The following is a 54,857-nucleotide window of genomic DNA, read 5'->3' as shown; positions in this document are numbered from 1 at the left end:
GGTCTGAGGGGGCGGGAGCGACGACAACCCGGTTGCCCCCGGCCGCACACCGGCGACAGGGTGGTCCGCATGGACCACGACGCACTGACACCTCCCCGGGGCATGTGGGCCCACCCCGACGTCGACCCGCGTCACACCGGCGAGCCGGTCCTCCGCGGCGAGCGGGCCGTCGTGCTCGACTACCTGCGGGCCTACCGGCTGACGTTCGAGATGAAGTGCGAGGGCCTCGACGCCGAGCAGCTGGCGCGACGCTCGGTACCGCCGTCGACGATGTCGCTGCTCGGGCTGGTGCGCCACCTGGCCAAGGTCGAGCACTCGTGGGCGCGCCGGGTGGTGCAGGCGCAACCACACCTCGACCGGCTCTACCGCACCGAGGAGCAGCCCGACCTCGACTTCGACGGCGCCGTGGCCGACCCGGCCGTGGTCGAGGAGGCCTGGGCCAGCTGGCGCCGCGAGGTCACGCACGCCGAGTCGGTCTACGCCACCATCGACCTCGACCGGCTCTGCCCGCACCCCGACGGCGAGCTCGAGGTGCGCGACGTGCTGGTCCACCTCGTCGAGGAGTACGCCCGCCACTGCGGCCACGCCGACCTGCTGCGCGAGTGCATCGACGGCCGCACCGGCCAGTAGGAGCGCCGGGGGCCGTCGCGCGCGGCACGCGTCAGCCGCGGACCTCGCGGACGACCAGGCGGACCTTGCGGCGGTAGTCCTTCGACGTCACGATCAAGGTGACGAAGCCCTTGCCCGGTCGCGTGTCCTTGATGCGGATGGAGCCACGCTTGGCGGTGCCGGGCCGGATCGTGCCCACGCGCGGGTTGTAGCGGACCGCGACCCCCCGCGTCCTGACCTTGAGCCGCACGCGGGGCGCGGTGGCGATGGTGTCGCTGGAGTTCTTGATGACGACCGGGATCCGGGTGAACCCGTAGCGCTTGAGCTTGCGGCCCTTGACCACGATCTTGAGGTCGGGCTTCTGGCGGAACAGGCTCGCGGGCCCCGCGAGCGAGTCGTACGGCGTCGCGAAGGTGCTGTCGGTCGCGGTGTCGGCGAAGGCGCAGTTCCAGGTCGCGGTGCGGGCGGTGGGGAACTGGAACGGCTTGATCTGGATCCGCGCGCCGTCGTAGACCGGGTTGTTGACCGTGTCGGTGTCGGTCGAGGTGAAGGCGATGTTGCTGCCGGCCGGCGACTCGCACATGGTGCCGTCGGCGCTGACGTTGCCGAAGGCCACGAGCACCCATGACGGAGTACTGGCATCGGGCGCGGCCACGAGGTCGACGACGCCCGCCAGGACACCGCCGTAGACGCGGTAGTGACGCATCTGGACCCGACTCAGCTGCTGGGCCGGCGCCCCGGTGGCGGTGCCGCTGGGGCCGACGAGGTTGGTGGACCCGCCACCGATGGGCCAGGTGGTCGCGCGCGACGACGTGGGGGCGACGGGGACGAACACCGGGGACGCCACCGCGGTGTCGCGGATGGTGATGCCGGTGGCCGCCCGCGGGGCGGGCTCGGGCGAGGGGTCGGTGCGGGCGGCGGACGCGGGGCCCGCGGACAGGGGCAGGAGCGCTGCGGTGACGACGAGCGCGGTGGAGGTGGTGAGAGCACGCAGGGAACGAGGCATGGGGCCTGACTGCCCACGGGGCCCGCACCCGAAACCGTCCACGCCGCCCTTCTCCTAGAGTGGTCCGCCGTGACCGACCAGACCTCGTCCGACCGTCCACGCCCGGCCTCGGGCCACGGCCTCGTCACCCTCGACACCGACGGGTCCGTCCTCGACGTCTGGTTCCCCGAGCCGCGGCTCGGCTCCGACGCCGGCGCCGTGCCCGACGGGCTCGAGGCGCTGGCCGTGCCCGACGACGTACGCCGGGTCACGCGCGAGGTGCGCCTGGTCGAGGTCGCCGACCTCGCGGCGCCGCCCGCGTCCACCGAGGACGCCTGGCTGCGCCTCCACCTGCTCTCGCACCGGCTCGTCCGGCCCCACGGCTGCTCGATGGACGGGGTGTTCGGCCTGCTCACCAACGTCGTGTGGACCTCGGCCGGGCCCTGCGCGGTCGCGGGCTTCGAGCTGACCCGCGCCCGGCTGCGCGCCTCCGGCGTCCACGTCACCGTCTTCGGCGTCGACAAGTTCCCACGGATGGTCGACTACGTCGTGCCGTCCGGCGTCCGCATCGGCGATGCCGACCGCGTCCGCCTCGGCGCCCACCTCGCCGAGGGCACCACGGTGATGCACGAGGGCTTCGTCAACTTCAACGCCGGCACCCTCGGCGCCTCGATGGTCGAGGGCCGCATCTCCGGCGGTGTGGTGGTCGGTGACGGCTCCGACGTCGGCGGGGGCGCCTCGATCATGGGCACGCTGTCCGGCGGCGGCAGCCAGGTGATCTCGATCGGCGAGCGCTGCCTGCTCGGCGCCAACTCCGGCCTCGGCATCTCCCTGGGCGACGACTGCGTGGTCGAGGCCGGCTGCTACGTCACCGCCGGCACCAAGGTGACCATCCGCGATCGCGACGGCAAGCCCACCGTCGTCAAGGCCGTCGAGCTCTCCGGCCACGACAACGTCCTGTTCCGCCGCAACTCGGTCACCGGCGCCGTCGAGGCCGTCGCGTGGAAGGGCAGCGGCGTCGCCCTCAACGAGGCCCTGCACGCGAACTAGCCGACGGTGGTCGAGGAGGTTGCCCTGGCAACCGTCTCGAGACCACCAAGCCGCAGCGACAGGCCACGTCGGTCCATCGGCTGCGGTCGTGTGGCCTCGTGACGGCCGCGGGCGGGATGGTGCTCGACCACCGTGGGTGACGGTCGTGAACGGCTGACCAGTCCCCCGGCACACTCGTGGCATGAGAAGGGGCGTGGCACCGGCACTGGTGGCGGTCGCGGCGCTGCTCGTCGTGGGCGGGGTGGTGACCGGGTTGCTGCGTGAGGGGCGGGTGCCGTTCCTCGGGGCCGAGGAGGGGTGCACGGCGGTCGTCGGTGAGCGGTCGGTGACCCTCAGCGTCGAGCAGGCCGAGAACGCCGCGACGATCGCCGCGGTCGCCGTACGCCGTGGCCTGCCGCCGCGCGCGGTGTCGATCGCCCTCGCGACGGCCTACCAGGAGTCCGACCTGCGCAACGTCGACCACGGCGACCGCGACTCGCTGGGCCTGTTCCAGCAGCGCCCGTCGCAGGGCTGGGGCTCCGCGCAGCAGGTGCAGGACCCGGTGCACGCCGCCAACGCCTTCTACGACGCGCTCGTCGAGGTCGACGGCTACCAGTCGCTCGAGATCACGGTGGCCGCGCAGGAGGTGCAGCGCTCCGGCTTCCCCCGCGCCTACGCCGACCACGAGAGCGACGCTCGCGTCCTGGCCTCGGCCCTGACCGGTGAGTCCGACGCGGCGTTCGCGTGCACCGTCGACGGCGACGTCGACGCGGGCGGCGCCACGCTGACCCGCCAGGGGCTCACCGCGCGCGCCGACGCCGTACGCCGCGACCTCGAGACGGCGTTCGGCCCGCTGTCGCTGGGCGGGTTCGAGCCCGGTGGCGTGAGCACCGGTCACGTCAAGGGCTCGGCCCACTACGACGGGCGCGCCCTCGACGTCTTCTTCCGGCCCGTCACCGAGGCCAACCGCGACCGGGGCTGGGCGGTCGCTGCGTACCTCGTCGCCCACGCCCAGCGCCTGCAGGTCCGCACCGTCATCTTCGACGACCGGATCTGGGTCGCCGGTCGCGACGACAGCTGGCGCGACTACGACGCCCCCGACCGACCCGGCGACCGCGCGGTCCTCGAGCACCGCGACCACGTGCACGTCGACGTCTTCGCCTGAACCGCCCGGCCCGCCGCGAACCTGAGGACCGTGCTCAGCCACCACCACTAGGCTCCCGGCCGTGCTCACCGACGACGACATCATCACCGCCCTCGCCGACGTGCTCCCCCTCGACGAGTCGCTGGAGGCCTACCCCGGGACCTGGCAGGAGCCGCCGTACGCCGACCGCGACGGCCGCGCGCTCCTCGGGCTCGGCGATCGGTCCTGGGACGTCCTGCTCGACCGTGAGACCGGCCGGCTCGAGGGCGTGCCCGACGACGCCGACGCGTTCGTCCTCAACAGCAGCCTCGAGAGGTTCGTGCGGTGCGTCCAGGTCGCGGTGGCCGCCCACGAGGAGGTCGGGCGCTACGAGGCCGAGACCGTGGAGGACGACGACCTCGACGAGGAGGTCGACGACGAGGCGGTCGACGAGATCGAGGAGATCGGGCGACGGCTCGCCAAGCAGCTGGCCGAGATCGACCCCGAGGCCGTCGCCGACGAGAACGCCTTCTGGTCGGTGCTCGCCGAGGAGCTCTCCTACGGCTCCTGACCGCGATAGTCGTGGACCTTCTGCACACGACCAGGGTCGGTGCACAACGTCCACGACTATCGGGAGAGCTCGAGCCCTGAGGGACCGCGGCGCAGCAGGGTGGTGCCGGGGGCGGCCAGGGCTGCGTCGAGGTCGGCGCAGGGGCGCCACCCCGGCTCGGGACGCCGTACGGCGTCGGCCCCGGCCGTGACCGAGGCCAGGCGCTCGGCGAGCGCGGCGCGGTCGTCGAGCTCGCGGCGGTAGTGCTGCAGCAGCACGACGAGGTCGTCGAGGACGGGCCCGAGCGCGGCGGCGTTGTCGGCGAGCATGTTGCGGGTGCGCAGCGGGTCGCGGCCCGCGACACGGGTGCCGTCGCGGAACGAGCCGGCGGCCAGGTGGGCGGCGGCGGGGTCGGCGGCGTCCTCGACGACGCCGAGCAACGCGTTGGCCAGCACGTGCGGGGCGTGGCTGACCAGGGCGACGGCCCGGTCGTGGGCGTCGGTGTCGAGCACGACCGCGGTGGCGTCGAAGGTGTCGACCACCCAGCGCACGACGTCGGCGACCGGCCCTGCCCCCCGGGTCACCGCCCACGACGCGCCGACGAGCAGGGACGCCGTCGCGTGGGCGAAGCCCGACCGCTCGGTGCCGGCCATCGGGTGGGCGCCCACCCAGCGGTGCTCGAGCCCGTGGGCGCGGCAGGCGTCGCGCACGGTGCCCTTGACGCTGCCGACGTCGACCAGCACCGCGTCGGGCGCGGCGGCCGCGACCTCGGGCAGGGCCGCCACGATGACGTCGAGCGGCGCGGCCAGGACGACCAGGTCGCGGTCGCCGGGCACGGTCTCGGCCACGACGAGCCCGACCGCGGCGGCCGCCGCGCGGGTGCCCGGGTCGGGGTCGACGACGACGACGTCGACGCCGAGGTCGCGCAGCCGCAGGGCGAGGGAGCCGCCGATGAGGCCGGCACCGACCACGGCGGTACGGCGGTAGGTCACTTGGCGGCCAGCTCGTGCAGCGGCGAGATCCGGCCCAGGGCGCGCGCGGTGGCTCCCAGGGCCGCCCACTCGGAGGACATGACCTCGAAGTCGTCGGCGGTGAACGAGCCCGAGAGGAACAGCAGGAAGACGAAGTGGCCGGGTGAGGACGGCACCGGCCGGGTGACCAGGTTGGTCATGTTGACCCCGCGCTCCTCGAGCACGCCGAGCAGCCGGCGCAGGATGCCGGGCACGTTGGCGTCGGGGAACAGGCTGACCAGCAGGCCGTCGTCGCCGTCGGCGCGCACCGGCAGCCGGCTCGCCGAGACCAGCGCGAACTGGGTGTAGGCCGCCGCGTTGTCCTCGACCCCCTCGGCGACCGCGTGCAGGTCGTAGAGGCGACCGCAGATGCGCGGGCCGATGCCGACCTCACCGGGACCCAGGTCGCGGCAGGCCGCCGCGGTCGACGCGGCCTCGCGGGTGCCGAGGCCCCGGGCCTCGATCCACCCCCGGCACTGGGCCAGGGCGTGCGGGTGGCTGACCACGACGTGCGGCTCCACCGTCGGGTCGCGGGTCCAGGCGTCGAAGGAGATCGGCAGCACCACGCTGTCGACGATCGAGAGCCCGGGCCGGCCCAGGAGCCCGTCGAGGGTCGGCACGACGACCCCGTTGACGGAGTTGTCGATCGGCAGCACGGCGTACGACGCCCGGCCCGACTCGACCGCCGCGAGGGCCTCCGCGGCGTCGGCGACGGGCACCGCCTCGGCCTCGGGGCGCAGGGCCACGACGGCCTGGTGGGTGAAGGTGCCCGAGGGGCCGAGGTAGGTGACGTTCACGGCGCGGTCACCGACGGTCACTGTCCCTGGGCGAAGGCGGCGAGCACGCGGCTGTCGAAGCCGACCGTGCCGAGCGCGGCCTGGAGCTCTGCGAGCCGGCCGGCGTCGGCGCGGAAGCCGACGTGGAAGTCGTGCAGGCCGGGCCCCTGGGGGTCGCTGTGCAGGAAGTCGAGGTCGATGCCCAGCGCGCTGAACCGCTCGAGGGCGACCATGAGGGTGCCGGCCGACTCGCGCTCGGGGGTCATCGACAGCCACGCCGCGTCGACGGGTCGGTCGCTGGACGGGGCGCGGCTGAGCAGGCCGTAGGAGATCGGCGCCTGGTGCTCGAGGAACCCGATGATCAGCACGTCGTCGCCCCGCAGCTCGTCGACGTCGACGACCGCCGAGCCGGCCTCCTGGCCGGCGGCGAGCAGGTCGTCGGTGCTGGTGTCGTCGGGCATCACGCGGAACGCGACGCCGGCACGACCCATCGCGCCGACCACGTCGGAGTAGGCCTGCTGGCGCAGCGCGACGGCCTGGGCGTCGCCGGCGCCGCCACCCAGGCGGGTCCAGCGCCACGGGGACGGCACGGTCGCGACCCGGGCCAGGCGGATCTCGGGGTCGAGCGCGTTGAGGGCGCGCAGCAGCCGCAGCGGCGGCGAGGTCGGGTCGCCGATGCGGACCAGGCCCTCGACGTCGTGGGCGACGTCGAGGGTCGCCATCAGCTCGTCGTAGCCCTGCAGCCCGACCAGGAAGTCGCTGCCGCTCCAGCCGAGCGCGGCCCGGACCCGTGCGATCAGGGTCAGCGGGTCGGTGCCGGCGTGGGCCAGCGAGCGGGTCAGGGGCAGCAGGCTCATGGGGCCATCCTCTCAGTGCCGCTCCCGGGGCCGATCGCGGTGAGCCGGTCGGCGGCCAGGGCGACGGCCTCGTCGGTGGCGGTGATGGCCAGCCGGACGTGCTCGTCGCCGGTGGGACCGTAGGACAGGCCGTCGACCGACACGACGCCCCGGTCGGCCAGCCACCCGGTCGTCACGTGGCTCGGCTCGCCGCGCGTGGCCCACAGGTAGAGACCGGCCTCGCTGTGGTCGATGCGGAAGCCGCCCTCGACCAGCGCTGCGCGCAGGACGGCGCGGCGGGCGGCGTAGCGGGCCCGTTGCTCGGCGACGTGGGTCTCGTCGCCCAGGGCCGCGATCGCCGCGGCCTGCTGGGGCTCGGGCATGATCAGGCCGAGGTCGCGCCGATGGGCCGTCAGGTCGGCGACGACCGCGGCGTCGCCGGCGACGAACCCGCACCGGTAGCCGGCCAGGTTGGACCGCTTGCTCAGCGAGTGCACGGCGAGCAGGCCCTCGGTCGAGCCGGCGTTGACGTCGTGGTGGAGCACCGTGGCCACGTCGACCCCCCACCCCAGGTCGAGGTAGCACTCGTCGGAGACCACGAGCGCACCGTGCTCGCGACCCCAGGCCACCAGGGCGGCCAGGTCGGCGGGGGCGAGCACCCGGCCCGTCGGGTTGGCCGGCGAGTTGACCCACACCAGCGCCGGCGCGACCGGCAGCGCCCGCAGGTCGTCGACGCCTTCGTAGGACACGACCTCGCGGCCCGCGAGGGCCGCTCCCACGGCGTACGTCGGGTAGGCCAGGGCCGGGATCGCGACCGGTCCGGGTCGGGCTGCGTCGAGCACCAGCAGCGGGAGGGTGCCGATGAGCTCCTTGCTGCCGACCGTGGGCAGCGTCTGCTCAGGGGCGAGCCCGGTCACGCCGTGGACGCGCGCCAGCCAGTCGACGTGGGCCTCGCGCAGGCCCGGACGGCCGATGGTCAGCGGGTAGCCCGGGGAGTCGGCGTGCTCGACGAGCGCCCGGCGCACCACCTCGGGGGTGGGGTCGACCGGGGCGCCGACCGACAGGTCGACGACGGGGAGCCCGCAGGCCGCGGCCCGCTGGCGGGTCGCGGCGACCCCGGCGTGCCAGCCGGGCCTCACCGGGTCAGTCGTCGTGCTCTTGGGGGGCGAGCGCCGCGACGATGGGGTGGTCGTGGTCGATCTCGCCCATCTTGGCCGCGCCGCCCGGGGAGCCGAGCTCCTCGAAGAAGCCGACGTTGGCGGTGTAGTAGTCCTTCCACTCCTCCGGGACGTCGTCCTCGTAGAAGATCGCCTCGACCGGGCAGACCGGCTCGCAGGCGCCGCAGTCGACGCACTCGTCGGGGTGGATGTAGAGCATCCGCTTGCCCTCGTAGATGCAGTCGACGGGGCACTCGTCGACGCAGGCCCGGTCCTTGAGGTCGACGCAGGGCTGCGAGATGACGTAGGTCATCGAGGTTCCTCCAGGGGATGCAAGTGGATCAGGGGTACGAGAGCACGTTCAGCCTAGTGTGTGGGTCGTGTCGCAGACGCAGGAACCCCACTCCGTGGGCAGGCACTCGCTCGGTCCCCACGTCGTCGGGCAGCGCGTCGTCGTGCGCCGCCTGGTCCGCGGCGAGACCGGGCCCAGTGGTGGCCCCGCGATGACCGACCTGCTCGGGGTCTGCGAGGCCTTCGGCGCGGGGGTGATCGTGGTGCGTCCGCAGTCGGGTCCTGCCCTGACGGTCCCGCTGGCCGACGTCGTGTCGGGCAAGCCGGTGCCGCCGCGGGCGTCGGTGCGCGACCGGGTGCCGGCGCGCGAGGCACAGGTGCGCGGGTTCGCCCTGTTCCCCGACCTGCAGACCGCTCCCCTGGGCGACTGGGTGCTGCGCGACTCCCCGACCGCCACAGCACGACGGGCCAACTCGGTGCTGGCCTTCGGCCCCTCCGGGCTGCCCGACGCCGAGGCCGTGGCCGCCGTGGTCGCGCACTACCGGCGTCCGGTCGCCGCGGTGCTCGCGGGCTCTGCCGAGGACCACCTGTTCACCGGTCTCGGCTGGGTGCCGGAGTCGCACGAGGCCGACACCCTCTTCCAGGTCGCGGGCCTCGCTCAGGTGGCGCGGGCCGTGCGGGCGGTCGACGACGGCGCGGTCGTGCTCGCGGTCGACGGCGACGTCGTCACCGCCGACGCGGGCGGGGTGGCCGGCGGCGTCGCGGCGTACGCCGACGACTGGGTCGGCTTCCGCGCGATCGAGGTCGACCCGGCCCACCGCCGCCGCGGCCTGGGGCGGCAGGTGATGGCCGCGCTCGTCGGCTGGGGCGCCGAGCGGGGCGCGGCCACGGCCTACCTGCAGGTGCTCTCCGACAACGAGCCGGCGCTCGCGCTCTACGCCGGGCTGGGCTTCCGCACCCACCACCGCTACCGCTACCTCGTCCCCGCCGACCTCCGCTGACGCCGGTGCCTGCTAGCGCGGGGCGGTCGGCTCCAGGTCGGCGTCGTCGGGCTGCGACAGGGTGAGCACGGCGTCCTCGATGAGGTCGTCGGTCTCGATGTCGGTCTCGACGCGGCGCAGGCGCACCGCGAGGTGGTCCTCGGTGTCGTCGCCGACCAGGTCGACGGCCGCGACGACGAACATCCGCTGGGGGCCGACGTACTCGAGGTGGAGGTAGGTCACCCGCTGGACCTCCTCGTGGTCGCGCAGCAGCGCGAGCACGCGGTCGCGCAGGGCGGGGCTGGTGCCCTCGCCGACGAGGTACTCCATGTTGCGGCGCATCAGGAACACCGCCACGACACCGAGCAGGACCCCGATGGCGATCGAGGCGACGGCGTCCCAGACCGGGTCACCGGTGAGCTGGTGCAGCCCGATGCCCACGGCGGCCAGCAGGATGCCGAGCAGGGCGGAGAGGTCCTCGAGGAAGACCGCGCGCAGGGTCGGGTCGGAGGTGCGGGAGACGTAGCGCAGCGGGTGCAGGCCGATCCTGCCGGCCGCGCCGTGCACCTGGCGGCTGGCCTGGACGAACGACGTGCCCTCGAGGACGAACGCGATCGCGAGCACGACGTAGTTGATCGTGAAGCTCTCGTCGGTGCGCTCGGCGGTCAGCTCGGTGAGGCCGTGCCACAGCGAGACCACCGACCCGGCCGAGAACAGCCCGAACGCCGCGATCAACGACCACGTGTAGGTCGCGCGGCCGTAGCCGCGGGGGTGCGCGGCGTCGCGCGGGCGGCTGCCGCGGCGCTCGGCGACGAGCAGGAACACCTCGTTGCCCGTGTCGGCCCACGAGTGCGCCGCCTCCGCGACCATGGCCGCCGACCCGGTCAGCAGCGCGGCGACCGACTTGGCGAGGGCGAGCAGGCCGTTGGCGACCAGCGCGACGACGACGGTGACCAGCGACTCGCTGCCCTTGGTGCCCTTGGCGCCCCGGGTCGGGTCCGGGTCGTCGCTCATGCCGGACCCGCGGTGCCGAAGATGCGCTCGGCGCGCAGCGCGAGCCACGGCCACGCCGTCCGGATGAGGAGCAGGACCAGCACGCCCGCGGTGACCATGCCGACGACGTTGAGGCCCAGCTGGGCGGCGGACCCCCCGATCTCGCCGGCGTCGCCGACGGCCAGGCCGAGCGCGAGGTTGCCGGCGGCGGGGACGGTGGTGACGCTGATGAACACCCCGACCATGATGGTCGACCGCTCGATGGCCAGCGCCAGCGCACCCGCCGCACCGGCCAGCACCGCCACCACGAACGACCACCGGTCGGGGTGCCAGATGAAGCCGGTGCCGGGGCGCGGACGGGTGATGTCGACCGCCTCGACCATGCCGGTGGCGCGCGCGAGGAGCGCCAGGACCGTGACCACGCCGATGGCCAGCGCGAAGCCGAGCACCAGCAGCATCGCGCTGCGGGTGATCAGCCGGGGTCGCCGCAGCACCAGACCCACGCAGAGCGCGGCGATCGCGCTGAACTCGGGCCCGACCACCATCGCCCCCACGACGAGCACGCTGGAGTCGGTGATGACGGCGACGGCGGCCAGGGCGACCGCGATCACCAGGAACACGTGGTAGCTCAGGGTCGGTGTCGCGCCGCCGTAGGCGGTCGCCTCGACGGAGTCCCAGATGACGGCGTCGTCGGGGTGCCCGGGGGCCTGGGCCTCCAGCACCCGCGCCGCACGGAACGGTGTGCCGGTCGGGGTGGTGAGCACGATCCCGCCGTCCTCGTCGAGGCCGAGGGCCTGCAGGTCGCGCACGAGCGCGGCGGCGGACTCGCGGGCGACGTCGACCTCGATCAGGTCCCCGGGCGGCTTGAGGCCCGCGCCGGCCTGGAGGGTGACGTTGGTCGTGTGGTCATGCTCGACCACGAGGCGGCGTACGGCGTCGGCCAGCGCAGCGGGGACGGTCAGCCGGAGGTGGACGAGCACCGGCTCAGGCTACGGGGCCTGCGTGCTTCAGAAGCAACGCGGACGGAAGCCCGCCCGCGCGGGGCCGGTGTGGGTCAGGGCGTCGAGCGTGATCGACAGCGACGGCGTCGCGAGCGGGATGAAGAGGTGCTCGGCAGGCTCGAGCGGGCACACGTCCTGCAGCGTGACGTTGGTGGTGCGCGGTCCGGCGGCGAGGTAGGCGGAGGTGTAGGGGACGACGATCTCGTCGTAGCGCGTGGTGACCTGGGTGTAGCTCACCGAGCCCGGGGTCTCGTCGCCGGCGTTGAGCGTGCGCAGGAAGGCCGACCCAGCCCCCTGCTGGACGCAGGCGACGCAGGCGTAGCCGACGAGGCGGGTGAACGCGTTGGAGCCGGCCGTGATCACCGTGCCGTGGTTGGACGGCGACAGGCCGACCAGGTCGTCGACCACGCGGTCGCCGCCGAGGAACCTGATGTAGTAGCGCGGCATCATGCCGCCCTGGGAGTGACCGACCATCGACACCTTGCGCGCCCCGGTCGAGCGCAGCACCCGCTCGGTGAAGGCCTTGAGCTGGCCGGCCGAGGTGGGGATGTCGTCGAGCCCGCGGTTGCCGTAGTCGAGGGAGTAGACGCAGAACCCCTTGGCCTTGATGCCGGCCGAGAGCCGCTGCAGCAGGTTGGTCCGGTCGCCCGCGGTGCCGTGGACCAGGATCACCGGCGTCGGCCGTGCCGCGGTCGGCTTGCACGTCCAGTCGTTGGCGCCGGGCGGGTCGCCGAACGGCGAGGTCGGCAGCGTCGGCAGGCCGGTCGCGGGGGCCGGGGCCGCCGGGGCGGGCGAGGCGGTAGCGGTCAGGCCGGCGGAGAGCAGGACGGCGGCGAGCAGGGCTCCCAGGCTGTGGCGCATGTCACGGGACTGTAGTGACGACGTACGCCGACCGTCACCCCACGGTGGTCGAGGCACGCCCCCACGGTGGTCGAGGAGGTCGCCCGCGACCGTCTCGAGACCACACCAACCGCACCGGGAGGCCTGAGGTGACCACGGGGTCCGGGTCTGGCGGCCGCGCGAGTCACACCCGCGGTCACCGGGACGCTGTCCAGGTGACTGGGCCGCTGAAATTTCATCGGCCCTGCCAGGGTGTCAGCGTCCCGGTGCGCCCCGCGGCAGCTCGATACGCGATCTCGGTCCGTGTGGTGGACCAGGACCCCACCTCGAGCCGGACAAGGCCTCGGACCGTGGGCCTCGGGTTGTCCGCGCCGACGAGGGCGCGGCTTGCCGCTGCCCGTGCGCCGCGCTCCGGGAGAGGCTCGCTGTCAAGGACGCCCGAAAGGCGCCACGAAGTGTCGCGAGCGAAGCGAGCGTCCTTGACGGCGAGACCCGGGATGCCAGGCGCGTGGACGACCCGAGGAGCCATGACCCGGGGCCGAGCAGGAACGGAATGACCGGAAGACCCCGCACCCGCGAGACCCCGGCGGCGCAGGCCCTAGGGCCGCGGCGGAGTCGACAGCGACCCGACCGGCCGGCAGACCACGGTGTCGGAGGCGATGTAGTCGGTGTGGAACTTCTCCCGCTTGACGACCTCGTCGGACCCGGGGCGACGGAAGACGCGGGTGACGTCGACCTGGAAGCCGGAGTAGCCGGTGTTGGGGACGCAGTTGGCGGTGTCGAGGGTGCGGGTGCCGGGGGCCACGTAGGCGTAGCGGTCGGAGGTGACCTCGGTGATGTCCCAGACCTTGGTCGAGAACATGCTCACGGTCAGCACGCCCTGCGACGACGGGGTCGACGGCGTGAGCTTGGCGCTGATGAGCACGCCGTGGTCGGTGTCGTTGCGGAAGCGCAGGTCGACGGACCCGAACGCGACGGTCGCCTCGCGCCCCACCGGGTAGCGGTCGATGTAGACCGAGTGCGGCTTGTGCTCGATGTCCTCGAGGCCGGCGTAGAACATCGCGTTGAAGGTCGTGGTCGCCATCTGCGAGACACCGCCGCCGAGGTCGGTGACGAAGATGCCGTCGCTGATGATCGTGCCCTCGGTGAAGCCGTTGGCCCGGGTCCGCTCGCCGACGATGTCGTTGAGCGAGAAGACCTCGCCGGGCCGGAGCAGCGTGCCGTCGACGATCTCGGCGGCGCGGCCGATGTTGGTGTTGCGGTAGTCGGCGTAGGGGAAGTAGGTCGTGAACGACGAGACCTTCTCGCGCACGCCGAGCGCGCGGGCGTCCTTCGTGGTGAAGTCGGGCTGGTCGACGGTGCCGGGCACCTCGACGGTCCGCTCGCCCTCGGGCCCGGTGACGACCTCGAGGAACGCCGCGGCGAGGTCGTCCTCGGCGTAGGTCACCCCCGGCTTGGCCTTGACCACCCGCGGCCGGCCGTCGACGAGCTCGATCCGGGCGTCGACGGGTGCGCCGTCGCCGGCGGTGGCCGACCCGACCAACGGCACCAGGGCGTCGACGTCGACGCGGGGCACCAGGGCGCCCTCGCTCGGCTCGAGCAGCAGCGCCGCGGCGTAGTCGTCGGGCTGGAGGGTGACGCGGGCCGTCCCGATGGCCAGGGTGACCGGGGCCGAGAGCGCCGGCTCGGCGAACGAGGTGACCGCGGCTTCGACGTCGGCGTCGTCGACGTCGGGCTGCAGGCGGGTGATCTCGAGCTCGGCCGGGTCGCCGGTGAGGTACGACGCCACGAGGGCCTCGCGGGTCGAGCCCGGGTCGAGCCCGCGACCGGGCACCGCCCGGGTCGTCTGCACCCGGCCGGTCGCGAGGGTGACGGTGCCGTCGACCGGGTCGGTGCCGAGCCCGGCGGCGAGGTCGTCGACGGCGGCGTCGAGGGCCGCCTCGTCGACGCGGACGACCGGGGCGGTGTCGTCGCCACCGGCGTAGTGGTCCCAGAGGTCGGCGGGGCGCCAGGATCGGGTGCCGGCGGCCGTGGCGACGGAGGCGGCGTAGTCGACCCGGAGCCCGGCCTCGGCCGGGTCGACCTCGGCGGTGCGCCCCTCGAGCGAGACCCCGATCGGCGCGGCGACCTGCGCGGCGAGGCCGGCGCGCAGCGCCTCCTCGGCCTCGGCCGGGGACAGCCCGCCGACGTCGACGCCACCGATGGACGCGCCACGGGGCAGGGCGTCACCGGCGACGTAGTAGGCCGAGGCGTAGCCACCGCCGGCCAGCAGCGCGAGCACCAGCACGACGACCACGACCAGGCGACCACCGGCGCGCTCGCTCTTCACCGATCCATCCTACGGAGCGGGGTCGTCGGAAGGCGCAGGACGCAGCGGACGCACCGTGACGATCCCGACCAGCACCAGCACGAGACCCGTGACGAGCAGGGCGTAGCCGGGGGCGTCGGAGCCGATCAGGTAGCCGCCCGACGAGCGCGGCACCAGCGCGACGACCAGCGCCAGGGCCCACCCGGTCGTGAAGGCGAAGCGCAGCGACCACCCGCCCGGCAGCGCCCAGGCGGCGGCGAGCGACGCCACCAGGCCGAGCACCAGGCCCGTCGTACGCCCGTGGGTGAGGACCGTCGCAGCGCCGACCAGGGCCCCCAGCAGGACCAGTCCCAGCGCTCGGCCGACGGTCAGGCCCCTGCTCAGCTCACGCGCCCGTCAGGCCGGCGAACAGGTCGGTCTCGAGGCCCTCGTCGTTGACCGGCCCGCGCGTGCCCTTGGCGATCCGGTAGAACTCCGCGCCCCAGGCGCTCGACCCGACGTTGTTGGAGAGAGCGAAGAACGGTCCGTCCATGGTGATCTGGGTCTTGTGCGCCGCCAGGGCCGCCATCTTCTTGTCGACGTGGTCCTCGGCGTCGACGACGGCCGAGAGGTTCTCGTCGGGGGTGACGAAGTGCGGCAGCGGGCCGTCGGGGTCCATGCCCTCGAAGCTCGTGGTGTCGCCCGCGTCGCGCAGCGCGCGCAGCCCGGCGCGCATGCGGCTCTCCGACATCGCGCCCCAGTAGATCTTCGCGATGTCCCACGCCTCCCCCAGGTCGGTGCGGTACGACGGCACCGCGGCCAGCGCGGCGGCGTAGGTCGCGACCCGGTGGGCCTGGATGTGGTCGGGGTGGCCGTAGCCGCCGAACTGGTCGTAGGTGACGAGCACCTGCGGGCGCACCTCGCGGATGACCTCGACGAGCAGGTCGGCGGCCTCGGTGAGGTCGGCGCGCCAGAACGCGTTGTCGTGGATGTCGTCGGCGGCGATCGCGTAGCCGTCGGCGTGCCACTTCATGCCGGAGTCGCGGAAGCGCCCGAACCCGCCGAGGAAGCGGTGGTCGGTGACCCCGAGGGCGGCCATGGCGTCGGCCAGCTCGCCGCGCCGGTGCTCGCCGAGCTTGTCCTCCTGGTCGGCGGCCAGGTGCTCGAGCTCGGGCACGAGGATCTCGCCCATCTCCCCGGCCGTGCAGGTCACCAGGGTGACGCCGCGCCCCTCGGCGGCGTACTTGGCCATCGTGGCGCCCTGGCCGATCGACTCGTCGTCGGGGTGGGCGTGCACGAGGAGCAGACGCTGGGCCGGGGTCTGGGTCATGGTGAGAGCGTAATGAGCACCGCACAACGCCCCGCGGCCCGTCCGCTCACTCGCGCTTGAGCCGCCTGGGCGCCGTCGGCAGGTCCGGCGGCGCGGTCGGCGGCGCCGTCTGCTCCTCGACGTCGTACCAGCCGTCGTGCTCGTCGACCAGCAGCTCGAGCACGACGCCGGGCGCGTCGGTGACGACCGCCCACGGGTGGTCCTCGTCGTCGTCCTCGCCGGCCAGGCGCTCGCGGGCCACGTCGACCGTGTAGCCCTCGGCGGCCAGCCGGGCCGCGACCGCGCGGGCGTCGTCCTCGTCGAAGAAGATGCCGCGCCCGGTCGGGCCGCTCATGCGAGCCTCGCGCGCAGGGCGGCCAGGAAGGGGCGGTCGGGCTCGAGCCAGTCGACGTCGTCGACCTCGGCGGCCCGCAGCCAGCGCAGCCGGTCGTGCTCGACGGGGTACGGCGCCCAGGTGGCGACCGAGCAGGTCGCCACGCGCAGCTCGTGGGTGTCACCGATCGGGGCGGCCCCCTCGAGCCACCCGGTGACGGTGACGTCGACCGCGAGCTCCTCACCCACTTCGCGGACCAGCGCCGCGTCGGGGGTCTCGCCGTCCTCGACCTTGCCCCCGGGGAGCTCCCAGCGGCCGGCGGCCTCGGGCGGCGTCGTACGACGGCACGCCAGCAGGCGCCCGTCGCGCAGCACCGCCGCCGCGACGACGACCTTCCTGCCGCCGCTGCTGAGGCTGCCGTTGGTCACGTCGGCGAGACTACCGGCGTGACCAGTGCGGGGACCGGGCTCTACCTGGAGCGCGTCGGCGGCAGCGACGACGCCGTCGAGGCGCTCGTCGCGCGCAGCGACGGCCGGCTCGCGCTCGCCGACCTGGTCGACGACCTGCCGCGCCGACTGCGACGCTCGTGGGCCCCGGGGCGCGCGGTCCACGAGGCGTGGCGGCTCGACCTGCGCGACCAGCTCGACCTGCGGTGGTGGCCGCAGGGGGTCACCACCGCGGGTGACGCGGGGCCGTCGGCGGGCCGCGACCTCGCCGGACGCCGGCTGGTGGTCATGTCGTCGTACGCCAAGAAGCTGCCGTGGGACCACACCAAGCACGGCTCACGACTGACCGTGATCGACCTCGACCGCCTGCGCTACCGCCACGTGCTCCTCGTGCGCGCCACGGCCGACGGCGGGCTCGAGCCGCTGCACGTCCACGCCGGCGGCGTCGTCTGGCACGGCGAGCACCTCCACGTGGCCGCCACCGGCAAGGGGATGTTCACCTTCCGCACCGACGACCTGGTGCGGGTGCGAACCCGCGACGCAGCGTTCGGCTACCGCTACGTGCTGCCCGCCCGCTTCCAGTACGCCGCCCGCAAGGACGAGGGCATCGACGGCCTCGAGGGGTTCCGCTACTCGTTCCTGTCCCTCGACCGCAGCACCGACCCGCCCGCCCTGCTCGCCGGCGAGTTCACCGACGACCCCACGCGCACCCGCCGCCTCGCCAGGTTCGCGCTCGACCCGACCACCGGCCTGCTCGAGACCGGCGACGACGACCGCGCCCGGCTGCAGACCCTCGGCGACGGCCCGCGCCGCATGCAGGGCGTCGTCAACGCCCGGGGCCGCCTCCACGTCACCGTCTCCCAGGGACGCCGCGAGCGCGGCTCGGTCTACGCCGGCTCCCCCGGCCACCTCGTCCACCACCCCCACGCGACCCCCATGGGCAACGAGGACATCGCCTACTGGCCCGAGGAGGACCTCCTCTACTCCGTCTCCGAGCACCCGATGGTGCGGTGGCTGTTCACCATGCGCCGCTCCTGGTTCGACTGACCCCTCACGGTGGTCGAGCACCATCCCGCCCGCGGCCGTCACGAGACCACCTGACCGCAGCCGACGGTCGAGTCAACTCCGACCTGCGGCTGGATGGTCTCGTGATGGTTGCTAGCGCAACCTCCTCGACCACCGTGGGGTGACGCTCGTCGAACGCCGGCCGTTCAGACCGGACGCGGCATCCGGGCCAGCTGCCGCGCCTGGGCGACCAGCCGGCCGGCTGAGTCCCAGACCTCGCAGTCCTCCTCGAAGAGCCCGCCGGCCATGTTGCGGCTCGCGTGGGTCACGCGCAGCCAGCCCGGGGCGGGCAGGGCGCGCACGTGGGCGGTCAGCTCGATGGTCGGCGCCCAGCCCATCGCGCCGTAGGTGAAGGTCACCGGCGGCAGCGCGTCGAGCACGAGCAGCAGCGAGAGCGGGTCGGGGTCGCGGTCGTCCTCGAGACGGAACCACGCGCGCATCACGCCGCTGTCGTTGGGCTCACCGACCGCCCACCCGACGTCGTCGGGGTGGAAGCGCATGTCGAAGCGCTGCAGCAGCGACGCCGCCTCGAGGTCGACCGGGGCCACCGAGTTGGGCACGCAGTCGTCGGGCGCGGGCAGGTCGGGCGGGGACGCGGTGGTGCGCACGTCGTCGGGCCCGCCGGCCAGCCGCACGAGGTCGCCGTACGTCGCGAGGGCGCTGATCCGTAGGTCGTCGCCCTGCCGGAGCTCGGCGGCGGCGGTGGCGACCGTGCCGCCCTCGCGCAGCACGCGGACGTCGACCTCGGCCGGCCCCGGCCGCGAGGCCGAGAGGTAGTGCGCGCTGATCGCCAGCGGGTCGGGCTTGTCGGGCAGCGTCGCGCGCACGGCGCGGGCGAGGGTGGCCAGGAGGTAGCCCCCGTTGAGGCCACCACCGATCAGCCAGCCGTCACTCAGGTCGGCGGCGTACCGTCCGTCGGCGGGACCGAGGCTGGACACGGCCGTGGCGGCGTCGAAGACGGAGGTCACCTCTGCCACGCTAGTGCCGTGAGCGAGGACGGCGACGCCGGGACCCGACGGCCCCGCTGGGTCTACGACGGGGACGAGCCCGACCCGCGCTACTCGCTGGCCAACGAGCGCACCTTCCTGGCGTGGGTGCGCACCACGCTCGCGGTCGTCGCCGGTGCCGTGGCCCTGGAGTCCCTGGAGCTGCCCGAGGCCGAGGGCGCCCGTACGGTCCTGGTCCTGGGGCTGCTGGGCTTCGCCGTCCTGATGACCGTGCTCTCCCTGCTGCGGTGGGCGCGCATCGAGCGGGCGATGCGGCTGCACCAGCCGTTGCCGGCGTTCACGCTCGGCGTCGTCGTGGCCGTCGGGCTGGTCGTGACCGTGGTCGGGCTCGCGGTCGTGCTGGTCGGCTGACCGACTCTTGAGCACCTAGGCACTGCGGCCCACTTCGACCACATCGTCAGCGGACCGGGGGCCGATGAGGCAGACTGACGCCGTCTCGCGGACCCGTCGCCCACCCCGGAGACCTCTCGTGCCCCCTGCTCCCTCCCGTCCCGACCGCCTGCCCCTGTGGTGCGGCCTGGCGCTGGCCGTGCTCACGCTGGTCACGGTCGTCGCCTGGGACCGGCTCGGTTCGTCGGCCGACGTCCTCATCGTCGTCGTGACCGGCTCGGCCGCCGTGCTCGCCGGTGCGGGTGCCCGGCGGCGACGGGGACGGCAGCGGCTCTTCGGGGTGCTGCTCACCGCCGGCCTGGCCCTCAACGCCTGCGGCGACGTCGTCTACGCGTGGGACGCGAGCCGCAGGGTCGTGCCTGACGCCTCGCCCGCCGACGTGCCCTACCTGCTGTCCACCTCGGTGCTGTGCGCCGCCCTCCTGGTCGCGGTGGTCCGCCGTGCCGACCGCCACGGCCAGGTCGACGCGCTGGTCGACGCGCTCACCGTGGTGGTCGTCGCGGCGCTGGTGCTCTGGGACGCCCAGCTGCACTGGGGCACCGCGACCGGTGGGAGCAGGCTCGGCGACCTGGTCGTCACGGCGTACCCCGTCCTCGACGTCGTCGCGCTCGGCCTGCTGCTGCGGATCGCCTTCGGGTCCGACCGCGCCACCTGGGGCGGGACGTGGCTGATCTCGGGGCTCGGCCTGTGGCTGGTGACCGACCTCAGCTTCCTCCTGGGCCTCGTGCCCGACCTGGACGACCCCCGTCTCAACCTGGGGTGGATGCTCGGGACCATCGTCCTGGCACAGGCGACCTGGCCGCCGCCGAGCCGGGGGGAGCCGCAGCAGCTCCGCGAGCCGGCGGAGCCCAGCGACGAGCGGCGCCCCGTGCCCCGGGTGCTCGTGTCGATCCTGCCGCTGACGGTCCCGACCGGCCTGCTGCTCCTGGAGCCGGACGGCGCGGGCGAGATCCGTCCCGTGGTGCTGGTCGCGACGGTCGTCCTGGCCGCCCTCGCCGTCGTCCGCACCGTGCTCCTGCTGCGCTACGAGACCGCCGCCCGGGACGCCGCCGAGGCGGCGTCACGGGCCAAGTCGGAGTTCCTGGCGACGATGACCCACGAGATCCGCACCCCGATGAACGGCGTCCTCGGGCTCAGCTCGCTGCTCCTGGCCGGCGACCTCGACCCGCGGCAGCGGTCCTACGCCGAGGGCGTCGCGTCCACGGGTCGCAGCCTGATGGCGATCATCGACGACCTCCTCGACTTCGCAGGGCTCGAGAAGCAGCAGCCCGGCCACGGGCCGGAGGTCCACCTGGACCGGGTCGACCTGCGGGTCCTGCTCGACGAGGTGGCCCGCCAGGTCGCCGACCCGGGACGACCGGACCTGCGACTCCGCGTCGAGTGCGACGTGCCGTCGGTCGTCGCCGACCGGGCTCACCTGCGCCGCGTGCTGGTCCACCTCGCGACCAACGCGGTGAAGTTCTCGACCGAGGGCGAGGGCGAGGTCGTGCTGATCGCGACGGGCGAGGACGACGGGATCCGCTTCGAGGTGGTCGACCACGGCATCGGCATCGACCCCGACCTGCTGCGCGTCGTCTTCGAGCCGTTCAGCCAGCGCGACACCTCCTCGACCCGCGCCTTCGGCGGGACCGGCCTCGGCCTGGCGATCAGCAGCCGCCTCGTCGGCGCGATGGGTGGCGAGCTGCAGGTCAGCAGCGAGCCGGGCCGGGGCAGCCGCTTCTGGTTCGTCCTCGACCTCGCGCGGCCGGACGCCCCGGGGCCGCCGCGGGTGCTCGTCGTCGAGGACGGCGACATCAACCAGATGGTCGCCGAGGGGATCCTCGAGCACCTGGGCCACGTCGTGGTCACCGACCCCGCCGAGCCGCACGACGTCGTGCTCGCCGACCCGCGCCACCTCCCGTCGTACGCCGGTGGGGCACCGGTCGTGGACGTGGAGCGGCCGCTGCGACCGGCCGACCTGCAGGCGGCCATCGACACCGCGCTCACCACGACGCGACGTTCACCGGCTCCAGCCGAGGCTCCCGCTCCGGCTCCCGCGCGGTCCTAGGGTGACCGCCGTGGACAGCGCCCGCGCCATCGAGCACCTCCTGTACGCCTACGCCGACCGCATCGACGACGGCGACTTCGCCGGGGTCGGCGCGCTCTTCGCGCACGGTGCGTTCGTCGGCGTCCGGGGTGCCGCGGCCGTGCAGGCGCTCTACGAGCAGACGACGCGCCGCCACCCGGTGCCGGGCCACGACGGGCCCGGCACCCCGCGCACCCAGCACCAGGTGAGCAACGTGGTCGTCGAGGTCGACGACGACGCCGGGACGGGCACCTGCCGTTCCCGCTTCACGGTGCTCCAGGCGACCGACACCCTGCCGCTGCAGGTGGTCGTGGCCGGCCGCTACCGCGACACCTTCCACCGCATCGACGGCGTGTGGTGGTTCGCGAGCCGTGAGGCCGACGTCGACCTGGTGGGCGACGTCTCGCAGCACCTGCTGCCCGGCGTCCTGCCCTGACGCTCACGCCCGGTGGTGCACCTCCTGCAGGCCGTAGACCGGGGTGGGGATCCCCTCGGCCCGCGCCTTGAGCTGCAGCGCGAGGTAGAGCGAGTAGTGCCGTGACTGGTGCAGGTTGCCGCCGTGGAACCACAGCGCCTGCTGCTGGGTCGGCTTCCACATGTTGCGCTGCTCGCCCTCCCACGGGCCGGGGTCCTTGGTGGTGTCGGAGCCGAGGCCCCAGACCTTGCCGACCCGGTCGGCGGTCTCCTGGTCGATGAGGTCGGCGGCCCACCCGTTCATCGAGCCGTAGCCGGTGGCGTAGACGACCAGGTCGGCCGGCAGCTCGGTGCCGTCGGCGAGCACGACCGAGTCCTCGGTCAGGTGGTCGACCTGGCCGTGGGCGAGCTTGACGTCGCCGTTGGCCACGAGCTCGGCGGCACCCACGTCGATGTAGTAGCCGGAGCCGCGGCGCAGGTACTTCATGAACAGGCCCGACCCGTCGTCGCCCCAGTCGTGCCAGAAGCCCGCGGCCTCGAGACGCTCGTAGAAGTCCTTGTCCTTCTCGGCCATCGCCTCGTAGGCCGGGATCTGGAACTCGTGCATGATCCGGTAGGGCAGCGAGGCGAAGATCAGGTCGGCCTTCTCGGTGGTGACCCCGGCCGCGAGTGCCCGCTCGGAGTAGAGGTCGCCGAGGCCGTGCTCCATCAACGAGTCGCTCTTGACGATGTGCGTCGACGAGCGCTGCACCATCGTGACGTCGGCGTCGTTCTCCCACAGGGCGCCGCAGATGTCGAAGGCGCTGTTGTTGCTGCCGATGACCACGACCTTCTTGCCCCGGTAGGCGTCGGGCCCGGGGTGCGCCGAGGAGTGGTGCTGGTCGCCGCGGAACACGTCCTGGCCCGGCAGCACCGGTACGGCGGGCTTGCCCGACATGCCGGTGGCGAACACGAGCTGCTGCGGACGCAGGGTGAGCGGCTTGCCCTCGCGCTCGACCTCGACGGTCCACTCGCCCGTCTCCTCGCTGTACGACGCGGAGGTCGCCACCGTCGAGGACCAGTAGGGCACCTCCATCACCTTGACGTAGGACTCCAGCCAGTCGCCGATCTTGTCCTTGGGGGCGAAGACGGGCCAGGTGTCGGGGAACTTCAGGTAGGGCAGGTGGTCGTACCAGACCGGGTCGTGCAGGCACAGGCTCTTGTAGCGGCTGCGCCACTGGTCGCCGGGTCGCGGGTGCTTGTCGATCACCAGGCTCGTCACCCCGAGCTGCCGCAGGCGTGCCCCGAGCGCGATGCCGCCCTGGCCGCCACCGATGACGAGCACCGTGGGCTGCGTGGTCGACCCCAGCGACTCGGCCTCGGCCTGCTGCTTCTCCAGCCAGGTCGCCCGGTCCTTGGCCGCGCCGTGCTGGGCGCCCATCGGCCGGCGCGTCGAGCGCGGCTCCTCGTGGCCCTTGAGCTCGTGCATCGTCGTGAGGAACGTCCACGCCCGCAGGTCGCCGTCCTCCTCGACCAGGCGCACCAGGCCACGGCCACGACCCACGGCGGTCTCGAAGTCGAACCACGCTGTGACGACGCCGTCGGCCTCGTCGGCGGGCTCGGCGAGCACGAACCCGCTCGGGTCGGTCCCCTCGAGGGTGCTGTCGAGCAGGTCGGTCACGCCGGCGCGGTCCTCGACCGTCGTGAGGTTCCAGGTGAACGACACCAGGTCGCGCCAGAAGCTGGTGGTGGCGAAGTGGCCGGCGGCCGCGACCACGTCACGGGCGCGTAGCGCCGACTCGAAGGAGGAGAGCCAGGCGGTGGCCCGGGCGGACGGGTCGCGGTCGGCGACGACTGGGGGTGCGTCGAGGGTCTGCGTCATGTGACCCAGGGCACACCCTCCGGCTCCCCCTGACCACCGTTGCACCCACTTGCATCGAGACCCCCCGCCGCCTCGGCAACCGTTGCGCAACCCGGGGACGTGGACGATGGTGGGACCAGGGTGTGACGAGCACCACAGCGGAGGTGGGATGACGACGTACGCCGCGATCGAGCCGGGCACCGACCTGTCGGTGCGCGCCCGCGAGCTCACCCGCGTCCACGACGCCTTCCTCGGTGGCAGCCGCGGTGGACAGCCGCGCGACGTCGTGGCCCGGTCCTGGCGGCGGGTGCTGGCCCTGGGCGTCCACCCCGAGGGCGGCAACGCCCGCGACCCCTTCGACCTCGAGGAGCTCGAGCGACGCCGACGAGAGTCGCCGCTGCGGCTGGTGGCCGACGAGCTGCGGCGGGTGCTGACCAGCGTGGCCGACGCCTCGCTGTTCCTCATGGTCGTCTGCGACGCCGACGGAGTGATCCTGTGGCGCGAGGGCGCGGCCCGGGTGCGGCTCGAGGCCGACCGGCTCGGCTTCACCGAGGGCGCCACGTGGACCGAGGAGCGCGTCGGCACCAACGCGATCGGCACCGCGCTGGCCGAGGCGGCGCCGGTGCAGCTGTTCTCGGCCGAGCACTTCGAGCAGCAGCAGCACCCCTGGTACTGCACCGCCCACCCGATCCACGACCCGCGCACCGGCGACCTGCTCGGCGTCGTCGACGTCAGCGGGCCCGCGCTGACCCTGCACCCGGCCCTGGTGGTGCTCGTCGAGAGCGCCGTACGCCTGGCCGAGGCCGCGCTGTGGCGCCACCACCAGGAGGGCCTCGACCGCCTGCGCCGCGAGGCGGCACCCCTGGTCGGCGTCGGGCCGCTGCTCGTCGTCGACGACCACGGCTGGGTCGCCCACCAGTCGGGGGTGGCGGCCCGCGACCGGATCGAGGCGCCGCGCGCCGACCGTGCGGTCGCCGTACCCGGCCTGGGCCTGTGCCTGCCCGAACGCCTCGGCCACGGCTGGCTGGTGCGCCCGGTGTCGGGTCCGGTCGGCCTGACCGCCCGGCTCGGGGCCGACGGCGTCCTCGAGGTCCTCTCGGGCGACGAGCCGTGGCGCACGACGCTCACCCGGCGCCACGCCCAGATCCTCGGCATCCTCGCGACCGCCGGCCCCGCCGGGCTGGGCGCCGCCGCCCTCAGCACCGCGCTGTACGGCGACGCCGAGCACGTCGTCACCGCCCGGGCCGAGGTCTCCCGGCTACGACGCGTGGTGGGCGCGCTGGTCGCGACCAACCCCTACCGGCTGGCCGACGGGGTCTCGTTGGAGACCTGCTCCGACGTCTGACGCCAGCGACCCACCGACGGGCGCGCGTTCTACGAGGCCGGGGCCACGGCCTGCCCGAGCGAAGCCCTCGGCGTGTACGCCGACGCCGCGTCGGCGACCGGGGCCGTGGCCGACTGGCGGGAGCAGGTGGCGCTCTGCGGCGCCGCCGGCCCTCAGTCGCACTCGGGAGAACCGGTCGAGTGGTTCTCGTCGAGGCCCGGGTCGACGGCGCCGACGAGGCGTGGCAGGCCTACGAGCTCAGCCAGGACCTCGACGGCGAGGACCTCTCCGGGAAGGCCCCCTACGTCACGGTCGCCCGCGTGGGCAGCGCCGTCTACGTCGAGACGTTCTTCCACCCCGGACATCTCGACGAGGCGTCCCTGGAGCAGAGCGCGCGCGCCGGCGCCGCGTCCGTCGCGTGCTTCCTGCCGACGCTGGCGTCCTTCAGGTCCTGACCCGCCTGACATGTCGGGCCGTCAGGCCACCGCGAACGACGTACCGGGAGCCCCCAGCGCCGCCGCGACCCGCATCGCCTCCCGGGCCTCGTCGACGCGCGACGCGCGCTCGAGGGTGCGCGCCAGCAGCAGGGCGGCGTAGGCGTCGGTCGGGGCTTCCGCGAGCACTGCTCTGGCAGCGGCCTCGGCCCGCGCGAGCTGGGCGGAGTGGTAGTAGGACCGGGCGAGCAGCAGCCGCACGTGCGTGAGGCCGTGCCCCGGCCCGTCGGTCTCGGCGGTGAGGTCCATCAGCAGGCTCTCGAGCGTGCGGGCGGCCCCGCTGTAGTCCTTGAGATCGAACTGGCGACCGGCGCGGTGGTAGCGCTCGTACGGGTCCATGTCGTCCCAACACCCAGCCAGGGCAGGCATTCCCCGGCGTACGCCGGCAGGACCGGTCAGGCCGGACCGGGCTGCGGGTCGGACGGCGGGTCGGCGAGGACGCCGCGGACCGCGCGCTCGAGGGTGGTGCGGGCCAGCGGGTCGGTCAGGTGGTCGCCGACCGGGAGCAGGGCCGAGGGCAGGTCGACCACGCACGCCTTGACCATGGTCGTGGCGGGTGGGCGCCGGCTGTGCCAGACCTCGTCGGCGAGCCGCACGATCAGGTCGTCGAGGCGGCGGCGCAGCTGCCGCACCTGACGGCGCTCGGCGTCGCCGACGTCGGCACCGGCCGCGGCCAGGTCGTCGACGGCCACGGTGAGCAGCAGCCGCGAGCCGGCCGGTTCGCGTCGCGAGTAGTCCGACGGCGCCAGGGCGGCGGCGACCACGGCGGAGCGGGGGTCACCCAGGGCGAGCGCGGCCTCGACGGACTCGACCTGGAAGGCCAGGAAGCCCTCGGCCTCGCGCACCCAGACGCGCACGAGCAGGTTGTCCCGTGACCCGAAGGCGTTGTAGATCGCGCCGTTCGAGGCCCCGGACGCCGCACTCAGGGCGCGGATGGTGACCCCGGCCAGGCCCTGCTCGACCCACAGCGTCCGGGCGTGGTCGAGCAGGGTGTCGAGGTCGTGCGCGCGGGGCCGACCCACGGGCGCTCTCAGCCGCCGTGCTGGCGCAGCGTGGCCACGACGTCGGCGTACATGGTCGACTTGATCGCGCCGAGGGTGGCGCGGTCCTTGCCGGCCAGGTCACGGACGAACCCGGTCGCGGTGGTGGTCAGGTCCTCCAGGCTGCTGGAGGCGTCGACGAGGCCGGCGGCGACCGCGTCGGCCGCGCCGAACCGACGACCCGTCGTCATGGCGTCCACGGCGGTGCGCGCCGACACCTTCGCCATGACCAGCGCGCTCATGCCGGGGCTGAACGGGATGTGGATGTCGACCTCCGGGAAGCAGAAGTAGCCGCGGTCGTCGCGCATCACGCGGTAGTCGTGAGCCAGCGCGACCATCGCACCGGCCCCGAACGCGTGTCCGTTGACGGCGGCGACCGTCGGCACGGGCAGCGTGAGCACCTTCGCGAAGAGCTCCTGCACCCGCGCCACGTAGCTGCCGAGCTCGTCGGGGTGGGCGCCCAACCAGTCGAGGTCGAGGCCGTTGGAGTAGAACTTCCCGCCACCGACGGTGAGCAGGGCGGCCGGCTCGCTGGAGCCGGCGAGGTCGTCGAGGAACGCGGTCACCGAGGTCAGGAACGACGGCGAGAAGCGGTTCTCGTCGTCGCCCAGGTCGATGGTCCACAGGGTTCCGTCCTGGGTCAGCGTGGGCATGGCAGGTCCTTTCGCGGTCTCGTCCGCAGTATTAGAGCACGTGCTCCACAACACGGGGGAGAACCACCTCCGCCACGGCGTCTCGGGCCAACGGCTCGCAGAGCGACATGCAGGTCCGCCAGGGCGCGACGATGTGCTCGAGAACGCAACCGGGTCCGATCGGATACGGCTCGACCCGCCCGTCCGTCTACAAACGACTGCCGCGCACGCGCCGCTCAGACGTTGAAGCGGAACTCCACCACGTCACCGTCGGCCATCACGTAGTCCTTGCCCTCCATGCGCACGCGCCCGGCCTCCTTGGCCTTCTGCATCGAGCCGTACTGCACGAGGTCGTCGAACGAGACGATCTCGGCCTTGATGAAGCCGCGCTGGAAGTCGGTGTGGATGACGCCGGCCGCCTCGGGGGCCGTGGCGCCCTTCTTGACCGTCCAGGCGCGCGACTCCTTCGGGCCGGCGGTGAGGTAGGTCTGCAGACCGAGGGTGTCGAAGCCGACCCGGGCCAGGGTGTCGAGGCCGGGCTCGGTGACGCCCATCTCGGCGAGCATCTCGCGGGCCTCGTCCTCGTCGCCCAGCTCGACGAGCTCGGCCTCGAACTTGGCGTCGAGGAAGATCGCCTCGGCCGGGGCCACCAGGGCGCGCATCTCGTCCTTGAGGGCCTCGTCGGCGAGCTCGTCGGCGTCGCAGTTGAAGACGTAGATGAACGGCTTGGCCGTCAGCAGCGACAGGTCGCGGACCAGGTCGCGGTCGAGGTCGGTGGCGATGATCGGGGTGCCGGACTCGAGCGCGGCGAGCGCCTCCCGGGCGGCGGCGAGGTTGGCGGCGGCGTCCTTCTTCATCCGCGCCTCCTTCTCCAGCCGCGGAATCGCCTTCTCGACCGTCTGCAGGTCGGCGAGGATCAGCTCGGTCTGGATGGTGGAGATGTCGCTGCTCGGGTTGACCTCCCCGTCGACGTGGGTGACGTCCTCGTCGCGGAAGACGCGCGTCACCTGGCAGATCGCCGACGACTCACGGATGTGGGACAGGAACTTGTTGCCCAGGCCCTCACCCTCGGAGGCACCCTTGACGATGCCGGCGATGTCGACGAACTCGACGGTCGCCGGCAGGACCTTGGCGCTGCCGAAGATCTCCGCCAGCCGCGGCAGCCGCTCGTCGGGCACCCCGACGACCCCGACGTTGGGCTCGATGGTCGCGAAGGGGTAGTTGGCCGCGAGCACGTCGTTCTTGGTCAGGGCGTTGAAGAGGGTGGACTTGCCGGCGTTGGGCAGGCCGACGATGCCGATGGTGAGTGCCACGGGCGGCGAGTCTACGGCCGTCACCCGCAGCCGGTTCACCCGGCGACGGACACCGTTCTCACACCGTGGTCGAACCGACACCGTCGACAGCGCCGACCTCGCTTATCCTCGACCCAGGGGCGGGGGACACCCCCGTCGGGATGTACGGGGCGGACATGACGGGTAACGCGCTCGAGCAGGCGGTCGCAGGCGGCGACGCCGCCGCGGTGCTGCGCGCGGTCACCGGCCCCTCCGACGACGCGCTGCGCCCCGGTGGGGTCGGGCTCCTCGAGCAGGCCGCCCACGTGGTGGCCCCTGACGGCGGGCCCCTGCCGCTGGCCCTCGCGTGGCGCCTGGGTTACGCCCTGCACCAGGCGGGACGGTTCGCCGAGGCGCTCGCGGTCTACGACAGGGCGCACCACGACGGCGCCGAGGTCGACCCGGTCGACACTGCCTACCTGCTGTCCAGCAAGGCCTCCTCGCTGTGGGCGACCGGCGACGCCGACGCCAGCCGCCAGGCCGCGGACGCGGCCCTCGCCGCAGCGCAGGCGACCGGTGACGACGCCGCCGTCGCGGCCGCCTGGGTCAGCCAGGCCCTGGTGTGCGTGCTCGAGGGCGACCTCGACGCCAACCTGGTCGCCTACGAGAAGGCGCTCGCGGCCGCCGAGCGCGCCGGCGACGTGCTGACGCAGGCCCGGGTCCACAACAACCTCGGCTCGCGCTGCAACTCCGAGGGCCGCTACGTCGACGCGCTGCCCCACCTCGACCGCGCCATCGCGCTCGCCGAGTCGGTGTCGGCGCCGCCGCCGGTGCGTGCCCTGAGCCTGATCACCCGGTCCGACTCCCTGCTCGGCCTCGGGCGCGTCGACGAGTGCCTGGCCGAGCTGCGCCAGGCGCGCGACCTGACGCGCACCTGCGAGAGCCCGCTGCTGGGGCTGGCCGTCGTGGGCATCGGCGACGCCAACCGGGTGTGCGGCAACGCGACCCAGGCGGCACTGGCCTACCGCGAGGCGCTGGTCATCGCCGAGCGCACCGGCAACGCCCAGATCGCGGTGCCCGCGCTCTCCGGGCTCGCCCGCGCCCTGGTCGTCGACGACGTCGACGAGGCCCAGGGGCTGGTCAAGCGCGCGCTCGACCAGCCCGCCGCGGTCGGGCAGGTCGACCCGCTCCTGGCCGCCGGCTGGGTGTGCCTGGCCACCGGCGACCGCGACGCGGCGGGCGAGTTCTCACGGCTCGCCGTCCGCGAGGCCGGACGTCGCCACGAGTCCCGGGGCCTCGCCGAGGCGCTCGAGCTGCAGTCACTGCTCATCACGGGTCCGCGCGCCGTCGACCTGCTCGACGAGGCGGCGTCGCTGTGGCGCAGCACGTCCAACGCCGTCGGCTTGGCGACCAACCAGGCGCTACGGGCCCGCGTCACCAACGACTCCGTGCAGGAGCAGGCCGCGCGGCGGCGGCTGCGCGCGCTCGGCGTACGCGACGACGCGGTGCGGATCGCCGGGCCGATCCAGGCGCTGGGCACCGCCGGCCGTGCCCGGGTCAGCATCCGCACCCTCGGCGCGTTCGCCGTGCTCTGCGACGGCGAGCCCGTCCCCGCCTCGGCGTGGCAGTCTCGCAAGTCGCGCGACGCCCTGAAGATCCTGGCCGGCAGGCGTGGCCGCCCGATCCCGCGCGAGGCGCTCGCCGAGCACCTGTGGCCGGGGTCCGACGGAAGCGGCAACCGCCTGTCGGTCGTGCTGTCCACGCTGCGCTCGGTGCTCGACCCCGCCAAGGAGCACGCCTCCGACCACTTCCTGCGTGCCGACCGCGAGTCCGTGCGCCTCGACGTCGACCACGTCGAGATCGACACCGTCGTCTTCACGCAGACGGCGACCAGCGCGCTCAAGGCGCTGCGCGGACGCGGGCGCCCCGAGCCAGGCGGGGCCGGCGGGACCGAGGGGGTCGACCTCGTCGAGGAGCTCGAGCGCGCCGCTGCCATGTACACCGGCCACTACCTCGAGGACGACCCCTACAGCGACTTCGCCGTCGAGGTGCGCGACGAGCTGCTGTCGTTGTCCCTGGAGGTCAAGCGCGAGCTCGCGCTGGCCCTGATCGCCCGTGGGGAGCACCAGCGCGCGGTGCCGTGGCTCGTCGGCCTGATCGCCGACGACCCCTTCGACGAGCCCTCCTGGCACCAGCTCGTCGCCGCCCTCCACCAGGGCCGGCGCCACGGCGAGGTCCGGCGCGCCTACCGCGGCTACTGCGCCCGGATGAAGGAGATCGGGACCCCCGCCGCACCCCTCGAGGAGCTGCTGACCACCAGCGAGTAGGTCCGCCACGCCGGAGGCCGCGACCCGTAGGGTGGGCCGGTGCGGCTCGCCACCTGGAACGTCAACTCGCTGCGAGCCCGTGTCGACCGTGTCGAGGCCTTCCTCGAGCGCCACGACGTCGACGTGCTCGCCGTGCAGGAGACCAAGGCCCGCGAGGACCAGCTGCCCCTGATGGGCCTGCAGTCCCTCGGCTACGAGGTCGCCGCGGCTGGCTTCAGCCAGTGGAACGGTGTCGCGATCATCAGCCGGGTCGGGCTCGACGACGTCGAGGTCGGCTTCCCCGGCATGCCGACCTGGGGCGAGCCCGCGGCCGCCGAGGCGCGCGCCATCGGGGCCACCTGCGGCGGCGTACGGCTCTGGTCGCTCTACGTCCCCAACGGACGCAAGGTCGGCGACCCCCACTTCGTCTACAAGCTCGACTGGCTGGCCCGCCTGCACGAGGCCGCGGCCACCTGGACCGACGGACCCACCGCGCTCGTCGGCGACTGGAACATCGCCCCGCAGGACGACGACGTGTTCGACGTGGCTGCCTACGAGGGCTCGACCCACGTCACCGCGCCCGAGCGCGCCGCGTTCGCGGCGTTCCTCGAGTCGGGGTACGCCGACGTGGTCCGGCCGCACGCGCCCGGCCCGGGGGTCTACACCTACTGGGACTACTACCGGCAGCGCTTCGAGCGCAACCGCGGCATGCGCATCGACTTCGTGCTCGGCTCCCCGTCGCTGGCCCGGCGGGTGACCGGCGCGTTCGTCGACCGCGACGAGCGCGCCGGCACCGGCGCCTCCGACCACGCGCCCGTCGTGGTCGACCTCGGCCCCGACACGGGTCCCGACACCAGCCCCGACGGCGGCCCCGACGGCGGCGGCGGGTGACCCGCGACGAGCAGGTCCTGATCGAGGTCCTGACCGAGGCCGCGATCGAGATGCCCTGGCCCGAGGAGCACATCGAGGAGTGGTTGCTGGGCTACGCGCAGCGCGCGGTCGCGGGCCACGTGTCGGTCAGCGTCGTGCCCGCGCCCACCCCCGACGTGAGCCTGCTGTTCGGCACCGGGCGCTACCTGGTCGCCCACCGCTCGCTGACCGAGGAGCCGTTCAGCGCCCTCGACCGCCGGCTGCTGGCGGCCCTGACCACGATGGCGACGGCCTCGCGGCACGCCGCCCGGCGCGAGGCACGGCTGCGGCAGGCGGCCCACGCCGACGACCTCACCGGGCTGTGGCACCACGGCTACTTCCGAGAGCTGCTCGAGGGCGTCGCCGAGACCAGGATCGGGGAGACGCTCGCGCTGCTGTTCCTCGACGTCGACGGCATGAAGCGCCTCAACGAGCACCTAGGCCACCTCGACGCCGACGAGGTGCTGCGCGAGATCGGGGTCCGGCTGCGCTCCGACGTGCTCCCCGAGGGCTCGTTCGCGGCCCGCATGGGCGGTGACGAGTTCGCGGTCGTCGTACGCCACCTCGACGGCGCCGAGCACCTCGAGCAAATCGTCGACGACCTGCACGCGCTGCTGCGCGAGCCGGTGACCGTGGGCGACCACATGGTCTCGGTCGAGGTCAGCATCGGCGAGGCGCTCTCGGTCTCGGGGGCCGACGACCCCGAGGTGCTGCTGCGCGACGCCGAGAGCAGGATGCGCGAGCACAAGCGCTCCCGGGGCCCCGACGCCCTCCCACCCCGCTGGTACGACGACCGCACCGTGCTGCGCGACATGATCGCGCAGGGCCGGGTCGAGGTCGCCTACCAGCCGATCGTCGACGTGCAGGTCGGCGACACCATGGGCTACGAGGCCCTGGTGCGCGGCCGGCACCTGGAGTTCGGCCCCGTGTCACCGATGATGCTGGTCGGTGCGGCCACCAAGCTGCGGATGCTCGACGAGCTGACCGAGGTGGTGATCGAGCAGTCGCTCGAGGTGGTGGGGTCGGTCGCGCGACGCACGGGTCGTGACGTCGCGCTCAGCGTCAACATCGAGTTCGAGCAGCTGCGGGCCGACAGCAGGCTCCTGCGGTCCCTGCCCGACCGCGTCCGCGGCACCGGTGTCCACCTGGTCCTCGAGATGTCCGAGCGGCACGTCGCCCCGTGGAGCCCGGCCCAGCGGGAGACCGCCGCCGACCTCGACCGGGCCGGGATCGGGCTGGCCGTCGACGACTTCGGCACCGGCTTCTCCGCGCTCGGGCTCCTCACCGGCTGGGACTGGGAGTGGGTCAAGATCGACCGCGCGCTCGTGGCCGACGCCGGCTCCGACGGGGGCCGGACCGTGCTCGACCACGTGGTCCGGATGCTGGCCGACCTCGAACGGACCGTCGTCGTCGAGGGCGTCGAGACCGCCGCCGAGCTCACCGCGGTGCGCGAGACCGGCGTCCGCCTCGTGCAGGGCACCTACCTGGCCGCCCCGTCGTCGGGCCAGGCGGTCCTGGACCGCGTGGCGAGCGGCGGCCTGCGGATGCTGCCGCCCGCGTAGCCACCGGGGCGGCTGTCACTGCAGGCTCGTTGTCGGTGGTGGCGGTCATAGTGGCGCCCATGGACCTCGCCACCGCTGTCGCCCTCGCTCTCGGCGTGCTCCTCGGCGTCGTGGTCGGGGCCGCGGTCGGCTACGCCTCGGGCGTGCTTCGTGCGACGGCGACCGCCCCGGCGACCGCACCCGCCCCCGACGAGCGCCTGGCCGAGGCCCTCGACCAGCAGGCCGTCGTCCGCGAGAGCCTCGAGCGGCTCCACGACCAGATGCGCGACCTCGAGCACGGCCGGGTCGCCTGGCAGAGCCAGCTGCACCAGCAGGTGCTCGACATGCGCTCCTCCACCGAGACGCTGCGCCGCGAGACCCTCTCGCTCTCGACGGCGCTGCGTCGACCCCAGGTCCGCGGGCGCTGGGGCGAGCTGCACCTGCGCCGTTCGGTCGAGCTCGCGGGGATGGTCGAGCACTGCGACTTCACCGAGCAGGTACGCCTCGACGACGGCGCGCAGCGGCCCGACCTCGTCGTCCACCTCGCCGGCGGACGCTCGGTGGTCGTCGACGCCAAGGTGCCGCTCGACGCCTACCTCGACGCCACCGGCTGCGACGACGACGACGCCCGAGCGGCCCACCTGGCCCGCCACGCCCGCCAGCTGCGCACCCACGTCGACCTCCTGGCCGGCAAGGCCTACTGGCGCTCGTTGCCCGACTCCCCCGAGTTCGTCGTCCTCTTCGTCCCCGCCGAGTCCTTCCTCGCCGCCTCCCTCGAGGCCGACCCAGCGCTCCTCGAGCACGCCGCGGCCCGCGAGGTGGTGCTGGCGACGCCGACGACCCTCATCGCGCTGCTGCGCACCGTCTCCCACGGCTGGCGCCACGAGGCGCTGTCGACGCGGGCCGACGAGATCCACCGCCTCGGGCGCGAGCTCCACGCGCGCCTGGGCACCTTCGCGGGCCACCTCGACCAGGTCGGCCGCTCCCTCAACGCCGCCGTGGGTCACTACAACAGCGCCGTCGGCTCCCTCGAGTCGCGGGTGCTGGTCCAGGCACGCCGCTTCGACGACCTCGGGGTCACCGGTCCGGCGACTCCCGCGCTCGCGACCCCGCGCGCGGTCGCCCTGCGCGCCGTCGACCGCGACGACAGCCCCCGGCGCGGCGACGACCGTGACCCTCCTGCGCCCCTTACCTTGGAAGGGTGAGCCTGCCAGGCACCCGCACCCTGTGGGAGGAAGGTCACGAGCCCGGCCGCGAGGTGGCCTCGCTCGGGGTCGCGCTCGCCCTGACGGCAGCCGCCCTCGACCTGCTGCTCACCGGTCGCGTCGGCGTCCTGTTCGACCTCGCCTTCGTCGCACTGTGCATCGGGCTCGCGCTGGCGGTCCGGCTGCCCGACTCCTTCACCGTGGGCGTGCTGCCCCCGCTGCTGATGCTCTCGACGTTCCTCCTGCTCGCGATGTCGCGGGCCGAGGCGATCGCCCAGGCCCATGACGGGCTGCTCCAGGCGGTGGTGTCCGGCTTGTCGCACCACAGCATCGCCCTGGTGCTCGCCTACGTGCTGTCGCTGGGCGTGCTCGCCGTACGCCAGCGGGTGGCGACGCTGCGCGAGGAGTCGGGGGGCGTCCCCGACGACGTCAGCCGAACCGGTCCGGGTCGCCGGCTCCCCGTCTGACCACCTCGGGCGCGCCGCTCGACCAGTCGACGACGGTCGTCGGCTCGGCCGCGGTTTCCCCCGCCTCGACCACCAGGTCGACCTCGTGGTCGAGGTCCTCCTTGATCTCCCAGCCCATGGTGCGCGGCTCGGTCTCGCCGGGCAGGATCAGCGAGCTGCTCAGCAGCGGCTCGCCCAGCTCCTCGAGCAGCAGCTGGACCAGGCGGTGGTCGGGGATGCGCACCCCGACCGTCTTCTTCTTGGGGTGCAGCAAACGCTTCGGCACCTCCGGCATCGCCGGGAGGATGAACGTGTAGGGCCCCGGTGTGGCCGACCTGATCGCGCGGAACGCGGAGTTGTCGACGTGCACCAGCTGCCCGAGCTGGCTGAAGTCCTTGCAGACCAGGGTGAAGTGGTGGCGGTCGTCGAGCCCCCGGATCCGCAGGATCCGGTCGCGTCCGTCGCGGTTGCCGATCCGCGACCCCAGGGCGTAGCCCGAGTCGGTCGGGTAGGCGATCAGCTCGTCGGCGCGCAGCGCGTCGACGACCTGTCGCACCAGTCGCGGCTGGGGGTTGTCGGGGTGGATGTCGACGTACCTGGCCATGAGGGTGATCCTGCCACCACCGGTGGTCACCCACCGTTTCCCAGCGGGTACCCAGGTGATGCACAGTTGGGGGCGGGACGTCTGCTGCTACCAAGGTCCCAGCAGACCGAACGAGGAGGACAGGTGGCCCCGACCCACGACGAGGACCACGAGGTCGACCCGCAGGCCGGGCCGCCCCCGGCGCGGACGACGATCGCCTACGTCCTGCCCGTCTACGACGAGGAGGCCGGGCTCGCCGCCTTCCACGCCGCCCTGGTGGAGGCGACGGCGACGCGTCCCGACCTGGCCTTCGAGTTCGTCTACGTCGACGACGGCAGCCGCGACGACTCGCTGGCCCACCTGCTCAAGCTGCGGGCGGACGACGACCGGGTCACCGTGCTCAGCTTCTCGCGCAACTTCGGCCACCAGGTCGCGGTCACCGCCGGCCTCGACGCCTGCACCGAGGCCGATGCCGTCATCATCATGGACACCGACCTGCAGGACCCGCCCCCCGTGAGCCTGCAGATGGTGGAGATGTGGGAGGACGGCGTCGACGTCGTCTTCGCCCAACGCCGCAGCCGCCAGGACTCCCGGTTCAAGCGGGCCACGGCGTTCGGCTTCTACTGGCTGCTCGACCGGATGGCCGACACCGAGATCCCGCGCAACGTCGGCGACTTCCGGCTCATGGACCGCAAGGTCGTCGCCGAGGTTTCACGCTACCGCGAGCAGGACCGCTTCCTGCGCGGCATCGTGGCCCACGTCGGGTTCCGGCAGGAGGCCCTGCTCTTCGACCGCGACCCGCGCTTCGCCGGCGAGACGGGCTACCCGCTGCGCAAGATGATCTCGTTCGCCGCCAGCGGCATCGTGGGGTTCTCGACCGCACCGCTGCGCTGGATCTCGCGCCTGGGCTTCGCCATCTCGGCGTTCTCGCTGCTGCTGGCCCTCTACGTGCTCGGCGTACGCCTGCTGCGCCCGGAGAGCTCGGTGCCCGGCTGGGCGTTCCTCGGGGTCGGCATGTTCCTGCTCAGCGGACTGCAGCTGATCATGATGGGCGTCATCGGCACCTACCTCGGCCGCGTCTACGTCGAGGCCAAGGACCGGCCGCTCTACTCGCTCGCGCTCACCGCCCGCGGGCCTCGCGACGGCGACACGACCCCGCGGAGCCGACGCTGAAGGGGCTCCTGACGCCCACGCTGGTCCGCTTCGCGGCCGTGGGCGTCGTCAACACCCTGCTCGACCTCGGCCTGTTCCTGTTGCTGCACGACGCCCTCGGCATCGTGCTGGCCAACTTCGTCTCGACCAGCGCGGGCATGTCGTTCAGCTTCGTCGTCAACGGCCTGGTCACCTTCAAGGCCGGCCGGCTCACGCTGCGCCACGCCGCGCTGTTCCTGACCACGACCGGCGTCGTGATGTGGGTCCTGCAACCGGTGTTCATCCACCTGTTCCTCCAGGTGGTCGACCAGCTGCTGGTGGTCAAGGTGCTCTCCATCGGCGTCTCGTTCGTCGCCAACTTCGCGGCCTACCGCTACGTCGTCTGGCCGGCCACGACCGCGGAGGCCCACCCCGCCGCCTGAGCGGGGCGTCAGGAGCGCCCAGCGGCCTTCAGGTCGCGGCGCAGCTCCTTGGGGAGCGAGAAGACCAGCGACTCCTCGGCCGAGTGGACCGCACGAGCGTCGGGGTATCCCCGCTCGGCGAGGAAGGCGAGCACGCCCTCGACCAGGACCTCGGGCACGGAGGCACCCGAGGTCACCGAGACGGTGCTGACGCCCTCGAGCCAGGCCTCGTCGATCTCGGTCACGTCGTCGACGCGGTAGGCCGTCTTGGCGCCGGCGTCGAGGGCGACCTCGACCAGGCGCACGGAGTTGGAGGAGTTGGCCGAGCCCACCACGATCACCAGGTCGGCGTCGGGGGAGATCTCCTTGACCGCCAGCTGGCGGTTCTGGGTGGCGTAGCAGATGTCGTCGCTGGGCGGGTCGAGCAGCAGCGGGAACCGCTCGCGGATCGCGGCGACGGTCTCGAGGGTCTCGTCGACCGACAGGGTGGTCTGCGACAGCCAGGCGACCCGGGCGGGGTCGCGCACGACGATGCCCGGCACGTCGGCCGGGCTCTGCACCAGCTGGATGTGGTCGGGGGCCTCGCCGGCGGTGCCCTCGACCTCCTCGTGGCCCTCGTGCCCGATCAGCAGGATGTCGTAGTCGTCGTCGGCGAAGCGCCGGGCCTCGTGGTGGACCTTGGTGACCAGCGGGCAGGTGGCGTCGATGGTCTTGAGCCCGCGCTCGGCCGACTCGCGGTGCACCTCGGGCGAGACCCCGTGGGCGGAGAAGACGACGGTCGCCCCCTGGGGCACCTCGGCGATCTCCTCGACGAAGACGGCGCCGCGCGACTCGAGGTCGGCGACGACGTGCTTGTTGTGCACGATCTGCTTGCGGACGTAGACCGGGGCGCCGTAGAGGTCGAGCGCCTTCTCGACGGTGACGACCGCACGGTCGACCCCGGCGCAGTAGCCGCGAGGGGCTGCGAGCAGCACGGCGCGCTCGGCGTCCTCGGGGCTGAGGACCGATGGCATCCCGACGTCGGTGGTCATGGCCCCAGTCTACGGACCGGGGCTGGTAGACAGGATTCGTGATGTCTCGGTGAGGTACGTCGTCGTGGGGTCCGGGGCGATCGGCGGCGGGGTCGGCGGCCTGCTGCACCGTGCAGGACTCGCGACCACCCTCGTCGCCCGCGGCGAGCACCTCGCCGTGTTGCGCGCGGGCGGACTGCGCCTCACCGTGGGCCACGACGAGGAGGTCACCGTGCCGGTGCCGACGGTCGGCTCCCTGGCCGAGGTCGCGTGGACCGACGACACCGTCGTCCTGCTCGCGGTGAAGTCGCAGCACACCGCCGGCGCGATCGCCGGTCTCGAACCCCACCGGCCGGCCTCGGTCCCGGTCGTGTCGTTGCAGAACGGGGTCTGCAACGAGCGGGCCCTGCTGCGCCACGTCGAGCACGTGCACGGCGTCACCGTGATGATGCCGGCCAGCCACCTGTCACCCGGGCGGGTCACGATCCACTCGGCGGGCCGCCCGGGGCTTCTGGACGTGGGCCGCTACCCCGGCGGCGTCGACGCGGTCGACGAGGCGGTCGCCGCCGACCTGGTGACGGCCGGGTTCGACAGCGTCCCGCGGCCCGACGTCATGGCCTGGAAGCACCGCAAGCTCCTGATGAACCTCGGCAACGCGGTCGACGCCGCGTGCCGCCCCGGGGACGACGCCGCCGAGCTCGTCGACCGCTGCCGGGCCGAGGGCGAGCAGGTGCTCGCCGCCGCAGGCATCCCCGTCACCAGCGAGGCCGACGACCGGGCGCGCCGCGGAGAGCTGCTGCGCCCGCTCGTCGACCGCGACGGGGTCGGGTCGTCGTCCTGGCAGAGCGTGCAGCGGCGTACCGGCGACGTCGAGGCCGACCACCTCAACGGCGAGGTCGTCCTGCTGGGCCGCCTGCACGGCGTACCGACTCCGGCCAACGAGCTGACCCGTCGCACCGTCCACGACGTCGTGCGCCGCGGAGCCCCACCACGGACCGTGTCCGCGGCGGGGCTCCTCGAGACGCTGGACGCTCAGTCGGCGCGTTCGTAGAGGTGCAACGCGAATGACCCGCGCGCTGGCGGCGCGGTAGCCGGTCCGTCGCCTCCCACAGGTCGTGACCGGCGTCGACGGTGTCGGTGCGGTCGAGCACCACCCGGTCGGGGAGGTCCTCGGTGGCGTCCTCGCCGTTCCACTTGCGCCGCCACCACGAGCTGTAGGTGTTGACGATGATCTTGCGGACGTAGGCCTCGGGGTTGCCGTGCGTGCGACCCCATGCGAACCACGCCTTGGTCAGCGACGCCTGCAGGAGGTCCTCGGCGAGCTGGTGGTCACGGGTCAGCAGGTACGCCGTGCGCAGCAGGGCCCCGGACCGGGCGACGACGAACTCGTCGAAGTCGACGCGACGTGCGTGGCTCGACTCCATCGGTTCCCCGCTCCTCGGCGGCGCCTCGAGCGCCGTGGTGTCGTTCATGCTGGTGGTACCACCCGGCTACCCGAGACGGTTGCCTGCGAAGCGTCGGGCTCGCCTGAGTCGTCCAGACGTGACGAGGGCCCCGTCACCAGCGGTGACGGGGCCCTCGGTCGCGCGGTGCTGAGGTCAGGCCTTGGGCTCGTCCTCGGTCGACTCCTCGGCGGCGACCTCGTCGGTCGACTCCTCGGCGGTCTCGGTCTCGGTGGCCTCGGTCTCGGTCGCCTCGGTCTCGGTCGCCTCGGTCTCGGTGGCCTCGGGGGCCTCGGTCTCGACGACCTCGTCCTCGACCACGCTGTCCTCGACGACCGGCGCCGGGGCGGCCTTCTTGGTCGACGCCTTCGGCTCGTAGGCCTCGGTCACCAGCTCGATCACGGCCATCGGCGCGTTGTCACCCTTGCGGGGGCCGATCTTGGTGATCCGGGTGTAGCCACCGGGACGCTCGGCGAAGGCCGGCGCGATCTCGGTGAAGAGCTCGTGGACGACGCCCTTGTCGCGGATGGTCTTGAGGACCTCGCGACGCTGGTGCAGCGGGTTGTCGCCCTTGTGCGCCTTGACGGCCTTGGTGATGAGCTTCTCGGCGTGGGGACGTAGCGTGCGCGCCTTGGCCTCGGTCGTCGTGATCCGACGGTGCTCGAAGAGCTGGCTGGCCAGGTTGGCCAGGATGAGGCGCTGGTGGGCGGGGCTGCCGCCGAGGCGGGCGCCCTTCTTGGGAGCGGGCATCGTGCTTCTCGATCCTCCCGGGCCGTACGAGGTACCCGGGCTAGAGGTGGTGGTGACGGGGTGTTGCGGTGCTGCGAGGTGGTCTCGTGACGGTTGCTAGCGCAACCTCCGCGACCTCCGTGTGGTGCGGTCGTGCTGCCGATCCAGCGCGGCAGCGTGGCGCCCGCGCGTGGCGACGCCAAAGGGCAACCCGGCCACAGGGCCAGGTACCGGCGGCGACACGCGCATCGGGCGACACGCTCGCGCCGATCAGCTCAGTACTGCTCGTCCTCGACGAAGGCGTCGTCGTCGTCGTCGCCGTAGGCGGCCAGGGCCGCGTGCGGGTCGAAGCCGGGCGCGCTGTCCTTGAGGGACAGACCCATCTCGACCAGCTTGGCCTTGACCTCGTCGATCGACTTGGCACCGAAGTTGCGGATGTCGAGGAGGTCCTGCTCCGAGCGGCTGATGAGCTCACCCACGGTGTGGATGCCCTCGCGCTTGAGGCAGTTGTAGGACCGGACGGTCAGCTGCAGGTCCTCGACCGGGAGGGCGAGGTCGGCGGCGAGCTGCTCGTCGACGGGCGACGGGCCGATGTCGATGCCCTCGGCCTCGACGTTGAGCTCGCGGGCCAGGCCGAAGAGCTCGACCAGGGTCTTTCCGGCCGACGCGATGGCGTCGCGGGGCAGGATCGACGGCTTGGTCTCGACGTCGATGACGAGCTTGTCGAAGTCGGTGCGCTGCTCGACACGGGTGGCCTCGACCTTGTAGGTCACCTTGAGGACCGGGCTGTAGATCGAGTCGACCGGCATCCGGCCGATCTCGTTGTCGTTGCCCTTGTTCTGGACCGCGGAGACGTAGCCGCGGCCACGCTCGACGACCAGCTCCATCTCGAGCTTGCCCTTGTCGGACAGCGTCGCGATCTTGAGGTCGGGGTTGTGGACCTCGACACCGGCCGGGGGGGCGATGTCGGCGGCCGTGACGTCACCGGCACCGGACTTGCGCAGGTACATGGTGACGGGCTCGTCGTGCTCGGAGGAGACGACCAGGCCCTTGAGGTTGAGGATGATCTCGGTGACGTCTTCCTTGACGCCCTCGATCGTCGAGAACTCGTGGAGGACGGTGTCGACCTTGATGCTCGTGACCGAGGCACCGGGGATCGACGAGAGAAGGGTGCGGCGCAGTGAGTTGCCGAGGGTGTAGCCGAAGCCGGGCTCGAGGGGCTCGATGACGAACCGGCTGCGGAACTCGCCGACGGACTCTTCCGACAGGGTGGGGCGCTGTGCGATGAGCACTTGTTTGTTTCCTTCCCGGGCCGACCGCTATATGAGGGCCCAGATTGCAATTGCCGGTGATGACGAGAAGAGTGACGAGCCGCCGCACGACGAGGTCGTCCGGCGGCCCGACGGGTTCACTTCTTGGAGTAGTACTCCACGATGAGCTGCTCCTGGATCGGCATGTCGATCTGCGCGCGCACCGGGACGGAGTGCACGAGGATGCGCATCCGCTCGGGGAGCACCTGCAGCCAGGCCGGGACGACGCGCTCGCCGAACGTCTCGCGCTGCACGATGAACGGCGTCATCTGCAGCGACTTCTCGCGGACGTCGATGATGTCGTACTGGGTCACCTGGAACGACGGGATGTCGACCTTGTGGCCGTTGACCAAGAAGTGGCCGTGGACGACCAGCTGGCGGGCGTGGCGACGCGACCGGGCGAAGCCGGCGCGGTAGACCACGTTGTCGAGACGGCACTCCAGCAGCTGCAGGAGGTTCTCACCGGTCTTGCCCGTACGACGGGCGGCCTCGACGTAGTAGTTGAAGAACTGGCGCTCCATCACGCCGTAGGTGAAGCGGGCCTTCTGCTTCTCCTGCAGCTGAGTGCGGTACTCGCTCTCCTTGATGCGCGCGCGGCCGTGCTGCCCCGGAGGGTAGGGGCGCTTCTCGAACGCCGCGTCCCCACCGACGAGGTCGACCCCGAGACGGCGGGACTTGCGGGTCATGGGTCCGGTGTAACGAGCCATGGGTCAGTCTCCTGTTCTGTCGGGGGTCAGACGCGCCGGCGCTTGGGCGGGCGGCATCCGTTGTGGGGGGCGGGGGTCACGTCCTGGATGGTGCCGACCTCGAGGCCGATGGCACCCAGGGACCGGATCGCCGTCTCGCGGCCCGAGCCGGGGCCCTTGACGAAGACGTCGATCTTCTTCATGCCGTGCTCCATCGCACGGCGACCGGCGGCCTCGGCGGCCATCTGGGCGGCGTACGGCGTCGACTTGCGCGAGCCCTTGAAGCCGACGGTGCCGGCAGAGGCCCACGAGATCACGGCCCCGGTGGGGTCGGTGATGGTCACGATCGTGTTGTTGAACGTGCTCTTGATGTGGGCTTCGCCCTGAGCGACGTTCTTCTTCTCCTTGCGGCGGACCTTCTTGGCGCCGGCCGCGCGAGCCTTGGGAGGCATCGGTTATCTCCTGGTGAACTGGGTGAGCTGGTCAGTGGTGGAAGGCGGTGACGTCTGCGCGAGCAGACCGGTCACTTGGCCTTCTTCTTGCCGGCAACCGTGCGCTTGGGGCCCTTGCGGGTGCGCGCGTTGGTCTTGGTGCGCTGACCGCGGACCGGAAGGCCCATGCGGTGGCGGCGACCCTGGTAGCTGCCGATCTCGATCTTGCGGCGGATGTCGGCCTGGACTTCGCGACGGAGGTCACCCTCGATCTTGAACTCCAGGCGCTCGATCTCGTCGCGGAGCTTGACCAGCTCGTCGTCGCCCAGCTGGTGCACCCGCGTGTTGGGGTCGACACCGGTGAGCTCGAGGAGCTGCTGGGAACGGGTACGGCCGATGCCGTAGATGTAGGTGAGCGCGATCTCGACGCGCTTGTCGCGCGGGAGGTCGACGCCGACGAGGCGTGCCATGTGATGGCCTTTCGGATCCTGCAGAGGTTTCGTACGCGATGCGTCCGGGTCGTGACCCGGCTCCGGCCTTCTGCTCCGGAGGTGCTTCAGCGGGGCTGGCCCGCCTAGCGATCGCGTTGATGTGGTGTTGAGTTGTGGAGCGGGTGATCCTTGCGGATCAGCCCTGGCGCTGCTTGTGACGCGGGTTCTCGCAGATCACCATGACGCGGCCGTGGCGACGGATCACCTTGCACTTGTCACAGATCGGCTTGACGCTCGGGTTGACCTTCATGTCAGCCCTTTCTGATGGTCGGCTGGCGGTTACTTGTACCGGTAGACGATGCGACCGCGGGTGAGGTCGTACGGCGAGAGCTCCACCACGACCCGGTCCTCGGGGAGGATCCGGATGTAGTGCTGACGCATCTTGCCGCTGATGTGCGCGAGGACCTTGTGGCCGTTGCTGAGCTCCACCCGGAACATCGCGTTGGGGAGGGCCTCCGTGATGGAGCCCTCCATTTCGATCACGCCTTCTTTCTTCGGCATGTCCTCACTATCCGATCGCGTCGTGGTGTTCTACCGTTCGGCCCGGGAACCTCGACTCCGGCGGAGCCGTGGACCTCACGTGGTCGTTGCGGGACACCTCTTCCCGGGCACAGCGCAGAACACGGACCAGAACTTCCTGGTCGGGGTGCTCACCACCGGCTCGAGCAGCCGCGAGGCGTCACGAAACAGACCCATGTTGGGCCGACACACCAGTTTAGGGTCCGGCGGCCTCGAAACACGAATCCACCGGGTCGCGCCCGACGGGCCCCGCCGACCTCAGGCGACGAGCAGCCGCAGGGTCTCCTCGCGCAGCGGCGCCGAGGCCGGCTCGGTGCCCACGTGGGCCCCGGCGACCGGGTTGACCATCACCTCGTCGACGCCGTACGCCGCCGCGAGGGCGTCGAGCTGGGCCCGGGCGGTCGCGGGTGAACCGACGACCCAGCGCTGCGCCATCGCGTCGACCAGGTGCTGCTCGTCGGGGGTCAGCTCGCGCTTCTCGGCCTCCTCGACGAGCTCCTGGGCCTGCAGCAATCGCCCCGAGCGCAGGGAGAGCATCGTGAGCAGGTTGGGCAGGGCCGCCCGGCGCGCCTCGTCGTCGGTCGGTGCGACCACGGCGTTGACCGTGAGGAAGGTGCGCGGCTCGCGCAGGCCGTCGGGGTCCGACGACGGCCGGAACTGCGAGCGGTAGAGGTCGAGCGCCTCGGCTGTGCCGGAGCCCGAGAAGTGGTGCGCGAAGACGTAGGGCAGGCCCTTCTCGGCGGCCAGCCGGGCCGAGTAGTCGCTGCTGCCGAGCAGCCAGATCTGCGGGACGCCGGTGGCCCGCGGTGTCGCGTGGAGCACGTGGGTGCGTCCCTGCACCCGCACCCCGACGCCGCCGGCGTCCATCATCGCGATGACGTTGTCGACGTACTCGGGGAAGTGGGTGACGTTGTCGTCGCTGACCCCGCCGGCCCCGTGGCGCAGCGCCCAGCTGGTGACCTGGTCGGTGCCGGGCGCCCGGCCGATGCCGAGGTCGATGCGGCCGGGGTAGGCGGCCTCGAGGAGCGCGAACTGCTCGGCCACGACCAGGGGCGCGTGGTTGGGGAGCATCACTCCCCCGCTGCCGACGCGGATCCGTCGGGTCGCCCCGGCGAGCATCGCGATCAGGACCGGCGGGTTGGTCGCGGCGACGGCCGGCATGTTGTGGTGCTCGGCGACCCAGTAGCGCTGGTAGCCGAGCTCGTCGGCGACCTGCGCCAGTCGGAGCGAGGAGGCGACGGCGTCACCGCTGGTCTGGTCGGAGCGGACGGGCACGAGGTCGAGCACGGAGAGGTTCGTCATCACTGCGGCAACCGGCGGTCGGGCCGGGGCATTCCCCGCGCGCACGACGACGGGCGCCGCCCCCGGTGGGGTCGGCGCCCGTCGCTCGGGTGGTGCTGGTGGGTCAGGGCGCCACGTAGTCGCTCGAGTCGCCGGTGATGACGACGTAGAACGCCTTGCGGTTGCCCGTGGCGGCGTCGCCGGTGGTCACCTGGCCGTCGCTGAGGCGCGGGCTCACCACGAAGCTCGTGGCGTTCTGGGCACCGGCCGGCGCGCAGTTGGTCGGGATCGGGACCCCGGTGTTGCCCATGAAGTTGCAGCGGCTGACGGCGATCTCGCCGGAGAACTCGGCGTTGCCGTCGGCGCCGGCGAAGCGCCCGTTGGTGTTGGAGTTGCCGTCCTGCTCGATCGTGTTCTGCAGCACGACCGTGGCGACGATGGCGTTGTCGGACAGGTCCTCGTTGGCGTTGATGTAGACGTTGCCGTTGGCGCGCAGCGAGTTGTCCGGCGCCGGCGGGACCGCGGTGTTGGCCAGCGTCGGGTAGCCCGCGACCAGGGTGAAGCCGCCCGACTGGGCCAGGATCGTGCCGTCACGACCGACGTAGACCCAGCGGCCGACGCCGGCGGGGCCCTGGGGGCCGGCAGGTCCGGTGGGGCCGGTCGGGCCGGCCGGTCCGACCGCGCCGGAGGCGCCCGGGGAGCCGTCAGCGCCGGCGGGGCCCTGCGGGCCCTCGGGACCGGCCGGGCCGGCCGGGCCGGTGCGGACGGTGCCCGGGGCGAGGTCGATCGGCTTGATCGTCCCGTCCTTGATCTTGGGCGAGGTGACCGCGCCGTTCTTGATGTCGTTGCTGCCGATCTGCGTGGCGGCGTAGGAGGTGCCGCCCAGGGCGACCACGAGCGCCATGGTCGACACGATCATCGGGGCGCTCGGGCGCTTGCCGGCGAGGAACTTCGGGGTTGGGAGCATGGGAGAGGGACCCTTCATCGGTGTGACGTGGCCCACCCCGGACCACGTAGTCCCTGATCCGTTGCCGAGCCCGGACCAGATTGTGGGGACCTACGGCTGGACTCGAGGTCTTGTTGAAGCCACGCACGAGAAGTTCGCGCAGATGCCGACAAAAAGTCTCGAGGGCCCGGACGGAGAACGTCGGGCCCTCGGTGGCAGGTGCTGGATTCGAACCAGCGTAGGCTGTGCCGGCTGATTTACAGTCAGCTCCCTTTGGCCGCTCGGGCAACCTGCCGGGGTGTCTCGGGCCGTGTTGGAACGGCCGGCAACGAGGGACGACAATAGCGCAGCCCGCCCACGAAGACGTAAATCGCCCCCACCAGCAGGAGGAGCACCACCCACATGGCCGACTCGTCGTTCGACATCGTCAGCAAGATCGACCGCCAGGAGGTCGACAACGCCCTCGGGCAGACCGCCCGCGAGATCGCGACCCGCTTCGACTTCAAGGGCACCGGAGCCACGATCGAGTGGCAGGGCACCGAGGCGATCGAGATCACCGCCTCCGCCGACGACCGGGCCACGGCCGTGCTCGACGTCTTCAAGGACAAGCTGATCAAGCGGCAGCAGAGCCTCAAGATCCTCGACGCCTCCGAGCCGAGGGCCTCCGGCCAGCAGTCCAAGATCGCGATCGTCCTCAAGGAGGGCATCACCAGCGAGGACGCCAAGAAGATCAGCAAGCTGATCCGCGACGAGGGCCCCAAGGGCGTCAAGGCGCAGATCCAGGGCGACGAGCTCCGGGTCTCGTCGAAGAAGCGCGACGACCTCCAGGCCGTCCAGGCCCTGGTCAAGGGCCAGGACTACGACTTCGCGGTGCAGTTCACCAACTACCGCTGACGTGCGCTGACCCCGCGCTGACGACAGAGCCCCTTCCCGCCGCGGCGGGGAGGGGCTCTGCGTCGAACGTGCCCAGGTCGTACGCCGTCAGGCGCGGGTGAGCTCCGGCTCGGCGCGGCCGGGGCCGGCGACGATGGTGGTCGCGCCGCGGGCCGGGGCGAGCCACACCCGGGTGCCCTCGGCCAGGTCCAGGGCCCGTGCGTGCGTGCGGGTGAGCACGACGAGCACCTGCGAGCCGTCGTCGGCCGTCACGGTGACCCGCACCTCGAAGCCGACCCGCAGCAGCCGGGTCACGGTGCCGCTGACGGAGGTGTCGGGGCCGGGCTCGACGCTGACCTCGATGTCGTGCGGACGCAGGGCGACGCCGCCCAGGTCGGTGACCTCGCCGAGGAAGCCCATGACGAAGGGGTTGGCGGGCGAGTCGTAGAGCTGGTCGGGCGTGCCGACCTGCTCGACGCGACCCTCGTTGATGACCACGATCTCGTCGGCGACCTCGAGGGCCTCCTCCTGGTCGTGCGTCACGAACACGGTCGTCACGTGCACCTCGTCGTGCAGGCGGCGCAGCCAGTCGCGCAGCTCCTTGCGGACCTTCGCGTCGAGGGCCCCGAACGGCTCGTCGAGCAGCAGCACCGACGGCTCGACCGCCAGCGCCCGCGCCAGTGCCATCCGCTGGCGCTGGCCACCGGAGAGCTGCGAGGGCAGCCGGTGGGCGAACTGCGAGAGGTGGACGAGCTTGAGCAGCTCGTCGACCCGCTCAGCGATCTCGGCCTTGGGCCGCTTGCGGATCTCCAGGCCGAAGGCGACGTTCTTGGCCACCGTCATGTGCTTGAAGACGGCGTAGTGCTGGAAGACGAAGCCGACGTTGCGCTTCTGGGGCGGCAGGTGGGTCGCCTCGGCGCCCTCGATGGTCACCGAGCCCTCGTCGGCCGAGTCGAGCCCGGCGATGATGCGCAGCAGCGTCGACTTGCCGCCGCCGGAGGGACCCAGCAGGGCGGTCAGCTGACCGGTCGGCAGGGACACGGTGACGTCGTCGAGCGCGACGAAGTCACCGAAGCGCTTGTGCAGGTTCTTGACCTCGATGCTCATTGCTTCACCTTCGGGGTTGCGTGGTGGCTGGTGGACGGGCGCAGGATCGCGACGACCACCAGGCACAGGACGGCGGCGACGACGAGCAGGAACGACACCGAGTAGGCGACGTCCTGGTGGAAGTTCTGGTACTCGCGCTGGACCAGGAGCGTCGCCGTCTCCTTGTCGCCGATCGACTTGCCGGCGACGATCTTGACCGCGCCGAACTCGCCGAGGGAACGCGCCAGGCTGAGGACGACGCCGTAGACGATCGCCCAGCGGATGCCGGGCAGGGTGACCCGCAGGAACGTCTGACGGCTGTTGGCGCCCAGGCTGCGGGCGGCCTGCTCCTGGTCGTCGCCCATCTCCTCGAGCACCGGCACGATCTCGCGCACGATGAGCGGCAGGGCCACGAAGCAGGTGGCCATCACGATGCCGGGGGTGGCGAAGACGATGTCGATGCCGCGGTCGCTGAGCGGCTGGCCGAAGAACCCGTAGCGCGGGTTGTAGACCAGCACCAGCGCCAGGCCGACGACGATCGGCGAGACCGCGAGCGGCAGGTCGATGAGGGCCGACAGGGCGCGCTTGCCCGGGAACTCGTAGCGGACGAGCAGCAGCGACATGCCGACGCCGAAGACGAGGTTGATCGCGACGGCCATCACGGCCACCCGGACCGTGAGCAGGAGCGAGTGGACGACGTCAGGATCGCTCAGGGCGGTCCGCAGCCCACCGAGGCCGTCCTTGAAGGTGTTCTGGGCGACCAGTCCCGTCGGCAGGGCCACGATCATGACGAGGTAGCCGACGACCAGGACCCGCAGGAACCAGGTGAGGGCGACCGAGCGGTTGCCGACCGCCGCGCTCGCGCTAGCCACGTCGGGCCAGCCGTCGTTGCGTCACGTCGAGGGCGACGATGGCGATGAGCGCGACCACGAGCATCACGGTCGCGAGCGCGGCCGCGGCCGGACGGTTGCCGCCCTCGAGGATCGACGCGACGCGGAACGACGTCACCTCGGTCTGGTTGGGCAGGTTGCCCGACAGCAGCACCAGGGAGCCGTACTCGCTGATCCCGCGCGCGAACGACAGCGCCGCCCCGGCGAAGATCGCCGGGACCAGGGTGGGGAGCACGATGCGCCGGAAGGTCGTGGCACGGGTGGCCCCGAGGGAGGCCGCGGCGTCCTCGACGTCGGTCTCCATCTCCTCGAGCACCGGCTGCACCGTGCGGACCACGAAGGGCAGCGTCACGAACGCGATCGCGAGGAACACCGCCTTGCGGGTGTTCTCGAACTCGGTGCCCAGCGGGCCCTGGCTGCCGTAGAGCGCCAGGAGCACCAGGCCCGCGACGATCGTCGGCATCGCGAAGGGGATGTCGATGACCAGGTCGAGGATCGCCTTGCCGCGGAAGCGGTCGCGGACCAGGACCCAGGCGATGATCGTGCCCATCACCATGTTGAGCGCCGTGGTGAGCAGGGAGACCCCCACCGTCAGCTTGAGCGCATTGAAGGTCTGGCTGTTGGTGAAGATGCTCCGGTAGGTGTCGAGGCCCCCGCCGGACGCCTCGACCACGACGGCCCCCAGCGGGATGAGGACCAGCAGGCTGAACCACACCATGCCGATCCCCAGCCCGAGGGTGGAGCCCCGGGTCATGGCGCCCGGTCGGACGGACCGACGCTTGCGCGTCGGCCCGTCCGCGGTGACGACGGTGGCGGCCATGGTCAGCCCTGGCCGAACTGGGCCTGGATCTCGGTGAGGATGCCCAGCGGCTTGCCGTCCTCGCCGTCGCCGAAGTAGAGGTCGTTGGCCTCGTCCCAGCCGTTGAAGTCGTCGTCGATGGTCAGCAGGGTGGTCGGCTCCGGGAAGGGGTCGGCCTCGTCGTTGGCGCCCTTGACGGTCACGTCGGTGACGCCGGCGGACGGGAGCGGGCGGAAACCGGTCTCGGCGTAGAGCGTCTGGCCCTCGGTGCTCTTCTGGAAGTCGAGGAAGGCGTTGGCCGCGTCCGGGTTCTCGGCGTCCTCGGTCACCGCGCAGGGGTTCTCGATGAGCAGCGTGGTGTCGGGGACGACGTAGTCGAAGTCGGTGCCGTTCTGACGGGCCAGGATGGCCTCGTTCTCGTAGGACAGCAGCACGTCGCCGGTGCCGGAGGTGAACGCGGTGGTCGCGTCGCGGCCGGAGTCGGGCAGCGCCGCGACGTTGTCGAAGAACTTCTCCATGTAGGCCTTGGCCTCCTCCTCGGTGCCGCCCTGGGCGATCTCGTCGCCGTACGCCGCGAGGAGGTTCCACTTGGCCGAGCCGGAGGAGGCGGGGTTGGGGGTCACGATCGAGACGTCGTCGCGGACCAGGTCGTCCCAACCCTCGATGCCCTTGGGGTTGCCGGGCTTGACGACCATGACCACGACCGACTGCGTGCAGATGCCCTTGGTCTCGTTGTCCTTCCAGTCGTCGGCCACCAGGCCGGCGTCGACCAGGCGGCTCATGTCGGGCTCGAGCGAGAAGTGCACGAGGTCTGCCTTCTGACCGTCGGCCACGCCACGGCTCTGCTCGCCCGACGCGCCGTACGACGGGCCGTCGAAGGTGACGTCCTTGCCGGCGTCGGTGTCCTGGAAGGCCTTGAAGAGGTTCTCGTTGGCGCTCTCGAGCACCGAGTAGCCGACCACCGTGACGTTGTCACCGTCACCGGAGTCGCTCGAGCACCCGGTGAGGGCCAGCACCCCGGCGGTCGTCGCGACGGCCGCGATCCTGAGCGTCTTGTTCATCTGTCGTCCCTGTCTGTCGGAGGGCACCGGCCCCGCGGTGCCGCGTGCTGAATCTTTAACTCGATCAGACTAATCAAGATTAGTAATAGATGCGAATCAGACGCGCCGATCCGGTCCGACGACCCGGACCGCCACGCGGGCCGACGTGGCGAGGGTCACCTTCCGACTGGCAGGACTGCCCGGTCGGGTGACAAGCGCCGACTATCGTGGGGACCAGGCAGACGAAGCGTGGACGTGGACCGGACAGGTGTCTAGAACATGTTCTAGTTCTGCCCTGGCAGCCGTACGATGACGCCTCACGCGACGCGTCGTCGGTCACGGCCGACGCACCCGGGACGGCCATCGTCCCGGCAGACGAAGGTGGGACAGTGTCCAAGCAGGTCAAGCAGCTCGACCGGGTCGTCATCCGGTTCGCGGGCGACTCAGGTGACGGCATGCAGCTGACCGGGGACCGGTTCACGCAGGAGTCGGCCGTCTTCGGCAACGACCTGGTGACCCTGCCCAACTTCCCGGCCGAGATCCGCGCCCCTCAGGGCACCATCCCCGGGGTCTCGTCGTTCCAGGTGCACTTCGCCGACCACGACATCCTCACCGCCGGTGACGCCCCCGACGTGCTGGTGGCGATGAACCCCGCAGCGCTCAAGGCCAACCTCGGCGACCTGCCCAAGGGGGCCGCGATCATCGTCGACACCCACGACTTCACCAAGCGCAACCTCGACAAGGCCGGTTACGACGCCAACCCCCTCGACAAGATCGGCGAGGTCAACGACCCGCTGGCCGACTACGCCGTCCACCCGGTCGACCTGACCGGGATGACCGTCGAGGCCGTCAAGGAGTTCGGCCTGTCGCGCAAGGACGCGGCGCGGGCCAAGAACATGTTCGCCCTCGGGCTGCTGTCGTGGATGTACGGACGCCCCACCGAGGGCACCGAGGCGTTCCTGGCCAAGCGCTTCGCCAAGGTCCCCGACATCCGCGACGCCAACCTCACGGCGTTCAAGACCGGCTGGAACTACGGCGAGACCACCGAGACCTTCGCGGTCCAGTACGAGATCAAGCCGGCCACGATGGCCCCCGGCACCTACCGCAACATCTCCGGCAACCTGGCGCTGTCCTACGGCCTGATCGCCGGCGGCGTGCGGTCCGGGCTGCCGATCGTGCTCGGGTCCTACCCGATCACCCCGGCCTCCGACATCCTCCACGAGCTCAGCAAGCACAAGTCGTTCGGCGTCAACACGCTGCAGGCCGAGGACGAGATCGCCGGCATCGGCATGGCGATCGGCGCCGCCTTCGGAGGCGCTCTCGGCGTCACCACCACCTCCGGTCCCGGCATCGCGCTCAAGGGCGAGTTCATCGGCCTGGCCGTGATGACCGAGCTGCCGGTCGTGGTCGTCAACGTCCAGCGCGGCGGCCCGTCGACCGGCCTGCCGACCAAGACCGAGCAGTCCGACCTGCTCCAGGCGATGTACGGCCGCAACGGCGAGGCGCCGGTCCCGGTCGTGGCTCCGCAGTCGCCGGGTGACTGCTTCGCCGCCGCCGTCGAGGCCGTCCGCATCGCGGTGACCTACCGGACCCCGGTGATGTTGCTCTCCGACGGCTACCTCGCCAACGGCTCCGAGCCCTGGTCGATCCCCGACGTGGACGACCTGCCCGTCATCGATCCCGCCTTCGCCACCGCGCCCAACAAGACCGTGACGGCCAAGGACGGCACCGAGACCGAGGAGTTCTGGCCCTACCTACGCGACGAGAAGACCCTCGCCCGGCCGTGGGCCATCCCCGGGACCCCCGGCCTCGAGCACCGCATCGGCGGGCTCGAGAAGGGCGACGGTCACGGCAACATCTCCTACGACCCCGCCAACCACGACCTGATGGTCCGCACCCGGCAGGCCAAGATCGACCGCATCGCCGACTCCCTGCCGCCGCTCGAGGTCGACGACCCGTCGGGTCAGGCCAAGGTCCTGGTGATCGGGTGGGGCTCGACGTACGGCCCCATCGGCGCCGGCTGCCGTCGGGTCCGCAAGGCCGGCTACCACGTCGCCCAGGTCCACCTGCGCCACCTCAACCCGTTCCCGCACGACCTCGGCGACATCCTCAAGCGCTACGACAAGGTGCTCGTGCCCGAGATGAACCTCGGCCAGCTGTCGCTGCTGCTGCGCGCCAAGTACCTCGTCGACGCGATCGGCTACAACCACGTGCGTGGTCTGCCGCTCAAGGCCGCCGAGCTCGCCGAGGCCATCGGCAACCTCGTCGCCGAGGCCGAGGGCGTCGAGGTCGACCTGACCGCCGCCGACTCCGCTACCAGCACCCAGGAGGTCTGACCGTGACCGCCACCGACCTGCCCATGCCCGACCTGCGCACCGGCGTCGAGCTCGTCCCGACCCTCGACGACGACGCCCCCCGCCAGACCGGCAAGGACTTCTCCTCCGACCAGGAGGTGCGCTGGTGCCCCGGCTGCGGCGACTACGCCGTGCTCAAGGCCGTCCAGGGCTTCCTGCCCGACCTCGGCCTGCGCCGCGAGAACATCGTGTTCGTCTCCGGCATCGGCTGCTCCTCCCGGTTCCCGTACTACCTCAACACCTACGGGATGCACTCGATCCACGGCCGGGCGCCGTCGATCGCGACCGGCTTGGCCACCGCCCGCGAGGACCTGTCGGTCTGGGTCGTCACCGGCGACGGCGACGCGCTGTCGATCGGCGGCAACCACCTCATCCACGCCCTGCGCCGCAACGTCAACATGACGATCCTGCTCTTCAACAACCGGATCTACGGCCTCACCAAGGGCCAGTACTCCCCCACCAGCGAGGCCGGCAAGGTCACCAAGTCCACCCCGATGGGCTCGGTCGACCACCCCTTCAACCCGGTCTCGCTCGCTCTCGGCGCCGAGGCGACGTTCGTCGCCCGCACGATCGACTCCGACCGCAAGCACCTCACCTCCGTGCTGTCGGCCGCTGCCGCTCACCGCGGCACGTCGCTGGTCGAGATCTACCAGAACTGCCCGATCTTCAATGACGGCGCCTTCGACGCCATCAAGGACAACGACACCAAGCACGACGCGCTGATCCCGCTGGTCCACGGCGAGCCCGTCCGGTTCGGCCGCGAGGGCGCCAAGGGCCTGGTCCGCGACACCGAGACCGGCGGCGTCCGCATCGTCGAGGTCGGCACCGAGCCGGGGCAGGTGCCCGCCGAGGCGCTCCTGGTCCACGACGCCCACCAGCCCGACCCGACCACCGCGTTCGCGATCTCGCGGCTCACCGAGATGGGCTACCTCGACCAGACCCCGATCGGCATCTTCCGCCAGGTCGCCCGACCGACCTACGACGACCAGGCCCGCTCCCAGGTCACCTCGGCCCAGGACGCCGCACCCGGCGAGCCCACCGAGCGGCTGACCAACCTGATCAACGGCGGCGATACCTGGACGGTCGTCTGACGAGGAACGAGTCAGAGCGTCCGTCGACAGCGAAGGGCCCCCGCCGACGGCGGGGGCCCTTCGCGTTGCTCGGGGGGCGTTCAGGATCAGTACGGGATCTTGCAGCTCTGCTCGGGGCGCCGGGTGCAGGTCTGCCAGATCGTGCTGAAGCTGGTCTTGACCTTGGCGCGCCACAGCCAGCTGCGCAGCGTGGGCGGCGCGTCGATCACGGCCTGGTAGGAGCCCTTCTTGAGGAACACCTTGCGGTAGAACTTGAAGTTGCAGGTCCGCGTGGCCTTGTCGCACTTGGTGGCCTTCTGGATGTAGACCGGGCCCTGCGCGGGGGTGACCGTGCCCACGAGGACCAGCTGCTTGGGCCGGTTGGCCTTGATCCGACGCTTGACGACGCGGGCGGTGACGGTGATGTCGGCGGCGCGCTCGCTGGCGCCGGCCTTCTCGACGCCGGCCTTCTCGACGCCGGCCTGCTGGACGCCGGGGGCCGGACGGCTGTCGACGCGGGCCGACGCCTGCGAGGGGACGAGCGCCATCGACACGGTCAACGCGAGGGCGAGGACGGCGACGAGGATGCGGAGCGAACGCATGGGGACTCCTCAGACTGGTGGGGTGTGACCTCGGGCTCCTGCCCGTACGGCGTCCCCGCAAACCCCGAGGGGTGCGCCGGGTGCCGCTGATGGGGGTGACTCTAGAGTCTCGACGTGACCGAGGACCGACGCGGGCTCGTGCTGGGGGTCGCGGCCTACACGCTCTGGGGCACGTTCCCGCTGTACTGGCCGCTGCTCGAGCCCAGCGGCGCCCTCGAGATCCTCGCCCACCGCGTCGTGTGGTCGCTGCTCACGATGGCCGTCCTGGTCGTCGTGCTGCGCCGGCGGGCACACCTCCGCGCGATCCTGGCCGACCGCCGGGTCACCCTGCTGCTGGTGCTGGCCGCGGTCACCATCACCGCCAACTGGACGACCTACATCTACGGCGTCAACAGCGGGCGGGTCGTCGAGACCTCACTGGGCTACTTCATCAACCCGCTCGTCACCGTCCTGATGGGCGTGCTCGTGCTTCGCGAGCGCCTGCGCCCGCTGCAGTGGGCCGCGCTCGGCGTCGGTGTCGCCGCCGTCTGCGTGCTGGCGTGGGACTACGGCCGGCCGCCCTGGATCGCCCTGGTCCTCGCCTTCTCCTTCGGCACCTACGGGCTGGCGAAGAAGACCGCAGGCGTCGGGGCGGTCGAGAGCCTGACGTTCGAGACC

General features: G+C 72.4%; 60 protein-coding genes, 1 tRNA gene and 1 pseudogene (2 of these 62 running past the window's edge). 24 read left to right on the top strand and 38 right to left on the bottom strand.

Annotated elements, in window-relative coordinates; translation table 11 throughout:
• On the top strand, positions 1-7 hold the end of the coding sequence (locus FZC61_RS08540) for a DNA polymerase ligase N-terminal domain-containing protein (protein WP_170286030.1). Its footprint begins 338 nt before the window's first position; 7 of the gene's 345 nt are visible here — the last part of the coding sequence; its start codon lies off the left edge, out of view; it ends in the stop codon at positions 5-7.
• 62 nt (positions 8-69) lie between these two features.
• Positions 70-630 carry a DinB family protein gene (locus tag FZC61_RS08535; RefSeq protein WP_211357166.1) on the top strand — a complete coding sequence of 187 codons (561 nt, stop codon included), beginning with the start codon at positions 70-72 and terminating at the stop codon, positions 628-630.
• Positions 631-661: 31 nt separating this feature from the next.
• Here FZC61_RS08535 and FZC61_RS08530 read toward each other — a convergent pair whose 3' ends face one another.
• Positions 662-1,615, bottom strand: a complete 954-nt coding sequence (locus tag FZC61_RS08530; protein ID WP_148613711.1) for a hypothetical protein — start codon at positions 1,613-1,615, stop codon at positions 662-664.
• A gap of 69 nt (positions 1,616-1,684) precedes the next feature.
• Here FZC61_RS08530 and dapD point away from each other — a divergent pair, with 69 nt between their 5' ends.
• The 3 genes from dapD to FZC61_RS08515 all read left to right on the top strand — a co-directional run bounded on the left by dapD (position 1,685) and on the right by FZC61_RS08515 (position 4,317).
• Entirely contained in the window at positions 1,685-2,644 is a 960-nt protein-coding gene (dapD, locus tag FZC61_RS08525) for a 2,3,4,5-tetrahydropyridine-2,6-dicarboxylate N-succinyltransferase (RefSeq protein ID WP_148613710.1), read from the top strand.
• Positions 2,645-2,825: 181 nt separating this feature from the next.
• The gene (locus FZC61_RS08520; RefSeq protein ID WP_148613709.1) at positions 2,826-3,788 is read left to right on the top strand and encodes a VldE C-terminal domain-containing protein; all 963 of its coding nucleotides are present in this window, start codon (positions 2,826-2,828) and stop codon (positions 3,786-3,788) included.
• 61 nt (positions 3,789-3,849) lie between these two features.
• Positions 3,850-4,317, top strand: a complete 468-nt coding sequence (locus tag FZC61_RS08515; RefSeq protein WP_148613708.1) for an SUKH-4 family immunity protein — start codon at positions 3,850-3,852, stop codon at positions 4,315-4,317.
• A gap of 56 nt (positions 4,318-4,373) precedes the next feature.
• Here FZC61_RS08515 and FZC61_RS08510 read toward each other — a convergent pair whose 3' ends face one another.
• From FZC61_RS08510 to fdxA, 5 genes are read right to left on the bottom strand one after another with little or no spacing between them, the layout of a single operon-like run.
• Complete coding sequence (locus FZC61_RS08510; RefSeq protein WP_148613707.1) at positions 4,374-5,288, bottom strand: prephenate dehydrogenase; 915 nt, start codon at positions 5,286-5,288, stop codon at positions 4,374-4,376.
• Positions 5,285-6,103 (bottom strand): prephenate dehydratase, encoded by an 819-nt coding sequence (locus tag FZC61_RS08505; protein ID WP_148613706.1) that lies wholly within the window; start codon positions 6,101-6,103, stop codon positions 5,285-5,287. The genes FZC61_RS08510 and FZC61_RS08505 overlap by 4 nt, the downstream gene beginning before the upstream one ends.
• 17 nt (positions 6,104-6,120) lie before the next feature.
• Positions 6,121-6,939, bottom strand: a complete 819-nt coding sequence (locus FZC61_RS23000) for a hypothetical protein (protein WP_170286029.1) — start codon at positions 6,937-6,939, stop codon at positions 6,121-6,123.
• On the bottom strand, positions 6,936-8,057 hold the full coding sequence (gene dapC / locus FZC61_RS08495; protein WP_148613705.1) for a succinyldiaminopimelate transaminase: 1,122 nt from the start codon (positions 8,055-8,057) through the stop codon (positions 6,936-6,938). The genes FZC61_RS23000 and dapC overlap by 4 nt, the downstream gene beginning before the upstream one ends.
• 4 nt (positions 8,058-8,061) lie before the next feature.
• Complete coding sequence (gene fdxA / locus FZC61_RS08490; RefSeq protein ID WP_148613704.1) at positions 8,062-8,388, bottom strand: ferredoxin; 327 nt, start codon at positions 8,386-8,388, stop codon at positions 8,062-8,064.
• 67 nt (positions 8,389-8,455) lie between these two features.
• On the opposite strand from fdxA, the gene FZC61_RS08485 reads away from it, so the two are divergent.
• Positions 8,456-9,367 (top strand): GNAT family N-acetyltransferase, encoded by a 912-nt coding sequence (locus FZC61_RS08485; RefSeq protein WP_148613703.1) that lies wholly within the window; start codon positions 8,456-8,458, stop codon positions 9,365-9,367.
• Positions 9,368-9,379: 12 nt separating this feature from the next.
• On the opposite strand, the gene FZC61_RS08480 is transcribed toward FZC61_RS08485, so the two are convergent.
• From FZC61_RS08480 to FZC61_RS08445, 8 genes are all read right to left on the bottom strand, one after another.
• Positions 9,380-10,360 (bottom strand): cation diffusion facilitator family transporter, encoded by a 981-nt coding sequence (locus FZC61_RS08480; protein ID WP_148613702.1) that lies wholly within the window; start codon positions 10,358-10,360, stop codon positions 9,380-9,382.
• Positions 10,357-11,319 (bottom strand): DUF389 domain-containing protein, encoded by a 963-nt coding sequence (locus tag FZC61_RS08475; protein ID WP_148613701.1) that lies wholly within the window; start codon positions 11,317-11,319, stop codon positions 10,357-10,359. The genes FZC61_RS08480 and FZC61_RS08475 overlap by 4 nt, the downstream gene beginning before the upstream one ends.
• Before the next feature lie 27 nt (positions 11,320-11,346).
• Positions 11,347-12,201 (bottom strand): esterase/lipase family protein, encoded by an 855-nt coding sequence (locus FZC61_RS08470; protein WP_148613700.1) that lies wholly within the window; start codon positions 12,199-12,201, stop codon positions 11,347-11,349.
• A gap of 577 nt (positions 12,202-12,778) precedes the next feature.
• Positions 12,779-14,509: a VanW family protein gene (locus FZC61_RS08465; protein ID WP_148613699.1), complete on the bottom strand. Its 1,731-nt coding sequence runs from the start codon at positions 14,507-14,509 to the stop codon at positions 12,779-12,781.
• A 9-nt stretch (positions 14,510-14,518) separates the two neighbouring features.
• Positions 14,519-14,770, bottom strand: coding sequence for a hypothetical protein (locus FZC61_RS08460; RefSeq protein ID WP_148613698.1), 252 nt, complete (start codon positions 14,768-14,770; stop codon positions 14,519-14,521).
• Positions 14,771-14,873: 103 nt separating this feature from the next.
• A complete protein-coding gene (mshB, locus tag FZC61_RS08455; RefSeq protein WP_148613697.1) occupies positions 14,874-15,797 on the bottom strand; it encodes an N-acetyl-1-D-myo-inositol-2-amino-2-deoxy-alpha-D-glucopyranoside deacetylase in 924 nt (307 codons plus the stop codon).
• A gap of 46 nt (positions 15,798-15,843) precedes the next feature.
• Positions 15,844-16,131 (bottom strand): hypothetical protein, encoded by a 288-nt coding sequence (locus FZC61_RS08450; RefSeq protein WP_148613696.1) that lies wholly within the window; start codon positions 16,129-16,131, stop codon positions 15,844-15,846.
• Entirely contained in the window at positions 16,128-16,538 is a 411-nt protein-coding gene (locus tag FZC61_RS08445; protein ID WP_148613695.1) for a (deoxy)nucleoside triphosphate pyrophosphohydrolase, read from the bottom strand. The genes FZC61_RS08450 and FZC61_RS08445 overlap by 4 nt, the downstream gene beginning before the upstream one ends.
• Before the next feature lie 18 nt (positions 16,539-16,556).
• Here FZC61_RS08445 and FZC61_RS08440 point away from each other — a divergent pair, with 18 nt between their 5' ends.
• Positions 16,557-17,603: a hypothetical protein gene (locus FZC61_RS08440; RefSeq protein WP_148613694.1), complete on the top strand. Its 1,047-nt coding sequence runs from the start codon at positions 16,557-16,559 to the stop codon at positions 17,601-17,603.
• 164 nt (positions 17,604-17,767) lie between these two features.
• On the opposite strand, the gene FZC61_RS08435 is transcribed toward FZC61_RS08440, so the two are convergent.
• Entirely contained in the window at positions 17,768-18,589 is an 822-nt protein-coding gene (locus FZC61_RS08435; RefSeq protein ID WP_170286028.1) for an acyl-CoA thioesterase, read from the bottom strand.
• A gap of 18 nt (positions 18,590-18,607) precedes the next feature.
• Between FZC61_RS08435 and FZC61_RS08430 the strand changes: the two genes are divergently transcribed.
• From FZC61_RS08430 to FZC61_RS08420, 3 genes are all read left to right on the top strand, one after another.
• Entirely contained in the window at positions 18,608-18,979 is a 372-nt protein-coding gene (locus FZC61_RS08430; RefSeq protein ID WP_148613693.1) for a YidH family protein, read from the top strand.
• Positions 18,980-19,097: 118 nt separating this feature from the next.
• Positions 19,098-21,065, top strand: coding sequence for an ATP-binding protein (locus tag FZC61_RS08425; RefSeq protein ID WP_148613692.1), 1,968 nt, complete (start codon positions 19,098-19,100; stop codon positions 21,063-21,065).
• 10 nt (positions 21,066-21,075) lie between these two features.
• Positions 21,076-21,519, top strand: a complete 444-nt coding sequence (locus FZC61_RS08420; RefSeq protein ID WP_246142601.1) for a nuclear transport factor 2 family protein — start codon at positions 21,076-21,078, stop codon at positions 21,517-21,519.
• 3 nt (positions 21,520-21,522) lie between these two features.
• On the opposite strand, the gene FZC61_RS08415 is transcribed toward FZC61_RS08420, so the two are convergent.
• The gene (locus tag FZC61_RS08415) at positions 21,523-23,358 is read right to left on the bottom strand and encodes a flavin-containing monooxygenase (RefSeq protein ID WP_148613690.1); all 1,836 of its coding nucleotides are present in this window, start codon (positions 23,356-23,358) and stop codon (positions 21,523-21,525) included.
• Positions 23,359-23,506: 148 nt separating this feature from the next.
• On the opposite strand from FZC61_RS08415, the gene FZC61_RS08410 reads away from it, so the two are divergent.
• Together FZC61_RS08410 and FZC61_RS08405 are read left to right on the top strand one after the other, a co-directional pair.
• Complete coding sequence (locus FZC61_RS08410) at positions 23,507-24,682, top strand: GAF domain-containing protein (RefSeq protein WP_148613689.1); 1,176 nt, start codon at positions 23,507-23,509, stop codon at positions 24,680-24,682.
• Between the two features lie 179 nt (positions 24,683-24,861).
• Positions 24,862-25,116, top strand: a complete 255-nt coding sequence (locus FZC61_RS08405; protein WP_148613688.1) for a hypothetical protein — start codon at positions 24,862-24,864, stop codon at positions 25,114-25,116.
• Between the two features lie 21 nt (positions 25,117-25,137).
• Here FZC61_RS08405 and FZC61_RS08400 read toward each other — a convergent pair whose 3' ends face one another.
• The 4 genes from FZC61_RS08400 to ychF form a co-directional block, all read right to left on the bottom strand.
• Positions 25,138-25,494 (bottom strand): hypothetical protein, encoded by a 357-nt coding sequence (locus FZC61_RS08400; protein ID WP_148613687.1) that lies wholly within the window; start codon positions 25,492-25,494, stop codon positions 25,138-25,140.
• 56 nt (positions 25,495-25,550) lie between these two features.
• Positions 25,551-26,177: a TetR/AcrR family transcriptional regulator gene (locus tag FZC61_RS08395; RefSeq protein WP_148613686.1), complete on the bottom strand. Its 627-nt coding sequence runs from the start codon at positions 26,175-26,177 to the stop codon at positions 25,551-25,553.
• Positions 26,178-26,185: 8 nt separating this feature from the next.
• Positions 26,186-26,848 carry an enoyl-CoA hydratase-related protein gene (locus FZC61_RS08390; protein WP_148613685.1) on the bottom strand — a complete coding sequence of 221 codons (663 nt, stop codon included), beginning with the start codon at positions 26,846-26,848 and terminating at the stop codon, positions 26,186-26,188.
• Between the two features lie 215 nt (positions 26,849-27,063).
• Positions 27,064-28,140 carry a redox-regulated ATPase YchF gene (ychF, locus tag FZC61_RS08385; protein WP_148613684.1) on the bottom strand — a complete coding sequence of 359 codons (1,077 nt, stop codon included), beginning with the start codon at positions 28,138-28,140 and terminating at the stop codon, positions 27,064-27,066.
• Positions 28,141-28,295: 155 nt separating this feature from the next.
• Between ychF and FZC61_RS08380 the strand changes: the two genes are divergently transcribed.
• From FZC61_RS08380 to FZC61_RS08360, 5 genes are read left to right on the top strand one after another with little or no spacing between them, the layout of a single operon-like run.
• Entirely contained in the window at positions 28,296-30,425 is a 2,130-nt protein-coding gene (locus FZC61_RS08380; RefSeq protein ID WP_148613683.1) for a tetratricopeptide repeat protein, read from the top strand.
• Between the two features lie 39 nt (positions 30,426-30,464).
• On the top strand, positions 30,465-31,295 hold the full coding sequence (locus FZC61_RS08375; RefSeq protein ID WP_148613682.1) for an exodeoxyribonuclease III: 831 nt from the start codon (positions 30,465-30,467) through the stop codon (positions 31,293-31,295).
• Positions 31,292-32,875, top strand: coding sequence for a bifunctional diguanylate cyclase/phosphodiesterase (locus tag FZC61_RS08370; RefSeq protein ID WP_148613681.1), 1,584 nt, complete (start codon positions 31,292-31,294; stop codon positions 32,873-32,875). The genes FZC61_RS08375 and FZC61_RS08370 overlap by 4 nt, the downstream gene beginning before the upstream one ends.
• A 59-nt stretch (positions 32,876-32,934) precedes the next feature.
• Positions 32,935-34,059 (top strand): DNA recombination protein RmuC, encoded by a 1,125-nt coding sequence (locus FZC61_RS08365; RefSeq protein WP_148613680.1) that lies wholly within the window; start codon positions 32,935-32,937, stop codon positions 34,057-34,059.
• Positions 34,056-34,526, top strand: a complete 471-nt coding sequence (locus FZC61_RS08360; protein ID WP_211357165.1) for a DUF6542 domain-containing protein — start codon at positions 34,056-34,058, stop codon at positions 34,524-34,526. Before FZC61_RS08365 ends, FZC61_RS08360 begins: the two co-directional genes overlap by 4 nt.
• On the opposite strand, the gene FZC61_RS08355 is transcribed toward FZC61_RS08360, so the two are convergent.
• The gene (locus tag FZC61_RS08355) at positions 34,489-35,109 is read right to left on the bottom strand and encodes an L-threonylcarbamoyladenylate synthase (RefSeq protein WP_148613679.1); all 621 of its coding nucleotides are present in this window, start codon (positions 35,107-35,109) and stop codon (positions 34,489-34,491) included. The genes FZC61_RS08360 and FZC61_RS08355 overlap by 38 nt on opposite strands.
• Before the next feature lie 123 nt (positions 35,110-35,232).
• Here FZC61_RS08355 and FZC61_RS08350 point away from each other — a divergent pair, with 123 nt between their 5' ends.
• Both FZC61_RS08350 and FZC61_RS08345 read left to right on the top strand, forming a co-directional pair.
• A complete protein-coding gene (locus FZC61_RS08350) occupies positions 35,233-36,261 on the top strand; it encodes a glycosyltransferase family 2 protein (protein WP_246142600.1) in 1,029 nt (342 codons plus the stop codon).
• Between the two features lie 38 nt (positions 36,262-36,299).
• Complete coding sequence (locus FZC61_RS08345; RefSeq protein ID WP_170286027.1) at positions 36,300-36,662, top strand: GtrA family protein; 363 nt, start codon at positions 36,300-36,302, stop codon at positions 36,660-36,662.
• 8 nt (positions 36,663-36,670) lie between these two features.
• On the opposite strand, the gene FZC61_RS08340 is transcribed toward FZC61_RS08345, so the two are convergent.
• A complete protein-coding gene (locus FZC61_RS08340; RefSeq protein ID WP_148613678.1) occupies positions 36,671-37,672 on the bottom strand; it encodes a 4-hydroxy-3-methylbut-2-enyl diphosphate reductase in 1,002 nt (333 codons plus the stop codon).
• 49 nt (positions 37,673-37,721) lie between these two features.
• Here FZC61_RS08340 and FZC61_RS08335 point away from each other — a divergent pair, with 49 nt between their 5' ends.
• Positions 37,722-38,702: a ketopantoate reductase family protein gene (locus FZC61_RS08335; RefSeq protein ID WP_211357164.1), complete on the top strand. Its 981-nt coding sequence runs from the start codon at positions 37,722-37,724 to the stop codon at positions 38,700-38,702.
• 151 nt (positions 38,703-38,853) lie between these two features.
• Here the strand turns inward: FZC61_RS08335 and FZC61_RS23655 are convergent.
• The 11 genes and pseudogenes from FZC61_RS23655 to FZC61_RS08280 form a co-directional block, all read right to left on the bottom strand.
• Positions 38,854-39,075: pseudogene (locus FZC61_RS23655) on the bottom strand (sigma factor); the annotation flags it as partial.
• 174 nt (positions 39,076-39,249) lie between these two features.
• Positions 39,250-39,843, bottom strand: coding sequence for a 50S ribosomal protein L17 (rplQ, locus tag FZC61_RS08325; RefSeq protein WP_148613676.1), 594 nt, complete (start codon positions 39,841-39,843; stop codon positions 39,250-39,252).
• 254 nt (positions 39,844-40,097) lie between these two features.
• The gene (locus tag FZC61_RS08320) at positions 40,098-41,114 is read right to left on the bottom strand and encodes a DNA-directed RNA polymerase subunit alpha (RefSeq protein ID WP_148613675.1); all 1,017 of its coding nucleotides are present in this window, start codon (positions 41,112-41,114) and stop codon (positions 40,098-40,100) included.
• Between the two features lie 116 nt (positions 41,115-41,230).
• A complete protein-coding gene (gene rpsD / locus FZC61_RS08315; RefSeq protein WP_148613674.1) occupies positions 41,231-41,839 on the bottom strand; it encodes a 30S ribosomal protein S4 in 609 nt (202 codons plus the stop codon).
• Between the two features lie 26 nt (positions 41,840-41,865).
• Positions 41,866-42,270, bottom strand: coding sequence for a 30S ribosomal protein S11 (gene rpsK, locus FZC61_RS08310; RefSeq protein ID WP_148613673.1), 405 nt, complete (start codon positions 42,268-42,270; stop codon positions 41,866-41,868).
• Between the two features lie 71 nt (positions 42,271-42,341).
• A complete protein-coding gene (rpsM, locus tag FZC61_RS08305; protein WP_148613672.1) occupies positions 42,342-42,719 on the bottom strand; it encodes a 30S ribosomal protein S13 in 378 nt (125 codons plus the stop codon).
• A gap of 157 nt (positions 42,720-42,876) precedes the next feature.
• Positions 42,877-42,990, bottom strand: a complete 114-nt coding sequence (rpmJ, locus tag FZC61_RS08300) for a 50S ribosomal protein L36 (RefSeq protein WP_004008316.1) — start codon at positions 42,988-42,990, stop codon at positions 42,877-42,879.
• Between the two features lie 29 nt (positions 42,991-43,019).
• Complete coding sequence (infA, locus tag FZC61_RS08295; protein ID WP_134765350.1) at positions 43,020-43,241, bottom strand: translation initiation factor IF-1; 222 nt, start codon at positions 43,239-43,241, stop codon at positions 43,020-43,022.
• 276 nt (positions 43,242-43,517) lie between these two features.
• Positions 43,518-44,561, bottom strand: coding sequence for an LLM class flavin-dependent oxidoreductase (locus FZC61_RS08290; protein WP_148613671.1), 1,044 nt, complete (start codon positions 44,559-44,561; stop codon positions 43,518-43,520).
• Positions 44,562-44,664: 103 nt separating this feature from the next.
• Positions 44,665-45,507 carry a hypothetical protein gene (locus tag FZC61_RS23930; RefSeq protein ID WP_281289801.1) on the bottom strand — a complete coding sequence of 281 codons (843 nt, stop codon included), beginning with the start codon at positions 45,505-45,507 and terminating at the stop codon, positions 44,665-44,667.
• A 192-nt stretch (positions 45,508-45,699) separates the two neighbouring features.
• Positions 45,700-45,781: transfer RNA gene (locus tag FZC61_RS08280), tRNA-Tyr, on the bottom strand.
• A 107-nt stretch (positions 45,782-45,888) separates the two neighbouring features.
• Here FZC61_RS08280 and FZC61_RS08275 point away from each other — a divergent pair.
• Positions 45,889-46,380, top strand: coding sequence for a YajQ family cyclic di-GMP-binding protein (locus FZC61_RS08275; RefSeq protein ID WP_148613670.1), 492 nt, complete (start codon positions 45,889-45,891; stop codon positions 46,378-46,380).
• Between the two features lie 87 nt (positions 46,381-46,467).
• On the opposite strand, the gene FZC61_RS08270 is transcribed toward FZC61_RS08275, so the two are convergent.
• The 4 genes from FZC61_RS08270 to FZC61_RS08255 are packed head-to-tail and all read right to left on the bottom strand — an operon-like array spanning position 46,468 to position 50,195.
• The gene (locus FZC61_RS08270) at positions 46,468-47,466 is read right to left on the bottom strand and encodes a sulfate/molybdate ABC transporter ATP-binding protein (RefSeq protein WP_148613669.1); all 999 of its coding nucleotides are present in this window, start codon (positions 47,464-47,466) and stop codon (positions 46,468-46,470) included.
• Positions 47,463-48,317: a sulfate ABC transporter permease subunit gene (locus FZC61_RS08265; protein ID WP_246142599.1), complete on the bottom strand. Its 855-nt coding sequence runs from the start codon at positions 48,315-48,317 to the stop codon at positions 47,463-47,465. Before FZC61_RS08265 ends, FZC61_RS08270 begins: the two co-directional genes overlap by 4 nt.
• On the bottom strand, positions 48,310-49,155 hold the full coding sequence (cysT, locus tag FZC61_RS08260; RefSeq protein WP_148613668.1) for a sulfate ABC transporter permease subunit CysT: 846 nt from the start codon (positions 49,153-49,155) through the stop codon (positions 48,310-48,312). The genes FZC61_RS08265 and cysT overlap by 8 nt, the downstream gene beginning before the upstream one ends.
• 2 nt (positions 49,156-49,157) lie before the next feature.
• Positions 49,158-50,195, bottom strand: a complete 1,038-nt coding sequence (locus FZC61_RS08255; protein ID WP_148613667.1) for a sulfate ABC transporter substrate-binding protein — start codon at positions 50,193-50,195, stop codon at positions 49,158-49,160.
• A 368-nt stretch (positions 50,196-50,563) separates the two neighbouring features.
• Between FZC61_RS08255 and FZC61_RS08250 the strand changes: the two genes are divergently transcribed.
• Both FZC61_RS08250 and FZC61_RS08245 read left to right on the top strand, forming a co-directional pair.
• On the top strand, positions 50,564-52,510 hold the full coding sequence (locus tag FZC61_RS08250; RefSeq protein WP_211357163.1) for a 2-oxoacid:acceptor oxidoreductase subunit alpha: 1,947 nt from the start codon (positions 50,564-50,566) through the stop codon (positions 52,508-52,510).
• A gap of 23 nt (positions 52,511-52,533) precedes the next feature.
• Positions 52,534-53,619 carry a 2-oxoacid:ferredoxin oxidoreductase subunit beta gene (locus FZC61_RS08245; RefSeq protein WP_148613918.1) on the top strand — a complete coding sequence of 362 codons (1,086 nt, stop codon included), beginning with the start codon at positions 52,534-52,536 and terminating at the stop codon, positions 53,617-53,619.
• Between the two features lie 86 nt (positions 53,620-53,705).
• Here the strand turns inward: FZC61_RS08245 and FZC61_RS08240 are convergent, their stop codons facing one another.
• Positions 53,706-54,200, bottom strand: coding sequence for a hypothetical protein (locus tag FZC61_RS08240; protein ID WP_148613666.1), 495 nt, complete (start codon positions 54,198-54,200; stop codon positions 53,706-53,708).
• Between the two features lie 114 nt (positions 54,201-54,314).
• Between FZC61_RS08240 and rarD the strand changes: the two genes are divergently transcribed.
• Positions 54,315-54,857 carry the 5' portion of an EamA family transporter RarD gene (gene rarD / locus FZC61_RS08235; protein WP_148613665.1) on the top strand. The gene runs 369 nt beyond the window's last position, so only the first 543 of its 912 coding nucleotides appear in the window; its start codon is at positions 54,315-54,317; its stop codon lies off the right edge, out of view.

Origin of the sequence: Nocardioides rubriscoriae, assembly GCF_008087085.1 — a bacterium.
In the GTDB taxonomy this organism is placed as follows: Bacteria; Actinomycetota; Actinomycetes; order Propionibacteriales; family Nocardioidaceae; genus Nocardioides; species Nocardioides rubriscoriae.
The sequence above is the reverse complement of the archived record's forward strand: the minus strand, read 5'-3'. Positions and strand labels throughout refer to the sequence as shown.

Excerpts from the sequence above, each read along its gene's own strand:
- FZC61_RS08535 (WP_211357166.1), top strand. The coding sequence starts at position 70 with ATGGACCACGACGCACTGACACCTCCCCGGGGCATGTGGGCCCACCCC.
- FZC61_RS08530 (WP_148613711.1), bottom strand. The coding sequence starts at position 1,615 with ATGCCTCGTTCCCTGCGTGCTCTCACCACCTCCACCGCGCTCGTCGTC.
- FZC61_RS08520 (WP_148613709.1), top strand. The coding sequence starts at position 2,826 with ATGAGAAGGGGCGTGGCACCGGCACTGGTGGCGGTCGCGGCGCTGCTC.
- FZC61_RS23000 (WP_170286029.1), bottom strand. The coding sequence starts at position 6,939 with ATGAGCCTGCTGCCCCTGACCCGCTCGCTGGCCCACGCCGGCACCGAC.
- fdxA (WP_148613704.1), bottom strand. The coding sequence starts at position 8,388 with ATGACCTACGTCATCTCGCAGCCCTGCGTCGACCTCAAGGACCGGGCC.
- FZC61_RS08480 (WP_148613702.1), bottom strand. The coding sequence starts at position 10,360 with ATGAGCGACGACCCGGACCCGACCCGGGGCGCCAAGGGCACCAAGGGC.
- FZC61_RS08470 (WP_148613700.1), bottom strand. The coding sequence starts at position 12,201 with ATGCGCCACAGCCTGGGAGCCCTGCTCGCCGCCGTCCTGCTCTCCGCC.
- mshB (WP_148613697.1), bottom strand. The coding sequence starts at position 15,797 with ATGACCCAGACCCCGGCCCAGCGTCTGCTCCTCGTGCACGCCCACCCC.
- FZC61_RS08450 (WP_148613696.1), bottom strand. The coding sequence starts at position 16,131 with ATGAGCGGCCCGACCGGGCGCGGCATCTTCTTCGACGAGGACGACGCC.
- FZC61_RS08415 (WP_148613690.1), bottom strand. The coding sequence starts at position 23,358 with ATGACGCAGACCCTCGACGCACCCCCAGTCGTCGCCGACCGCGACCCG.
- FZC61_RS08410 (WP_148613689.1), top strand. The coding sequence starts at position 23,507 with ATGACGACGTACGCCGCGATCGAGCCGGGCACCGACCTGTCGGTGCGC.
- FZC61_RS08400 (WP_148613687.1), bottom strand. The coding sequence starts at position 25,494 with ATGGACCCGTACGAGCGCTACCACCGCGCCGGTCGCCAGTTCGATCTC.
- FZC61_RS08390 (WP_148613685.1), bottom strand. The coding sequence starts at position 26,848 with ATGCCCACGCTGACCCAGGACGGAACCCTGTGGACCATCGACCTGGGC.
- FZC61_RS08380 (WP_148613683.1), top strand. The coding sequence starts at position 28,296 with ATGACGGGTAACGCGCTCGAGCAGGCGGTCGCAGGCGGCGACGCCGCC.
- FZC61_RS08365 (WP_148613680.1), top strand. The coding sequence starts at position 32,935 with ATGGACCTCGCCACCGCTGTCGCCCTCGCTCTCGGCGTGCTCCTCGGC.
- FZC61_RS08355 (WP_148613679.1), bottom strand. The coding sequence starts at position 35,109 with ATGGCCAGGTACGTCGACATCCACCCCGACAACCCCCAGCCGCGACTG.
- FZC61_RS08340 (WP_148613678.1), bottom strand. The coding sequence starts at position 37,672 with ATGACCACCGACGTCGGGATGCCATCGGTCCTCAGCCCCGAGGACGCC.
- rplQ (WP_148613676.1), bottom strand. The coding sequence starts at position 39,843 with ATGCCCGCTCCCAAGAAGGGCGCCCGCCTCGGCGGCAGCCCCGCCCAC.
- rpsD (WP_148613674.1), bottom strand. The coding sequence starts at position 41,839 with ATGGCTCGTTACACCGGACCCATGACCCGCAAGTCCCGCCGTCTCGGG.
- rpsK (WP_148613673.1), bottom strand. The coding sequence starts at position 42,270 with ATGCCTCCCAAGGCTCGCGCGGCCGGCGCCAAGAAGGTCCGCCGCAAG.
- rpsM (WP_148613672.1), bottom strand. The coding sequence starts at position 42,719 with ATGGCACGCCTCGTCGGCGTCGACCTCCCGCGCGACAAGCGCGTCGAG.
- rpmJ (WP_004008316.1), bottom strand. The coding sequence starts at position 42,990 with ATGAAGGTCAACCCGAGCGTCAAGCCGATCTGTGACAAGTGCAAGGTG.
- infA (WP_134765350.1), bottom strand. The coding sequence starts at position 43,241 with ATGCCGAAGAAAGAAGGCGTGATCGAAATGGAGGGCTCCATCACGGAG.
- FZC61_RS08290 (WP_148613671.1), bottom strand. The coding sequence starts at position 44,561 with ATGACGAACCTCTCCGTGCTCGACCTCGTGCCCGTCCGCTCCGACCAG.
- FZC61_RS23930 (WP_281289801.1), bottom strand. The coding sequence starts at position 45,507 with ATGCTCCCAACCCCGAAGTTCCTCGCCGGCAAGCGCCCGAGCGCCCCG.
- FZC61_RS08275 (WP_148613670.1), top strand. The coding sequence starts at position 45,889 with ATGGCCGACTCGTCGTTCGACATCGTCAGCAAGATCGACCGCCAGGAG.
- FZC61_RS08270 (WP_148613669.1), bottom strand. The coding sequence starts at position 47,466 with ATGAGCATCGAGGTCAAGAACCTGCACAAGCGCTTCGGTGACTTCGTC.
- cysT (WP_148613668.1), bottom strand. The coding sequence starts at position 49,155 with ATGGCCGCCACCGTCGTCACCGCGGACGGGCCGACGCGCAAGCGTCGG.
- FZC61_RS08255 (WP_148613667.1), bottom strand. The coding sequence starts at position 50,195 with ATGAACAAGACGCTCAGGATCGCGGCCGTCGCGACGACCGCCGGGGTG.
- FZC61_RS08245 (WP_148613918.1), top strand. The coding sequence starts at position 52,534 with ATGCCCGACCTGCGCACCGGCGTCGAGCTCGTCCCGACCCTCGACGAC.
- FZC61_RS08240 (WP_148613666.1), bottom strand. The coding sequence starts at position 54,200 with ATGCGTTCGCTCCGCATCCTCGTCGCCGTCCTCGCCCTCGCGTTGACC.